At 37.9% G+C, this 57,671-nt stretch carries 41 protein-coding genes (2 of these 41 cut by a window edge); 29 read left to right on the forward strand and 12 right to left on the reverse strand.

The features are described from left to right. On the reverse strand, nucleotides 1–586 hold the 5' portion of the coding sequence (locus EGI26_RS21160; RefSeq protein WP_303626760.1) for a sugar transferase. It extends 548 nt beyond the left edge of the window; 586 of the gene's 1,134 nt are visible here — the first part of the coding sequence; it begins with the start codon at nucleotides 584–586; the stop codon falls past the left edge of the window. 171 nt (nucleotides 587–757) lie between these two features. Between EGI26_RS21160 and EGI26_RS14890 the strand changes: the two genes are divergently transcribed. The 6 genes from EGI26_RS14890 (at nucleotide 758) to EGI26_RS14915 (ending at nucleotide 9,670) form a co-directional block, all read left to right on the forward strand. After that, nucleotides 758–2,104 carry a sigma-54 dependent transcriptional regulator gene (locus tag EGI26_RS14890; RefSeq protein WP_255079568.1) on the forward strand — a complete coding sequence of 449 codons (1,347 nt, stop codon included), beginning with the start codon at nucleotides 758–760 and terminating at the stop codon, nucleotides 2,102–2,104. Between the two features lie 125 nt (nucleotides 2,105–2,229). After that, a complete protein-coding gene (locus tag EGI26_RS14895; protein ID WP_255079570.1) occupies nucleotides 2,230–3,315 on the forward strand; it encodes an FIST signal transduction protein in 1,086 nt (361 codons plus the stop codon). Then, complete coding sequence (locus EGI26_RS14900) at nucleotides 3,315–5,765, forward strand: response regulator (RefSeq protein WP_255079576.1); 2,451 nt, start codon at nucleotides 3,315–3,317, stop codon at nucleotides 5,763–5,765. The genes EGI26_RS14895 and EGI26_RS14900 overlap by 1 nt, the downstream gene beginning before the upstream one ends. Then, a complete protein-coding gene (locus tag EGI26_RS14905; protein WP_255079577.1) occupies nucleotides 5,766–6,638 on the forward strand; it encodes a glycosyltransferase family 2 protein in 873 nt (290 codons plus the stop codon). Nucleotides 6,639–7,032: 394 nt separating this feature from the next. Then, nucleotides 7,033–8,169, forward strand: coding sequence for an FIST signal transduction protein (locus EGI26_RS14910; protein WP_255079578.1), 1,137 nt, complete (start codon nucleotides 7,033–7,035; stop codon nucleotides 8,167–8,169). A gap of 4 nt (nucleotides 8,170–8,173) precedes the next feature. Next, nucleotides 8,174–9,670, forward strand: a complete 1,497-nt coding sequence (locus EGI26_RS14915) for an ATP-binding protein (protein WP_255079580.1) — start codon at nucleotides 8,174–8,176, stop codon at nucleotides 9,668–9,670. A 29-nt stretch (nucleotides 9,671–9,699) separates the two neighbouring features. Here EGI26_RS14915 and EGI26_RS14920 read toward each other — a convergent pair whose 3' ends face one another. The 4 genes from EGI26_RS14920 to fusA all read right to left on the reverse strand — a co-directional run bounded on the left by EGI26_RS14920 (nucleotide 9,700) and on the right by fusA (nucleotide 16,336). Continuing rightward, nucleotides 9,700–10,035, reverse strand: a complete 336-nt coding sequence (locus EGI26_RS14920) for a n-acetylglutamate synthase (RefSeq protein WP_255079582.1) — start codon at nucleotides 10,033–10,035, stop codon at nucleotides 9,700–9,702. Between the two features lie 71 nt (nucleotides 10,036–10,106). Then, nucleotides 10,107–11,615 (reverse strand): DUF4394 domain-containing protein, encoded by a 1,509-nt coding sequence (locus EGI26_RS14925; protein WP_255079584.1) that lies wholly within the window; start codon nucleotides 11,613–11,615, stop codon nucleotides 10,107–10,109. A 112-nt stretch (nucleotides 11,616–11,727) separates the two neighbouring features. Then, complete coding sequence (locus EGI26_RS14930) at nucleotides 11,728–14,124, reverse strand: glycogen debranching protein (RefSeq protein ID WP_255079586.1); 2,397 nt, start codon at nucleotides 14,122–14,124, stop codon at nucleotides 11,728–11,730. A 100-nt stretch (nucleotides 14,125–14,224) separates the two neighbouring features. Next, a complete protein-coding gene (fusA, locus tag EGI26_RS14935; protein ID WP_255079593.1) occupies nucleotides 14,225–16,336 on the reverse strand; it encodes an elongation factor G in 2,112 nt (703 codons plus the stop codon). 287 nt (nucleotides 16,337–16,623) lie between these two features. On the opposite strand from fusA, the gene EGI26_RS14940 reads away from it, so the two are divergent. The 4 genes from EGI26_RS14940 (at nucleotide 16,624) to EGI26_RS14955 (ending at nucleotide 19,242) form a co-directional block, all read left to right on the forward strand. After that, nucleotides 16,624–16,932, forward strand: coding sequence for a DUF3467 domain-containing protein (locus EGI26_RS14940; protein WP_255037397.1), 309 nt, complete (start codon nucleotides 16,624–16,626; stop codon nucleotides 16,930–16,932). A 193-nt stretch (nucleotides 16,933–17,125) separates the two neighbouring features. Continuing rightward, nucleotides 17,126–17,920 carry a serine protease gene (locus EGI26_RS14945; protein WP_255079595.1) on the forward strand — a complete coding sequence of 265 codons (795 nt, stop codon included), beginning with the start codon at nucleotides 17,126–17,128 and terminating at the stop codon, nucleotides 17,918–17,920. Between the two features lie 389 nt (nucleotides 17,921–18,309). Further along, nucleotides 18,310–18,720, forward strand: coding sequence for a RidA family protein (locus EGI26_RS14950; RefSeq protein ID WP_255079597.1), 411 nt, complete (start codon nucleotides 18,310–18,312; stop codon nucleotides 18,718–18,720). Nucleotides 18,721–18,756: 36 nt separating this feature from the next. Then, nucleotides 18,757–19,242 carry a DinB family protein gene (locus EGI26_RS14955; RefSeq protein ID WP_255079598.1) on the forward strand — a complete coding sequence of 162 codons (486 nt, stop codon included), beginning with the start codon at nucleotides 18,757–18,759 and terminating at the stop codon, nucleotides 19,240–19,242. On the opposite strand, the gene EGI26_RS14960 is transcribed toward EGI26_RS14955, so the two are convergent. The 4 genes from EGI26_RS14960 to EGI26_RS14975 all read right to left on the reverse strand — a co-directional run bounded on the left by EGI26_RS14960 (nucleotide 19,239) and on the right by EGI26_RS14975 (nucleotide 23,659). Beyond that, nucleotides 19,239–20,378: a hypothetical protein gene (locus EGI26_RS14960; RefSeq protein WP_255079599.1), complete on the reverse strand. Its 1,140-nt coding sequence runs from the start codon at nucleotides 20,376–20,378 to the stop codon at nucleotides 19,239–19,241. The two genes, EGI26_RS14955 and EGI26_RS14960, sit on opposite strands and share 4 nt — an antisense overlap. After that, entirely contained in the window at nucleotides 20,375–21,349 is a 975-nt protein-coding gene (locus EGI26_RS14965; RefSeq protein WP_255079601.1) for a DUF2157 domain-containing protein, read from the reverse strand. The genes EGI26_RS14960 and EGI26_RS14965 overlap by 4 nt, the downstream gene beginning before the upstream one ends. A gap of 135 nt (nucleotides 21,350–21,484) precedes the next feature. Next, entirely contained in the window at nucleotides 21,485–22,153 is a 669-nt protein-coding gene (locus EGI26_RS14970) for a DUF1080 domain-containing protein (protein ID WP_255079602.1), read from the reverse strand. A 75-nt stretch (nucleotides 22,154–22,228) separates the two neighbouring features. Further along, nucleotides 22,229–23,659, reverse strand: a complete 1,431-nt coding sequence (locus EGI26_RS14975) for an alpha-L-fucosidase (protein WP_255079603.1) — start codon at nucleotides 23,657–23,659, stop codon at nucleotides 22,229–22,231. A 145-nt stretch (nucleotides 23,660–23,804) separates the two neighbouring features. Between EGI26_RS14975 and EGI26_RS14980 the strand changes: the two genes are divergently transcribed. Both EGI26_RS14980 and EGI26_RS14985 read left to right on the forward strand, forming a co-directional pair. After that, a complete protein-coding gene (locus EGI26_RS14980) occupies nucleotides 23,805–26,888 on the forward strand; it encodes a SusC/RagA family TonB-linked outer membrane protein (protein ID WP_255079611.1) in 3,084 nt (1,027 codons plus the stop codon). A 14-nt stretch (nucleotides 26,889–26,902) separates the two neighbouring features. Beyond that, nucleotides 26,903–28,507, forward strand: a complete 1,605-nt coding sequence (locus EGI26_RS14985; protein ID WP_255079613.1) for a SusD/RagB family nutrient-binding outer membrane lipoprotein — start codon at nucleotides 26,903–26,905, stop codon at nucleotides 28,505–28,507. A 196-nt stretch (nucleotides 28,508–28,703) separates the two neighbouring features. Here the strand turns inward: EGI26_RS14985 and EGI26_RS14990 are convergent, their stop codons facing one another. Then, nucleotides 28,704–29,963, reverse strand: coding sequence for an acyltransferase family protein (locus EGI26_RS14990; protein ID WP_255079614.1), 1,260 nt, complete (start codon nucleotides 29,961–29,963; stop codon nucleotides 28,704–28,706). 59 nt (nucleotides 29,964–30,022) lie between these two features. On the opposite strand from EGI26_RS14990, the gene EGI26_RS14995 reads away from it, so the two are divergent. The 12 genes from EGI26_RS14995 (at nucleotide 30,023) to EGI26_RS15045 (ending at nucleotide 42,533) form a co-directional block, all read left to right on the forward strand. Beyond that, on the forward strand, nucleotides 30,023–31,318 hold the full coding sequence (locus EGI26_RS14995) for a D-alanyl-D-alanine carboxypeptidase/D-alanyl-D-alanine-endopeptidase (protein WP_255079615.1): 1,296 nt from the start codon (nucleotides 30,023–30,025) through the stop codon (nucleotides 31,316–31,318). A gap of 391 nt (nucleotides 31,319–31,709) precedes the next feature. Next, nucleotides 31,710–32,294 carry a Crp/Fnr family transcriptional regulator gene (locus EGI26_RS15000; RefSeq protein ID WP_255079616.1) on the forward strand — a complete coding sequence of 195 codons (585 nt, stop codon included), beginning with the start codon at nucleotides 31,710–31,712 and terminating at the stop codon, nucleotides 32,292–32,294. Nucleotides 32,295–32,449: 155 nt separating this feature from the next. Continuing rightward, nucleotides 32,450–33,523: a peptide chain release factor 1 gene (prfA, locus tag EGI26_RS15005; protein ID WP_255079617.1), complete on the forward strand. Its 1,074-nt coding sequence runs from the start codon at nucleotides 32,450–32,452 to the stop codon at nucleotides 33,521–33,523. A gap of 83 nt (nucleotides 33,524–33,606) precedes the next feature. Continuing rightward, nucleotides 33,607–34,194, forward strand: a complete 588-nt coding sequence (rdgB, locus tag EGI26_RS15010; RefSeq protein WP_255079622.1) for an RdgB/HAM1 family non-canonical purine NTP pyrophosphatase — start codon at nucleotides 33,607–33,609, stop codon at nucleotides 34,192–34,194. Between the two features lie 192 nt (nucleotides 34,195–34,386). After that, a complete protein-coding gene (locus tag EGI26_RS15015) occupies nucleotides 34,387–35,247 on the forward strand; it encodes an AraC family transcriptional regulator (protein WP_255079625.1) in 861 nt (286 codons plus the stop codon). Nucleotides 35,248–35,275: 28 nt separating this feature from the next. After that, entirely contained in the window at nucleotides 35,276–36,118 is an 843-nt protein-coding gene (locus EGI26_RS15020) for a 1,4-dihydroxy-2-naphthoyl-CoA synthase (RefSeq protein WP_255079627.1), read from the forward strand. A gap of 224 nt (nucleotides 36,119–36,342) precedes the next feature. Next, complete coding sequence (locus tag EGI26_RS15025) at nucleotides 36,343–37,122, forward strand: hypothetical protein (RefSeq protein WP_255079630.1); 780 nt, start codon at nucleotides 36,343–36,345, stop codon at nucleotides 37,120–37,122. Between the two features lie 428 nt (nucleotides 37,123–37,550). Then, nucleotides 37,551–39,722, forward strand: a complete 2,172-nt coding sequence (locus tag EGI26_RS15030) for a radical SAM protein (protein WP_255079631.1) — start codon at nucleotides 37,551–37,553, stop codon at nucleotides 39,720–39,722. Between the two features lie 53 nt (nucleotides 39,723–39,775). Continuing rightward, entirely contained in the window at nucleotides 39,776–39,967 is a 192-nt protein-coding gene (locus tag EGI26_RS15035; protein ID WP_255079632.1) for a hypothetical protein, read from the forward strand. Then, nucleotides 39,967–40,146, forward strand: a complete 180-nt coding sequence (locus EGI26_RS15040) for a hypothetical protein (protein ID WP_255079635.1) — start codon at nucleotides 39,967–39,969, stop codon at nucleotides 40,144–40,146. The genes EGI26_RS15035 and EGI26_RS15040 overlap by 1 nt, the downstream gene beginning before the upstream one ends. A 6-nt stretch (nucleotides 40,147–40,152) precedes the next feature. Further along, nucleotides 40,153–40,374: a type II toxin-antitoxin system death-on-curing family toxin gene (locus EGI26_RS21320; RefSeq protein WP_409035375.1), complete on the forward strand. Its 222-nt coding sequence runs from the start codon at nucleotides 40,153–40,155 to the stop codon at nucleotides 40,372–40,374. Between the two features lie 68 nt (nucleotides 40,375–40,442). After that, nucleotides 40,443–42,533: an alpha-glucuronidase family glycosyl hydrolase gene (locus EGI26_RS15045; RefSeq protein WP_255079641.1), complete on the forward strand. Its 2,091-nt coding sequence runs from the start codon at nucleotides 40,443–40,445 to the stop codon at nucleotides 42,531–42,533. A 73-nt stretch (nucleotides 42,534–42,606) separates the two neighbouring features. On the opposite strand, the gene EGI26_RS15050 is transcribed toward EGI26_RS15045, so the two are convergent. Then, nucleotides 42,607–43,689 (reverse strand): alpha/beta hydrolase, encoded by a 1,083-nt coding sequence (locus tag EGI26_RS15050; protein WP_255079648.1) that lies wholly within the window; start codon nucleotides 43,687–43,689, stop codon nucleotides 42,607–42,609. A gap of 324 nt (nucleotides 43,690–44,013) precedes the next feature. Between EGI26_RS15050 and EGI26_RS15055 the strand changes: the two genes are divergently transcribed. Continuing rightward, nucleotides 44,014–44,352 (forward strand): LiaF transmembrane domain-containing protein, encoded by a 339-nt coding sequence (locus tag EGI26_RS15055; protein WP_255079649.1) that lies wholly within the window; start codon nucleotides 44,014–44,016, stop codon nucleotides 44,350–44,352. 51 nt (nucleotides 44,353–44,403) lie between these two features. Here the strand turns inward: EGI26_RS15055 and EGI26_RS15060 are convergent, their stop codons facing one another. After that, nucleotides 44,404–47,343, reverse strand: a complete 2,940-nt coding sequence (locus EGI26_RS15060; protein WP_255079653.1) for an FAD-binding and (Fe-S)-binding domain-containing protein — start codon at nucleotides 47,341–47,343, stop codon at nucleotides 44,404–44,406. Between the two features lie 283 nt (nucleotides 47,344–47,626). Here EGI26_RS15060 and EGI26_RS15065 point away from each other — a divergent pair, with 283 nt between their 5' ends. The 4 genes from EGI26_RS15065 to EGI26_RS15080 form a co-directional block, all read left to right on the forward strand. Further along, nucleotides 47,627–50,644: a TonB-dependent receptor gene (locus EGI26_RS15065; RefSeq protein WP_255079654.1), complete on the forward strand. Its 3,018-nt coding sequence runs from the start codon at nucleotides 47,627–47,629 to the stop codon at nucleotides 50,642–50,644. 42 nt (nucleotides 50,645–50,686) lie between these two features. After that, nucleotides 50,687–52,165: a RagB/SusD family nutrient uptake outer membrane protein gene (locus tag EGI26_RS15070; protein ID WP_255079660.1), complete on the forward strand. Its 1,479-nt coding sequence runs from the start codon at nucleotides 50,687–50,689 to the stop codon at nucleotides 52,163–52,165. A gap of 162 nt (nucleotides 52,166–52,327) precedes the next feature. Beyond that, nucleotides 52,328–55,630, forward strand: a complete 3,303-nt coding sequence (locus tag EGI26_RS15075; protein WP_255079661.1) for a VCBS repeat-containing protein — start codon at nucleotides 52,328–52,330, stop codon at nucleotides 55,628–55,630. A gap of 15 nt (nucleotides 55,631–55,645) precedes the next feature. Beyond that, on the forward strand, nucleotides 55,646–57,671 hold the 5' portion of the coding sequence (locus EGI26_RS15080; protein WP_255079662.1) for a VCBS repeat-containing protein. The gene runs 1,292 nt beyond the window's last position; only the first 2,026 of its 3,318 coding nucleotides appear in the window; it begins with the start codon at nucleotides 55,646–55,648; its stop codon lies beyond the right edge, outside the window.

Below are 57,671 nucleotides of genomic sequence, written 5' to 3' on the forward strand. Positions count from 1 at the left end.
TCTTATAACCAGCTCCTACCCTCTTTGAAAGATAAAGAAATGGCCCCTTGGAGTCTAATTTAATTAATACCCCTACCGTTATAAAAACGGGTAGGAGTATTAAAATGGCTGTCAACGAAAGAGCAACATCAAAAATTCTTTTTCTAAGCGACATCTTTGGCTCAAGAAATGTAAAATCCTCAAGATTCTCGATTTCATCTAAAGCTCTGCTGTCTTCCTTAGAACTCAAAAGCTTGTCAATCCTCAATTTCAGTTCTTCAGGATGAAAAGGCTTCCCAACATAATCGTCAGCACCAGCTGTGAGGCATTCGATTCTTGTCTCACTTTTTTCGTCGCCCGATAACACCAAAATTGCAATATCTGAATACTTCGGATCCTTTTTCAGATACTTTATCAACGTTAGGCCATGCTCCTCTCCAAGATGTAAGTCCACAATGACTAAATCCGGCAGATCGTCGTTCTTAATAAGCAATCTCGCAATTTTAAGTGTAGGTGCTAGTCGAAGATCATAATCGTCCTTAAGCTTGTGGTTTAGTAAGCCAAGAACCATTTGGTTGTCATCTACTATCAGGATCTTTTTTTTCATTATAATAATTGTTTCGTTGAATGTCTATTTGCCATTTTCACTCCAAAAAATGTATCTGCCTTATAATAAGACTTTTACGAAAAATTATACTTTTGCTTTTTTCCTAATTTTGGAAAAAACTTTTTTGTTTTGGAAAAATTCTTACATTTGGATATAATTAAGCACAAGATAATGAGCAAGCATTTTTCGATATTTATAGTTGAAGACGACGCCTTTTATGGCTCAATGTTGGAGTATCACCTCAACCTTAACCCTGACTATGAAGTGAGCAGGTTTGAAAACGGAAAAAGTTTTATTGATAACTTATACAAAAGACCTTCAGTAATAACATTGGACTACTCACTTCCAGATATTGACGGGGAGACAATTCTTAAGAAAATCCAAAAAGACCATCCTGATATTCCTGTAATAATTATTTCGGGCCAAGAAAACATCACCACGGCTGTTCAATTGCTTAAGCTTGGTGCCTATGACTATATTGTAAAAGACGAAAACACCAAAGACAGACTCTGGAACGCCCTGCTGAAAATTAGAGAAACCAAAGAACTCAAGGAAGAGATTACATTATTGAGAGAGGAGGTTCGTGAAAAATATGAATTTACCAATAGTATCAAAGGCAATAGTGCTCCTCTGAAAAGGGTATTTGCTTTGATGGAAAAAGCAGCTCAAAGCCAAATAAACGTCTCTATTTATGGCGAAACCGGTACAGGTAAAGAACTTGTAGCCAAGTCTATACATTATAATTCTGGAAGAAGCAAAAAGCCATTTGTGGCAGTAAACATGTCAGCGATTCCACGAGAACTTGTAGAAAGTGAGCTTTTTGGGCATGAGAAAGGTTCCTTCACCGGAGCTGTGAACAGACGTATAGGGAAATTTGAAGAAGCAAATGGAGGCACCCTGTTTTTGGATGAAATTGGAGAAATGGACGTGACCATACAAGCAAAAATATTAAGGGCACTACAAGAACAGGAAATCGTGAGAGTAGGAGGCAATTCTACCGTCAAGTTTGATGCAAGAATTATTGTAGCGACCCACAGAAACTTAGCTGAAGAAGTACAAAAAGGGAATTTTAGAGAAGACCTATACTACAGACTCTTAGGTCTTAACATACAACTGCCTCCGCTCAGAGAGAGAGGAAATGACATCATGATTTTATCTAAATTTTTTGTAGAGGACTATTGCAAAAAAAATAAACTTCAAGCTATTTCACTTACAAATGATGCCTCTCAAAAACTTCTTCAATATGGTTTTCCAGGAAACATTAGAGAACTTAAAGCCGTAGTTGAACTGGCTTGTGTAATGGCGATAGAAGATAATATAAGTGCTGAAGACATCAGTTTCAATTCTGTAAAACCTGAAGGCTCGTTTTTGCTGGAAGAACTTACTTTAAAAGAATACAACAAAAGAATATTAAGACATTTTTTAGATAAATATGAAAACGATGTTTTACTTGTAGCTGACAAACTTGATATTGGTAAGTCAACTATCTATAACATGCTAAAAAGTGGTGAATTATAACTCCAAAATATAGACAAATTTCCAGAATTTGGATTTCTCAAAAAATGTAACTACTTAATAATGAAACACATAACGCTTAGGCATATTTTCTGATATAATATATATAGGAACAAAACCTTGGGTAAATGTATTTCAGAAATTTTTCAGACATTTCGTTTTCAAGTCTTTCAAAGACAGCTACGTCTACCAATTATCATTTGGTTTTTGTTGCTGAGAAATCTGCTGATGAAGCCCAACTACTAATAGATGGCTTTAACAGCCACAATATGAAGCTATTTGGAGGCATTTATCCTACAATTTTTTCTGACGAACAAAATTATGAGCAAGGCTTTTTGGTTTTAGAGATTCCACCAGTAGAAGAAGTTATAAGGCTATCAGCCGAAGATGAAAATTTCTTTGACTCTGACCTGGACCTTGATTCAGTGGGCACCGCTATTTTGCTTACAGATGGTCTTATGGGAGAAACCGATGCATTTCTTCGAAAAATATATAACTTCTTCGGAAATCAAATGAACATCGTTGGAGGTGGGGCTGGTTTCATGACACTCAAACAAGCCCCTTGTATATTTACCAATGAGGGTATTTTTCAAGACGGAGGCGTGATTGCTCTACTAAAAAGCGAAAGTAAGATTGGCGTAAAACATGGATGGGAAGTATTTGAAGGCCCATTTATCGCCACATCTACCGAAAAAAATATAATAAAGGAACTGAATTGGCGACCTGCATTTGAAGTATACAAAGAAGCCATTGAGAGCAATTCTGAATACTCCTTTAGAGATGGGAATTTCTTCGATATAGCCAAGGTATTCCCATTTGGTATTTATAAGGAAGGTACAGAATATATAATAAGAGACCCATTTATTTTAAACGACGATGGGTCTATAACTTGTATTTCTGAAATACCTGAAAACTCCACGCTGCAGATTCTTACTGGCGACCCCAATACATTAATCAATGCTGCCAAAGAAGTGGCCGAGATGACACTCACTCAAAAAACTGAACGTTCTTGCCTTTTGGTTTTTGATTGTATTACCCGAGTGATGTATCTCAACGAAAGATTCAAAGACGAACTCGCTGCCATGAAAACTGTATATGATGCAGAAGGGTCTAAAATTAGAGGAGTGGCCACCTTAGGCGAAATTGCCTCAAGTGGTACTGGATTTGTGGAGTTTTATAATAAAACTATCGTGGCTTGTAGCCTCAACTCCTAATGGAAACTAAACTTGAAATAGTAAGGGAACTTTCGCTCTTATATGAGTTGTCGCTTTCAGTGGGAGGCACACTTGACCTTAAAAAGACAAGCGAAGACTTTCTGAAAGTATGGATGAGGCAGAAAAATATCGATTATGGATCCATCTGGATTAAAAATGAGTACCTAGGTATAGATAATCCCAACCAGTTTACTTTAATCTTTGGCCACCCCTATTTTCTGATAATCGAAAGCAAAGAAATCCCTTCGGAAAAATTCTTAGAAACGTTAAAGCAACAAAAAGCATTTGAAGTTGGAAATAACGACCCAGATTTTCTTCATTTCAAAAAGGAAAAAAACATAAAATCTGGCAGCTACTGGTTTCTAGAAATCCCAAATTTAGGATTTATAAAGTTCTTTTTTTATGAAAAAAACCCATCTCGCCAATCCTTCAATCTAAAGGAAATAAAAAAAGCCGAAAAAGTACTGGGAAAACTCAGCATAGCGTTGCAATCATGTTTACTTCACGATAGAGTAATTCGAGAGACCGAACAAAAAAATAAGTTTCAGAAGGAAATAAGAAAACTGGCCTTGGTTGCAGAAAAAACCGACAACGCAATTGTTATCACAGATGCAAACGGGATTATTGAATGGGCAAACGATGGATTTAAAAGAATTTCAGGATATTCGATTGAAGAGGCAATAGGCAAAACGCCAGGCTCCCTTTTACAGGGGCCAGAGACAAATCCAGAAACCGTAGAATATATTAGAGGGCAATTAAAAGCTGAAAATAGTTTTAGAGCAGAGCTTCTCAATTATACAAAAACAGGAGAAAAATATTGGATAGAACTTTCCATTCAACCCATTTATGATGAAAACGGACTTCTGATAAATTTCATAGCCGTAGAATCTGACATAACGGACCGAAAAAACAAAGAAGTTGAGCTAAACGAAGCCAAAGAAAAAGCAGAAGAATCGGGAAGAATAAAGCAAGAATTCCTATCTGTGGTGAGCCATGAAATCAGAACTCCATTGAATGGAATCATCGGCATGTCTAATCTTCTTCAGAAAACCCAACTGTCACCACAACAATCTGATTACCTAAATACGATTCAAGTTTCAACCGAAAACCTATCATTGATAATCAACTCAATTCTGGATTTTTCTAAAATTGAATCAGGACAATTGAATATTCAAACTATTCCATTCAATCTAGAAAAGATTGTCCGGAATATAATCAATAGCAACGAATTTAAAGCAGAGCAAAAAGGATTAGGTCTGTTTCTCAAATTTGATCCTAAAGTAGACTCTCACCTCATCGGCGACGGAATTAGGTTAAGTCAGGTGTTGTTAAACTTGGTAAGCAACGCCCTCAAGTTTACTGTAACTGGCAAAATCGAATTGGAGATTCGGTTAATATCTAAAATGAATAATGCTCTGGTTCTCGAATTCAATGTTGAGGACACAGGAAAGGGAATTCCAGAAAAGATGCAAAAGGTCATTTTTGAAAGTTTCACACAAGAAGACTCAAGCTTAGGCCGAAAATACGGCGGCACCGGACTTGGTCTAAGTATTTCTCAAAAATTGGTGTCTTTAATGGGCGGCGAGCTAAAGTTGACAAGCAAAGAAAATGTTGGTACTAAAGTTTCTTTCATTTTGGGTTTTCCAATAAATCAAGACCCTTCTTCCAAATCAGAAAATTCGATTCTGTCTGAAAATATGCTCATTGGCAAAAAAATCCTTGTGGTAGAAGACAATACCATGAATCAATTTTTTGCACAAAAACTTCTGGAAGGCTGGGGTATGAAAGTAGACATAGCCAACAATGGAAAAGAGGGAGTAGATATGTTTAAGATAAAACACTATGACTGTATATTGATGGATATACAAATGCCAGAAATGGACGGAATCCAAGCCACTAAATTCATAAGACAAAGCAACAAATACGTTCCAATAATAGCCCTGACGGCGTTATCAGTAGAGGAGGAGGCCGACAACTTTAAATCTGCCGGAATGAATGATTACATTACAAAACCGTTTGAGGCAGAATACCTCAAAAAGAAACTTATAGCGTATATACTCTCTTATCAAAACTACTCCATTTCAAGTCCGAAAAGCAACGAATCAAAAGAGGAACGAACATACGATAACAGTTTACTCAGCCAAATGATGAAAGGCAATCAAGTACAAATAAGACAAATGGAGCAGTTATTTGTAAATCAGGCAGAGGAAGTATTAGAACTAATGCACCAGCACTTTACCCTTGAAAAATGGAGGGAAATAGGCCTGCTAGCACACAAACTTAAAGCCTCAATAGATATGCTTCAAATCACAGATCTAAAGTTAGTCATCAGAAAATTAGAGAGTTTAGAAAAAAACACACCAGATAAACAAATTATAGACGACCTCATAAGTAATGTGACTCAAACATTGCAGAAAGTCTGTCTTTCAATTAAAAATTCGCATAAATAAATGGAACCACTAGTATCAATTATTACGGTAAACTTTAATCAAACAGAGGTTACAATCAGTCTTTTAGAGTCCTTAAGAGAGATTTCTTACAAAAACATAGAAGTTTTTGTTGTAGATAATGCCTCAAGAGAAAATCCATATTCACAAATCAAAAGTCTTTTCCCGGAGGTGAACATTATTTTGAGTAAGGAAAATCTGGGTTTTGCTGGTGGAAATAATCTGGCAATAGAAAAAGCTCGGGGAAAATATATGATGTTCTTGAACAACGACACCGAAGTGAAACAAGGTTTTTTAGAACCACTTGTTGAGACAATGGAAAATGATTCAACAGTGGGTATCTGTTCATCAAAACTGATATTTTACTCGCATCCTGACACCATTCAATATGCTGGCTCGAGTCCGCTGCATCCTATAAAAATTCAAAGCTTTGCTTACGGATACGGACAAAAGGATTCTGAAAAATATAACCAAACAATAGAAACATCCTTAGCACACGGTGCGGCCATGCTTGTAAGAACAGACGCCATAAACAAAGCTGGTAAAATGCCCGAAGAATATTTCTTGTATTATGAGGAAATAGATTGGTGCGAAAGAATAAAAAAAGAAGGTTATAAAATCATGTTTGTCCCTGGCTCAATTGTACTTCACAAAGAGTCAATTTCTATCGGGAAACAAAGTTATATTCAGGTTTATTATAAAACACGCAACAGGATTTTACTGGCCAGGAAATGGAGAACTGACTCAGATAAAATCTATTCCTTGGCTTATCTAATGGCCACTGTTTTCAGAGATCTTTTCAAATATATATCTCAAGGAAAAAATAAACTCGCCAAAGCAAGTTGGAATGCATTCTGGTGGAACGTCCAAAACTAAATTTGGAAATTAGCCTCTGATTTTACTCATTCTTGGAATATTTCGGAGTGCTTTGACTTAGTATAAAAAATACAAAAAATCAATTTCCTCACTTTAAATGAGAGTTATGCTACCTCTCAATAAGTATTCTATCATTCTAGCTTCTTTATTGGTCATTTATGCCATTTTTTTAACAGATTTGGCAGGGTTATTGTCTTTTTTCAAAAAGCCACTTGTCACAAATGATACGGCATTTTTTAAAGGCTTTTATCAATTATAAACAGTTGAAAAAAAATAAGTCATCAGAATTATCAAAAGAACATAGAACAAATTAAATCTTGATGTGAAAATCAAGCAAAATATCGAAACCAAAAAATATTAAAGCTATTTACAACAAAAATATAGTGATTTAGAAATGAAAATTGAGCAAAAAATAATAAGCGAAAATGGGTGGCAAACAGTTTACTCTCACGAGGGTTTCAATAACTCTCTCTGTCAAATAGTATTGGTACTTGGTGGGAAAAAAAATATCACTTCTGATATTTTAGTTGCTCTAAAAAGTGACTATCCCAATGCTCAGTTGATTTCTGCATCTACGGCTGGAGAAATAGCCAACTACTCCTTCTACGATGAGCAATTGTCTACCACCGCTATATTTCTTGAGAAAACACCTTTTGAAAGTAAGCTAGCCAACATCAAAGACTTTGCGAATAGCTATGATTTGGGGCTGGATTTATTCAAAAAAATGCCAAAAGAAAATCTTAAATATGTTTTTGTACTGTCAGATGGTGGCCTCATAAATGGTACAGAACTCCTCGAAGGAATAAATGCTGAAAATAGTAGCGAAATACTAATAACAGGCGGCTTGGCTGGCGATGGATCAAGGTTTCAGTCCACGCTAGTAGGCGTTGATGATAATCTACAATCTGGAAATGTTGTATTAATAGGTTTCTATGGGGAGCACATCAAAGTTGGACATGGGTCGCTTGGTGGTTGGGATGAGTTTGGACCGGAAAGAATTGTTACAAAATCAGAGAAAAACGTATTGTTCGAACTTGACAATAAAAATGCATTAGAACTCTATAAGCAATACCTAGGCTCCTACGCTGAAGAACTTCCAGGCTCTGCGTTACTATTTCCAATATCGATATCAAATGACGAACAAAACACAAAGAATGTACGAACCATACTCTCCATTGACGAGGCCAAACAATCAATGACATTTGCAGGTAATTTACCAATGGGAAGTAAAGTAAGACTAATGAAGGCTAATTTCGATAAAATAATTAATGCATCTGGAACAGCCGCAGAGCAGTCTGTCTCGTTTAATTTCGAAAAACCCGACCTCGCTATTTTGATAAGTTGTGTAGGACGAAAACTCATACTAAACGACAGAGTAGAAGAAGAAATAGAAATTGCTAAAGATATTTTCGGCATAGAAACCTGCGTGTCCGGATTTTATTCTTACGGTGAAATCTCTCCTCTCGTCAAATCTCAAAAATGTGAACTTCAAAACCAAACAATGACCATTACCACTCTAAAAGAAATTTGACACTATGAATTTACACCCTTTATTGGCAAAACAAATAGCTAAACATTTAGGAGAAGAAGCATTAGAAAATCCTGAATTTACTTCACTTATCAAGGTTGTAAGTGCTTCTTATGAGTCTTATGAAAGAGATAAAAAAATTACTGAGCATGCTTTTGAGATAAGCGAAAAGGAATATCAGGATGTTCTTCAGGATTTGAAAAAAGAAAACGAGTTAAAAAAGGAATCTATAAAAAAGGTTAAGCAAACTTTAACAATTCTTGATGAAAAAAATGCCTCAAATCTAAAAGACTCAGACGACCTAGTAGAAATTATTGATTTGCTGAATGATCAAATCAATATCAAAAACGAACTTGAACAAACTTTGGTTTTTGCAAAAGAAAATGCCGAAAAAGCAGCCAAAGCTAAGTCCGATTTTTTATCTGTAATGAGTCACGAGATTCGTACTCCATTAAATGCCATAATTGGAAACATCCACATCTTAAAACAAGAAGTTCATTTGCCTCACCAGGAAGAATTTATCAGTACACTCCATATCTCAGCAATGAACCTGATAAATCTAATCAACGATATTTTAGATTTTAGCAAAATAGAGGACGGGAAAATTAAATTTGACAACAAATCTTTCTCATTAAAAAATCTACTCAGCGACGTCAGAGCCACCAATAGGTTTAAAGCCGACGAGCATCAAAACACCATAAACCTAAACATAGATGAAAACGTCCCAGACCTAGTTTTGGGAGATTCATTACGCTTAGGTCAATTGATGAACAATCTGGTTTCAAATGCAATAAAGTTTACTAGTAATGGCGAAATAAACATCAATATTTCGGTAGTGGGAGAAAGTCAAGACCCAACACACGTAAAGTTTTCGGTGGTAGATAATGGAATTGGTATTGAAAAAGAAAATATTATTAAAATATTCGAAAGATTCACCCAGGCCAATTCCAATATCACACGAGAACATGGGGGGTCAGGGCTGGGCCTTGCCATCATCAAAAAATTGTTGGTATTGATGGATGCAGATATCCATGTTGAAAGCGAATTTGGTAAAGGTTCTAACTTTTACTTTACATTACCTTTTGTGAAGGATCAGAGCCTTCCAATCACTGAAAAAAGCATAGAATCAAATGAGAATGTACTGCTAGAAGGAATAAAAGTACTGCTTGTTGAAGACATAAAGTTTAATGTTTTGGTCGCAAAAAAAATGATGGAAAACTGGAAAATTGACATAGATTTGGCAGAAAATGGCCTTGTAGCTGTAGAAAAAGTCAAAAACAACAAATATGATGTCATTTTGATGGATTTACAGATGCCCATAATGGACGGACTTTCTGCTACTAAAAAAATACGCGAACTAGGAATAAATACGCATATTATAGCCTTAACAGCCTCTGTTTCTAACGATACACAATCTGAGGTTTATAGTTGCGGAATGAACAATTATCTGACAAAACCATTTAATCCAAAAGATTTACATGAAGCAATAAGAAGAGCCATTTAAGTCAAAATTTGCAATAGATAAGTCCTTGATTAAACCTCCTCTAAAATGGATTCTCCTTCGGAACAATCGCCAGAAGTCCAACGCCATTTTTCATACAATCTTACTTTTCCATTGGGCAGCATTTCAGGTTTTGAAAAACAAATACCCGTCATCAATTCACCCGCTGAATTGATGTGGTGGTAACGCATATTTATATGGCCTTGCTCGTTGACAATTCCAATCAAATGACCCACCAAAATTTTGCCTCCTGAATAATCAGAACTCAAGACATTTCCTTCCTGAATATATTCAAAAATAGTCTCCGATGAGGTATCTCCATTTTGCGTATTAGAAATTGCCCTAAATAATTTTTTGTTATAATTCATTACCTAAAATTTATCTTGAAACAAAAAAGCCCCTGAATATTAATTCAGAGGCCAAAATACTTTAATTTTTATTAAAAACCAGTTCCAACAGAAAATGCTCTTACACCTAAGGGTAAATCTCCCATTTTTGTCGCCATTCCTGTTGTTAAATTAATCGAATATATCGAAGATTTGTCTGCCACTTTCAAGACCGCATAAGCCATTCCGCTCCTGCTTCCTATATCAAAACCACTTGCAGCTTCAATATTAACCCCTAAAGCTCCCACTTCTACCTGCGTGCCATTATTTGGTGGGTCTTGCTTGTATAATTTGTCTGTATTTGCATCCAAATTATAAAGTATGGTTGAAGTAGTACCCACAAAGTTATTGGTGTAAGCAGAAGCAACAATCATCGGCATTCCTGGGTTCAAGGCACCATCAGTAGCCGCTATCACTCCTGATTCGGGATGTAATCTAAGATTTTGACCCGTATTGCTCACGCATCGAATTCTATCCACTGTTGGGTTAAAATCAAAACCGAATGAAGTTCCCATGAGCATTGTGCTAAAAGCCATTGTTCCAACTGCCGTTGCAGCTCCAGAGGCTGTATTCAAAACATAAATTCTGCTTGAGCTTCCCAAGGCATAAAGTTGTCCATTCACAGGTCTAAAATCAATACCTAAGATGGTTTCGCCCGCTTGCAGGCCAGTTATTGGTTTACTTATAGGCGTACCAATATTCTTGAAATTAAAAGCTAAAAGGTTGGTGGATTCATCAACTGCAAAAGCAACTGGAGACGTAGGAATAGCCAGTCCATTAATATTGCCAGAAGGTAAACTTCCAAGTTTTGTGAGCATTCCAGTCGTCAAATTGACTTGATGCAGTTCCCATTTATCAGCTACTTTTACGGCTGTTAACGCTACATCTCCTGCCGGATTTATATCAAAACCCGCACTCATAGTAATATCGACTCCAAGACTACCGACTTCTATCAAAGTACCATTATTTGGTGGATCTTGCTTGTAAAGTTTATCGGTTTTGGAATCAATATCAAACAAGATTGTACTAGAAGCACCAGCCATATTGCTACTATAAGCCACAGATTCTATTACTTGGCTCATTGTACCGGCTATGACTCCGTCAGTTGCAGCCACAGCTCCTGTTTCTGGATGTAGCCTAAGATTCTGACCAGTATTGGTGACCAATCTGATTCTATCTACGGTGGGGTTAAAATCTAACGCTACAGCACTTCCGTTTATAGTAGGATTAAGAGCAGCAGCACCTACAACTCTTGCAGTGCCGCTTTCTTGATTGATAATATAAATGCGGTTCATTGTACTTACTCCGTACAATTCGCCAGTTGCAGGTCTGAAGTCTATTGCAGTTAGGGCATCATTGGCCATTAATCCTGTAATCGCTACAGTATTTGAAGCCATCTCAGATTGCATGGCGTTTATTTTTTTGAGTTGATTTCCATCTTGCAAAATGTAGAAGTCAATATTTGGCTTAACTACAGCTACGGGTGTTTCTTTATCGCAAGAGGTCAAGAAAATTCCTGCCAATAATGACATGGTGATGAAAATAGTTCGGATGTGTAACATAAGTAATTTTTAGTTTTACTTAGCTACGATCATTTCAGTTTTTTGGATTGCCCTTTTTTTGTTTTTTCAAAAATCACTGAAATGAGAAGTCTCGTTTCAAAGGTCAGAAAAATTATCTTATCAGGTCCAAAGAGTTCTTTAAACCCTTAAATTCAATAACTTCTGTGTCTCCAATTGCCTTCGGCTTAACAATTTTTCCGTTTAATTTCCAAACGCTAAATTTACCCTTTGGTTGTGAGAATACCAGTTTCCAGTTACTATATTTTTGAGAAATATCGAAACTTTGTGAATCTGTTTTTTGAAAAAAGCTCATGTCGATTATGTTATCGGCAATGTCAACCTTCTCAATTTTACCTTCGGTTAGCTTACTCGGAAGTAGTGGTGAAATATGAATAGTTTTTAGATGAGCCAATGGTTTTATTCCAAAAAATTGCTTGATGATGGGTTCGCCAAAAGCATACATATTCCAAGCTTGCGAAAACATACCAAAGTCTGGCGAAACCTCATAAATAGAACCAGGAAGGGCAAAACTAAAGGATTTCATCATTCTTTTGAGTAATGAATAGGCTTCGTCGGGTCTTCCATAATTATTTTCGGCTACGGCTTGCACGCCAGTTGGTAAGGTCATAACTGCACCTGTGTAAGTAAATATCTTTCGATTGGTCACAAACGAGCCTTCTTCAGTTCCTGCTGTTTCGTCACGGTCGATGCCCGTCACAAACATACCATAAGGATTTGTAAATTTTTTAGCCGTTTCTAAAGCTTTAGTGGCTTTTTCTGCATTAGCAATTCCCATTTCCATCGGTGTGTTCACTACCCAATTGTGGTGCATTACAAAACCTCTTTTTTCGTTGTCTGAGTAAGTTTCTATTTGTTTTTTAGAATTTTTGAGTTCCGCCACTGCCCATGGTTTTTTCAAAGTATCGGCTCTGATTATGGCATCGTCTAAAAGATGTAAGGCTTGTTTTTTCGTACCAATAAAGTCAGCGTAAGAGTTAAATTCCTCTACCCAAAAATCCTTGTTAATCTTTTCTTTGATTTTGTCCGCTTTGGATTTGTATTGACTGGCCAAATTGGTTTTTCCTAAAACCAAAGCCATTTTGGCAGCATCTGCAAAGGCTTTTTGAGAATAAACAGCCACATCAATCATTTCAGAATCCATTCCATGAATTTCCATCATTCCGAAACCGTCAGGAAGCAGATTGCCATCTTTATCATTCTCTTTTAATAGCCAATCCAAACCTTTTTCTATGGTCGGGAAGTACTTATTCAAGAATACTTTATCGCCGGTCCAGCAGAACACTTCCCAAATCAATGAGGCAAATTGTGGTGTTTCGTTTACATTTCCGTTGTTAAAAACTGCACCGTTTGTAGATACCTCATGAACAATTTTTCCATTGTCATTGGTTTTCTCTGAAATACCATGAATCAAGTCTATCGTACTGTAAACTAAGCCTTTGCGACCAGTAGCAATTAACCCTTTCAGTGTATATTCATTGTCCACACCAAACCACCATGGATAATCTGGCAAGCCTGCACATAGGCCTCTGCCTTGTCCTTCCACATCTCTGATGAGCCAGTCGGTATTGTATTTTATCCAACGAAAGCCCTTTTCAAGTTCTTTGTCGCTGAGCGTTATCTTTGATTTTTCATTTACATTTAAAAGCCTAGTTTTTTTCTTTTGCAAAAATGATGATGCATTTAGCTTTAGCTCTTCAAAAGTTTTCAACGCTTCCAATTCACTTTTTTCAGAACCAGAGATAACCAAAGGAAAGTTTGCATCGCCTTTTGATGGAACAGTTAAATTGTATAATGTTCTGGTAGTCGAAGTTTGGGGTTTGTGTAAGACGTTTTCATTTTTCGATACCACATTTCCTCTCAATTTTGATCCATAAACCACATACCAAGGATTAAATTTGTCTTTTATCAGCCATTTATTTTCTTTAAAAACAGCCTCATCTTTACCATCAATCATGTTGGTTCTTTCACCTAACCAAACTGGCATAAGATTGGAAATAGCTTTTAATTCTATCGAAACATTTAAGCTTTTAGCGGTTTTGTTTTTTATCAAAAACTCAACGTAAACTGCCTTCTTTCCATCTGGCACAAATTGGTATCTCTCAACCACAAAATCAGAAGATAAACCATTGTAAGTGAGCTTATTGCCAAACGAATAATTTTCAAAAGCATCGGCTTTATTGAGGATATATTTCTGATTATTTACCAACATTTCTACTTCAAATCCATCCATAAGCTTGATTGGATGACACCAAACTCCGCCCATTTCGCCTTGCACATGCCAGCCCAAATCTGGGAATGTACCGTCTTGATGACCGACCATATAGAGCCTGTCTCCAGCTGTTGCATAAGGGCTCGCCAAATATTCTGACTTACCGTTTATTTTCTCTGAATTTTCAAAAAGTGGAGAAATACTTTTGCTAATTGTATTTTGAGCAAAAGAAAATTGACTCAAAGCAATTAGAACGTAAAAGGATTTACAAATTTTCATTTTATCAAAGGTTAAATTCAAATCTACGAATTTTCTTGCACAAAAAAACAGCTCCCATTGCTGAGAGCTGCTCTTTTTATAACAATCTAAACGAAATCTCTTAGTTTCCTTTTTCTTTCTTGATAACACCTTCAGCGATGTTAGTAGGAACGAAATCGTAGTGAGAGAAGGTTAGGTTAGCTGTAGCACGACCTGAAGACATAGTTCTAAGGTCAGTTACATATCCAAACATTTCTGACAAAGGCACGTCAGCCTTGATCACTTGCGATCCTTGCTTAGTATCCATACCTTTCATCATACCTCTACGACGGTTCAAGTCTCCTGTGATTGGTCCAGTGTACTCGTCAGGAGTCAATACCTCAAGAGCCATGATTGGCTCAAGCAATTTGGCACCTGCTTGTTTACCTGCCTCACGGAAGCCCATACGAGCAGCCAATTCGAATGACAATGAGTCTGAATCGACGTCGTGGAATGAACCGTGGTACAATCTTACTTTGAATGAGTCAACAGGGAAACCAGCCAAAGGACCATTTTTCATAGCCTCTCTAAATCCTTTCTCGATAGCAGGTATAAATTCACGAGGAATAACACCACCCACGATACCGTTTACAAACTGTAAACCAATTTTCTTCTCTTTTCCTTCTTCGTCGTCATCTCTTGGACCGAATTCGAACACGATATCAGCAAATTTACCTTTACCACCCGATTGTTTTTTGTAAACTTCACGGTGTTCAACAGTCTTGGTAAATGTTTCTTTGAATGCTACTTGTGGAGCACCTTGGTTTACTTCTACTTTAAACTCACGACGCATACGGTCGATGATGATTTCTAAGTGAAGCTCACCCATACCTCTCATGATAGTTTGACCAGTTTCTTCGTTGGTTTCAACTGTCAATGTTGGATCTTCTTCAATAAGCTTAGTGATAGCCTTAGAGAAGTTGTCTTGGTCAGCCGATTTCTTAGGCTCGATAGCATACCCGATAACTGGATCAGGGAATACCATTGACTCAAGAACGATTGGGTGTTTTTCGTCAGAAAGTGTATCTCCTGTTTTGATATCCTTAAATCCTACTACCGCAGCAATATCACCAGCTTCAAGAGCGTCGATTTGATTTTGCTTGTTGGCGTGCATTTGGAATATACGAGAAATACGCTCTTTGTTGCCAGAACGGTTGTTCAATATATATGAACCTGATGGCAATGTGCCTGAGTAAGATCTTACAAAACACAAACGACCTACAAATGGGTCAGTTGCGATTTTAAACGCCAAACCTGCAAATGGTTCTTTCGCATCCGGTTGACGGATAATTTCAGCACCAGTGTCAGGGTTAGTACCTTTGATACCATCTCTGTCTAATGGCGACGGCAACAAGGCCATTACCAAGTCAAGCATAGTTTGTACACCTTTGTTTTTGAACGACGAACCACACAACATAGGCACGATTTTCATGTCAATAACAGCAGCACGCAAAGCGGCCAATATTTCGTCTTCAGTGATAGAGTTTGGATCTTCGAAGAATTTCTCCATCAAGGTCTCATCATAGTCAGCAACTGCTTCCAATAGATTCTCTCTCCACTCAGCTACTTCATCCAACATATCTTCAGGAATTGGCACCTCTTGGAACGTCATACCTTTATCGTGCTCGTTCCAAACCATTCCACGGTTGTTGATCAAGTCAACCACACCTTTGAAGTTTTCTTCGCCGCCGATAGGCAACTGAAGCGGAACTGCATTAGAGCCCAACATTTCTTTTACTTGCTTACACACGTTTAAGAAGTCAGCACCAGAACGGTCCATTTTGTTTACGAAGCCCAAACGAGCTACGTTATAGTTGTTGGCCAAACGCCAGTTTGTCTCAGACTGTGGCTCTACGCCGTCCACCGCACTAAACAAAAACACCAAACCATCCAATACTCTAAGTGAGCGGTTTACTTCTACAGTAAAATCCACGTGTCCTGGAGTATCTATAATGTTGATATGGTAGTCGTTGTCTCTGTATTTCCAACCCACTGTAGTAGCCGCAGAAGTGATAGTGATACCTCTTTCTTGCTCTTGCTCCATCCAGTCCATAGTAGCACCACCGTCGTGTACTTCACCTATCTTATGGTTAACACCAGCGTAGTAAAGAATACGCTCAGTAGTGGTGGTTTTACCGGCGTCAATGTGGGCGGCAATACCAATGTTTCTTGTAAATTTTAAATCGCGAGCCATTATTTGTAATTTGTTTACGGATAATTTTATCCAGATTACTATCGAAAATTTTTGATTTCAGTTTCGGGCTGCAAAATTAGAAAAAAAATACAGAAGATAAAACAAAAGCAGAGTAATAGTTTGACAAAAGCCAAAAATATGCTAAGAATCTCATTTTTAGGCAGAAAAAGGCGTCAAAAGCCCAGAAAAATTAATCTAAGCTTAACCGTTACGTAAGATTTTGCGATAAATTTTCGTTTATAAATAAACATTTCATAGCTTTGATTAACGAACAACGAATAAATACGATGGAAGAAGAAGAAAATCAAATCAATATAGAATTGTCTGAAGAAATGGCCGAAGGCGTATATGCTAACTTGGCCATGATAGCCCACTCAAACTCCGAGTTTGTGGTGGATTTTATCAGACTGATGCCAGGTGTGCCAAAAGCCAAAGTAAAATCAAGAGTGATTTTAACGCCCGAACATGCTCAAAGATTGCTACTGGCACTGCAAGACAATATCAGAAAATACGAGGCCAATTTTGGCGAAATCAGACAATCCAATGACCCCGTACCGTTCCCGATGAACTTTGGCGGACAGATGGGGGAGGCGTAGGTTGCGGTTTTTTTTATTGAGATTTTGAAGAAAGGGCTTTTTTTGAAGGCTCTTTTTTTTGGAGCGAATTCATCTTTTTAAAATTATGATTTCTTGGCCGATATTTCAAGGATAATAAATTAAATACTTCTCAAAATCAGCAACAAATCGTTATCCAAAATAATTACTTTTTATATCGAAAAAACAAAACATATTGAATACAATTAAACCGCATTATCTTTCATTATGTACTTTAAAATTACTCTTAAATTTTAATGAGACGGAGTTAGCAATTGGAACAGGCTTTATTTATTCACACAAGGAAAAATTATATTTAATTACAAATTGGCATAATGTTACAGGTAGAAATCCCAGTACTCACAAACGTTTGACAGAAAAACACGGCGGATTCCCAAATAAGATACTTTTTAAACTAAGGTCAAGAAAAAATGGGGCTGATTTTTACTCTTCTGAAATGGACCTTTATGTCGATGAGGAACATACAATACCAAATTGGCTGATTCACCCAATCCATAAAGAAAAAGCTGATGTAGTAGCAATTGAAATTTCTTTTGAAGAAGCGGATGATGTTTTAATTCAAAGCTTAAATCAATTTGTTGACTTTCAATATAATTTGAAAGCAAATATTGCTGATGATGTATTTGTAATTGGTTATCCCCGAGGTCTTGATTCAGAATTTATTTTGCCAATTTGGAAAAGAGGCAGTATTGCCAGTGAACCAGATGTCAATATTGATGAATTACCTAAAATATTAATTGATACTATTACCAGAGAAGGAATGTCGGGTTCTCCTGTTATTTTTAGGCAACATTCACCAATAAAAACTGTTGGAGTGCTTGGGTCAATATATGGTTTTCAAGGAATATATTCAGGAAGAATTGGGGATATTGATAGTATTCAATTAGGTTATGTTTGGAAGAAAGAAGTCATTGAAGAAATTATTGATGGAGCTACAAAAGCTTCCAATGAATTTCAAAGGTGGAGTTGATAAAGATTTTAACTGGATCTACGATGGTTCTACCACCGTTGGGGTGAAAGGCAAATTTTACTTGCTAAGACTGTAACCCATTTCAATAGAAATTGCAGCTTTTTCAGGTCTGACCTAGCGGTCTGACCGTTTTTGCGTTGTTGGCTTTGTGGAGACAATTGTTGTTGAAATTACAACATTTTCAGGTCTGACCTATCGGCCGACCATTGTTGCGTTTATTGTTTTGTGGTGACAATTGTTGTTGAAGCTTTTGCCTTTTCAAGTCTGACCTAGCGGTCTGACCATTTTATGTTGATTGCTTTGTAGTGAAAATTATGATAGAAATTCCAACATTTTGGTGTCGAAATTCTCTGTTTGACCGTATTTTTGAATAAAAAACGTAAATACTGATGGAGAAGCACTTTATTAATCCGCCCGAATTACCCAATTGGAAAAATGCTTTCTCACAGGTTGTAGTGGTTAAAAGCGACTCTATTCAAACCATTTATCTTTCAGGTCAAGTATCTGCAAATCAAAACAACGAGCTTATTGGAGAAAATGACTTACAAACTCAAGCAACACAAGCTTTTCTTAATCTTCAAGCTGCCTTGGGTTCGGCAGGTGCAACAACCTCAGATGTTGTCAAAATAAATATTTTTGTAAAAGATTACAATCCATCGAAGGCGACCATTGTGGGTGATGCATTCAGAAAAGCATTTCCGCACGAAAAACTCCCTGCCAGTACTTGGCTCGGTGTGCAAGCCTTAGCATTAGAGGGTTTGTTGATTGAGATTGACGCCATTGCGGTTATTGCAGCATGATTTTATAAATTTGAGATACTTTGGATAATTAAAAATATGAAAAACACCACAAATCAAAGCCTTTGGAATCAGTTTGGAGCAAGTATATACATGCTTAAAAATGCTATTTCTGCCTGCCCAGATGAACATTGGAATACCAACACAAGGTTTTGGTACAATGCTTTTCATTGTTTGTTTTTTCTGGATTATTACTTGTGCATGCAGCCTGCTAGTTTTTCGCCTCAAGCCCCTTTTACGGAGTCAGAGTTTGAAGATAGAATGCCTGAAAGGGTTTATACCAAACAAGAATTGCTCGATTATCTGCAAGCTAGCCGTGATAAATGTAAAGAATTAATTTTGAATTTAGACTCCGAAAAATTAGAAGCTCGGTGGATAAACTCATCAGGCTCTATGGATTACTCGGTTTTTGAGATTCTGCTTTATAATCTGCGTCATGTGCAGCACCACGCCGCTCAGCTAAACTTACTTCTCCGACAAACTACCGATGATGCTCCAGAATGGGTTTTTAGGGCAGAAAATTAATATTTCCCATCTGCCCCAGCTCCGCCGCCTTCGCCACCACCAAATTTTAGGGTGTCATCAGACGTTTTCGTTTGGAATGCTTGTGCAACCAGAATCGACTCCAGTTTTTGTAATTTTCCTTGTTCTTCGGCTACCGAACTTAGGTTGAATTTCGGGCTTTTGAAATATTTTATGCAAAATACTGAGACTCCTATCAATATTGCTCCACCAAGTGTTAGAGCCCATTCAGTTGGCATAACCGAATAGTAACTTCGATAAGTGAATACAGAAAAACCAAGACCTAAAAGTCCCAAAATGATGGCATTACGTTGTTTTTTTCTTGCTCCAAAATAAAGATAAATAAATGGCACAAGAAAAGTGAATATCCAGAAAATAAGTGAGAAAGGTATTTCAACCGATGGCGACTGATTGTTTAACAAGGCATTGGCTTCTCTCACCACAAAATAGTTGCCGCTCAAATAGAACACTGCCAGAGCCATTGTTTCTATAACGAATTGTACATCAGCATAATAAATAGACTTTTTCAAGGATTTTGAAACAAAATAGACCGTTGCAGATAAGGCCATCATAATAAATGGCAGCAAAGTTTTGCCCCAAGAAAAGGTATTTGAAAATAGAAATACAAAGATGAAGAAACTAAAAAATACGCCAACTGACACCAAAGGGTCTGCGTAGCGAATCAATGCTGGAATCAGAATCACTAACAATAGAAGGGGATACAAATAATCGATCAAATCGAAATTGAAAAAGGAAAGAATACCCGTAAACAAAAAGCCTATGGCAGAATATAAAAGGGCGTTGTCAATGCCCGAACGATAGAGTTTGTTGCGTTTAATAAAATGCTCTAAAACCACCACGGAAAGTACAGAAAATATTACCAAAAACACACCCATGGTAATATTATTAGACCCCACACCGAGCAATGCCAAAAATATACCTGACGAAAAGGAAATTGCGATGCCTGTAAAAAGAAAAAGACCAATTTTGATAAACCAATTGGGGTCATAAAAATCTTCTGAAAGTTCTGATTGGCAGCTTTCTAATTCCGTTTGGCCAAGTAAGTTTTTCTTAAACCAATCCTCAATTAGTCGTTTTGCGGCTACGTTTTCTACCCAAGTTTCGTTGTAGGCTTTCATACATTTTTTGATTTAGAAATTCCCAAAATAGATTTTACATTGAACAAAAAGTAAACCACCGCACCACAAGAAATCATAAAATAGAAAAAGGAAGAAAACAAGTATTCGTCAAAATTGAAATTAGAGAAAACAAAATAAGTAAAACCAATATAGCCATATATAACTCCCATCAGAAGCAACAAATAAGACTTGGTTTGTCGGGCATGAAATATCGCAACGCCACTCATAGTCAATAACAAAAGTAGATGCAGAAACTTGAATTCAAAACTGAAAAGTGCTGTGAGTGTAGAAATGAAAGCCACATTGGCACCAAAAAAATAATAAGTAAACGCAAAATGCTTTTTCTTGTCTTTCCATTCTGAAAGCCAACCTACTAAAACCAATAAAACTCCAAATGCAATGCCTGCATAAACGATTTCTGTGTTTATGACATCGAAGGTATCAAGTATATTTTTGGGTGCTATGCTTAATCCCAACCATGAACCCGTTGCCGTGATAGCCATAGATAATATGCCTCGGTGATCAAAAAAATAAGCACCTACAAAGAACAATACGGCTGGAATAGATGTAACCAAGCCATATCGCTCACCAAAGACATTGTATTGGTATTGCAGATAACCTTCTAAAACTAAAAAAAGCACACAAGCTCCTAACAATGAAAATTCCGTCAGAAAGGATACATTTTTGGCTTCTTCCCAAGTAAAAGACACTCGGTGTTTGTAAGAATACCAAAAACAAGCTAAACACAAAATAGCTGTGAGACCAATCAGAACTGAATGACCGATGGTGTCAATATTTTGGTATATTAATATCCCCAAACCTCCACTTAAACACGAAATGCCCAGATACAATAAACTCCGAAGCTCCCAAAAAATGGAGACAGGTTTTTGGTTTTCATATTCTAAAATTTGGGCAGCTTTCTCGCTCGAAATAATGTTTTTTTCAAGAAATCTGTCTAGGAGGGCATTCATGGTTTAACTTTATAATGGTTGCAACGAATTTACAACAAAAATTATAGGTTAAGCCAGGTTTTTGAAAATTCGTGTTTGGAGAACAATTTGAAGTAAAAAAATAAAGACATAAAAAATGGCCTTTCGGCCATTTACTTATAATTCTTTAATTCTGATTTTTCTGAACGAAACCATATCGCCGTGGTCTTGGAGTGAGATTTTTCCTTGGGCATGTGCTTGGGCATAAGGCCATTTTGCAAATTTACTTCCAGCCACATCATCCGCCCATTTTACACTTCCATACTCATAAGAGGCAGTTTTTGTACCGTTTACAAAATGCTCAATCACATTGTTTTTGATAACAATTTTGCCTTTGTTCCATTCGCCAGCAGGTTTTACGGCTTTCAGGTCCAGCGGAGCCTGTATGTCGTAGTTGGCACCAGTTTTTTGGTCGTCATTGATTTTGTCAGGGTAATTTACATCGTCAATAATCTGAAATTCTGGTCCAGAAGCATATGGAGCAAAAAGCTCTTTGTTGTTTACGTCTTCTGTCACTTTATAAATAACACCGCTGTTGCCTTTGGGAGCACACTTAAACTCAAACTCTAGGATATAATCGCCATATTCTTTGTCGCTTACCAAATCGCCGTTGCCGCCGTGTGTCATCAATACACCGTTCATTACGTGCCAACCTTTCACCCCAGTTTCTTTCCAAGTGTGCCAGCCGTTGGTGGTTTTTCCGTCGAACAGATTAACCCATTTTTTCTTTTGGGCAGAAACCGATACAGTTAACAAAATCAATCCTAATACAAATATTCTTTTCATTTTTAAGGTTTGTTTTTTTTATAAATATAAGTGTTTTTTAGAAAACTCAACAGAAAAACGGACTAACGATTTATTTCAGAATTCGTACTTTAAAGCCAGGGCAGGCTCATTCTTGTATTTATCAATCGCTTTTTTTGAAATCCAAACCGTAGTTTTATCGCCTTTGGTTTCCCATTTTAGAGTTTCGGTTTCACCAACTATCGTAATTTTCGTGCCTTTTTTAGGTGAATTTCCCTGCCAAGTAATCGTTTCTTTTAAATAATCCTCTGAAGTGATTTTTTGAATTGCAAAAGCATATTTGTCTTTACTTTTTGTAAAAAAAACGTCTCCAGATTGAAAATTCTCGAGACTTCTTGTACTGTAAATAGCCTCTCCAAACTTATTCATCCAAACGCCTATTTCATTCAATCTACTTATTTGTTCGGGCAAAAATTCTCCCTCAGCGGTTGGTCCAACGCCAAGTAATAAATTTCCACCTTTGGCCACAATTTCTATCAGAGTATGAATTACTGTGGAAGCTGGCTTAAAGTTATCTTTAGGCACAAAACCCCAAGCTCCACCCAGAGTGATGCAACTCTCCCAAGGATTATCAGAACGTTCCTTGGGTATAGCTTGCTCTGGCGTGCGGTAGTTTTCGTATTCACCATGAACGGTCCTGTCCACTATCAATATACCATCTTGGTTTTTTCGAACCATATTGGCTACTTTGGGCATATTTATTTCTTGGTCAAAGTCAGGAATTGGAGCACCCCAAGCACGCACCTCCTCCGTTACGGTATTTCTTGGCCTTACCCAGCCGCCATCCAACCAAAGAATATCTATTTTGCCATAATCAGTTGTGAGTTCATTAAGTTGATTATGGGTATATTCTATAAATTTGTTCCAACGCCACGGATTTTTCCTAATGTCATAGTTCACATTTCTATTTGGGGTAGAATGCCTTTCCCACCAAAAATACTGCGAATGCCAGTCCGGTTTTGAATAGTATGCTCCAATCAAAAAGTCTTGTTTTCTAAACGCATCGAAAACGTATTTTGCTACGTCGGCTTTGGGATTCTCTTTAAATGGCCCATTCGAAATTTTAAAATCTGAAAACTTGGTATCAAACATGTTAAAGCCGTCATGGTGTTTGGTGGTAAATACCAGATACTTCATCCCGGCAGACTTAGCGGCAGTAGCCCAAGCGTCTGGATTGAATTTTACAGGATTGAATGATTTATCAAGACCCCAATACCACTTTTTGTACTCGGCATAATTGCTCGTGGAGTCACGGGTAATCCAATCTTCGTCGCACAAGCTCCACGACTCTATGATACCCGGAACAGCATAAAGACCCCAGTGAATGATGATACCAAATTTCTGGTCCCTCCAGTTTTCGAGATTTTCTACAACTTTCTTTTCTTTGGGATATTGATATTCGGTTGAAATTGGATGAATTGTAGATTGGGAAAAGGCTAAATGATAACAGAAATATAACGAACAGAAAATTAATGATGACTTACGCATAAATATAAAATTATTACATGACAAATTTAAGTCTATTTATTAAATGTATCATATTTATTAAAAAATATTATTAATATTAAATAAATTTATTATTAAATTTACGAAAATTACTTTTTAATCAAATTTTATTACTTTCTCTAAACGTATGAAAAAAAATCTATCCAGAGTAGTGTGGTCGCTTTTCATCGCCTTGGTTTCATTGCAGGTTTATGCCCAAGATGTAGCCATAAAAGGTAAGGTGACTGATGACACAGGAAGTCCGATCTACGGTGTGAACGTTGCTGTAAAAGGCACAACTAAAGGAACAATTACAGACAGCAACGGAGACTACAGCATTTCTGCTGCCAAAGGAAGCACCGTCACTTTTAGCTATATCGGTTTTGCTGCCACAAATGTGGTTATCGGCAATGCGTCAACAGTGAATGTTAGCCTAAAACCAGATGCAAGTATTTTAAATGAAGTGGTGGTAACTGCACTCGGTATTTCTAAAGAAGCCAGAAAAGTAGGTTATGCTGTAACAACAGTTAGCGGTGATCAAATGATCAAAGCCAGAGAAACTAACGTGGCCTATTCAATGGCAGGAAGAGTGGCTGGTTTGAACATCTCTGGTACTAACGGAGGCTCTGGTTCATCTGCAAGAATATTGCTTAGAGGTATGGCCAGTTTTGGAGCTAGCTCACCTTTGATCGTTCTTAACGGCGTGCCTATCGACAACACCCAAAGAGGTAGCTCGGGTGAGTGGGGCGGATCAGACAACGGCGACGGTATCTCAAACCTTAACCCTGACGACATCGAAAACATGTCAGTTTTGAAAGGAGCCTCAGCTTCGGCACTTTATGGTGCTCGTGCTGCCAACGGTGTAATTTTGATAACTACCAAATCAGGTAAAAAAGGCAAAATGGCCATTGACTATAATCTAAACACTGTAGCTGAGCAAGCCATCAATTTCACAGATTATCAGTATGTATATGGTCAAGGCTTAAATGGAAAAAGACCTGACAACGTAACAAGTGCTCTTAACAGTGGTATGTTGAGCTGGGGTGAGAAATTGGATGGTGCTTCAACGATTCAATTCGATGGAAAAAATTATCCTTACACGGCAGTTAAAGATAACATCAAAAACTTCTACCGCACGGGAAGTTCTATAACCAACTCCATCTCACTTTCTAGCGGAACAGAAACTGGTAGCTTCAGACTTTCATTGGCCAACTTGAACAATAACTCTATCCTAAGAAATAGCGGTTTGACAAGAAGAACAGCCAACTTCACAGGAAATCAGAAATTCGGCAAAAAACTGACCATTGATTTGATGGCCAATTTTGTGGATGACTTCAACAACAACAAGCCACAGCTGAGCGATGGCCCTATGAACGCCAACAATATAAACTTCTTGGCAACAAACGTAAGCGAGTCGGCCTTACAACCGGGTTACAATGCAGCCCTTCCATTTGGAAACGAGATTCAGTATAACGACGACATCTATGTAACCAACCCATGGTTTGTGGTGAATCAATATGAAAATGACGTCAAAAGAAAAAGAATGATTTCGGCCATCCAAGGTAAATACGATATCACAAAAAATATTTATGGCTTAGTGAGATTGGGATATGATTTTATCAACGATGGATTGTTCAAAATTACTCCTACAGGCACAGCTTATTCAGGCGGTAATGCAGGTGGATTAGACGATTTGGCCAAATCAACCACTGTAGAGATGAACGCTGATGCGATATTGGGCGGAACATTCAAAATTAATGACGATTTCGGTATTGACGCTTTGGCTGGAGGAACTATCCGTAAAAACGAATACGACAGAGTGAAAATAGGTGGTGGTCCTTTCGTGATTCCATTCTTCTACAGCCCTTTCAACGTTTTGAACTTCAACAGAGACTATTCATACGCTAAGAAACAAGCAAACTCGGGCTATTACTCGTTAGATTTCAACTACAAAAATATGTTGATTCTCTCGACTACGGGTCGTTATGATGCCTTCTCTACATTGCCTACAAACAACCAAGGAATCTTTACGCCATCTTTCTCATTGAGCTATGACTTCACAGAAGCTTTGAAAATGGATAAATTGACTTATGGAAAATTCAGAGCGTCTTATGCAGTGGTGAGCGGTGAGCCGCTAGATCCTTATAAAACCTCTCAATACTATAGTGTTGGATCGGCTATTCAAGGAACTACAACAGGGTCATTTGGCAATGGACTACCAAACTTATTCTTAAAGCCATTTACGCTTACAGAATTTGAAGTAGGTACAGAGCTTAAGTTTTACAAAAACAGATTGGGTATTGACTTGGCGTATTTCAACAGAAAAACCAACAATGAAATCATAAATGGCTCATTGTCAGAAGCAACCGGTTATTCGTCTCAATTGATTGGAACCGGTTCAACCCAAAACTCAGGTCTTGAAATGTTGTTGACAGGTGTTTTGGTTGAAAATAAAGACTTGAAATGGACGAGTTCATTGAACTTCACCAATATCAAAAACAAAATACTTGAAATCAATGGTACTGGTACCGAAAACCAACAATTAGGCATGGGTACTTATCGTCCTTTGAACGCCAACATAGCAATTATCAAAGGAATGCCTGGCCCACAAGTAATGGCTAACGATTACACTTACCTAAATGGTAAAATTGTAGTTGATGCTTCAGGGATACCAGTACAAAACGGTACTAGAACTCCAATGGGTTCTGTATTGCCTAAAGTATACGGTGGTTTGAACAACGAAGTGAGTTACAAAAACTTCAACTTGTCGTTCTTGATTGACTACAGATTTGGAAACAAAATATTGTCAGCTACCAACTACTATACTACTTTCAGAGGTTTGAACCAAATCACTTTGGAAGGACGTGAAACTGGTGTGAAAGTAGACGGTGTAACTGCTGACGGTGCGGCAAATACTGTAACGGTGGCTGCTCAAACTTACTACCAAAACTTGGCAAGAAGAATTTCAGCGTTGAACGTATTAGACGGAGATTTTATCAAGCTAAGACAAGTGACTTTAGGATACTCTATCAAACCTAGCGTATTCGGTCGTCTTCCTATCAAATCAGCCGAAATATCTATTGTTGGACGTAACCTATTGACTTTGTTCAAAAAATCTGACAACATAGATCCTGAAGCTGGATTCTCGTCTCTAATAAACTATGCTGGTATAGAAGGTAACAGTTTGCCATCTACTAGAACTTATGGTTTAAACCTAAATGTTAAATTCTAAATCGTAAAAGAAAGATGAAAAAATTCAAATATATATTCTTATTGATTTCTGCCTTTACACTTTCGTGTACGGACAATTTTGAGGAAATCAACACTGACCCGAACAATACGAGTGCGGCGGTTTTTAACCCAAATTATCTTTTGGCACAGTCGCAGTATGATTATAGCAACACCGGTTACTCACAATTGCTTTTCCAAAGTATGTGGTCACAAGTATTGGCATCTACGTTTTCATACTATGGAAACGGCGACAAATATGTAGCTTCTGGAAGCTTTGATGCATACAAAGGCCGTGTTTTTGAGGAAACCTACCGTGCGGCTACTAAGGTTTATGAAATGCAAAATCTTACCAAAGACAAGCCTGAACTTTCTAACCTTTACAATGTAGGTACCATCATGAAAGTGTTGTGTATTGCAAGAATCACAGATACTTACGGTGATGTGCCTTACACAGAGGCTCTTAAAGCTAAAGAAGGCATAACCCTTCCAAAGTATGACGATCAGTCAACTATTTACCCAGGCTTGTTGGCTGAGCTCGAAAAAGCAGTTGCGGCGTTGAGTACATCAAAAGCTGGCCCTACCAACGACCTAATGTTTAAGGGAGATGTAAACAAGTGGAAAAAATTTGGTAACTCTTTGATGTTGAGACTTGCCATGAGATTGGTAAAAGTGGATGCTGCTGCAGCCAAAACTTGGGCTGAAAAAGCCGTGGCAGGTGGTGTTTTTACAAGTGTTGATGATAACGCTAAAGTTCTTACGGATGCTAGCTCACAAAGCAACAATACAACCGGTGCATTGAGAGTTGGTGATGACTACAGAGAGGTAAGATGGAGCAAAACTTTCATGGATTACTTGAAAAACACTAAAGACCCAAGAATCAGTGCGATTGCAGAAATTTCACAACCAGGTCTTGCAAATAACTCAAACCAAGACTTAGCTGGTGATAACGCAGAGGCTATTCAAATTGGTCTTCCAAACGGTTATGATTTAAATGGCGGTGCTACTGACATTTCTAAGCATCCTCAATATCCTGATGCATCAGGTACAGGTACTGATGTAGCAAAAGTTGGTAAATATTCAAGACCAAGAACATCAGTATTTTTGAATAGAAGCGGTGTAAACTTTGTATTGACTTATGCTGAAACAGAATTACTTCTTGCTGAAGCAAAAGTGAGAGGTTTCTCAGTTGGAGCTGCTACTGCTGCTGACCACTATAAAAATGGTGTGAAGGCTGCTATTGCTTCTTTGGCTCAGTTTAACTCAGCTGCTGGCTCTGATGCTGCTATAGCTGATGCTTTGAGCAAATCTGATGCATTCTTAGCTGCCAATCCACTTTCTACAGCATCTGTAGAGGCGTCTTTGAAACAAATCAACGAGCAAATATGGGTTGCAACAGGTACTACTTTCAACTTCATTGAAAACTGGAACAACTGGAGAAGATCTGGTTATCCAACTTTGACTCCAGTGGTTTATCCAAATGGATTCTCAAATGGTCAGATTCCAAGAAGAGTACCTTACATTTTAAACGAAGCTTCTTACAATGAGGCAAACTATCGTGCAGCAGTTGCGAAACTTACTGGCGGAGATACGTTTACTGGAAGAGTTTGGTGGGATAAATAATCTTCATAGAATATATTTTTTAGAGACGGGGCTATTTTAGCTCCGTTTCTTTTTCTAGATACTGTACAATCATTTTGCTAAATTGTTAAGAAACTGTTTCATTGTTCCCAAAGCAGTTAGCTTGCCGAGAACTTATGAAAAATGAGATGCCCTCTAATTATTAGCATCTCAGCTTTCACAATTTAGGAAAATTGTGTTACACTTTAAAAACCAACTTCTTCCTATCCAAAAAATATAAAATCACTGACCAGAAAACCACATAACTGATGGCATAAGCCAAGGAGGAATTCATTGGATTTGCAAACATTGGAACCAATAATTTATCATAAAAATATTGAAGAAGTGCAACACCCTCTTCTCCGTTTGGAATTTCAATGACATTCAATGCCCGAGGAATAATACCAGAGCCATAAAAGACAATCATTGGATTTACACCCCACATGATCAAAAAGTTAGTCAAGAATTTTGGCTTCTCTGATTTAAAAAGAACCTGAATCAGAGCCAATACAACCATAGCACATCCACCAGCAAAAAACACATAAGAACTTGTCCAAAGGGCCTTATTTATTGGAAAACTTATATCCCAAATTTTAGCCAAAATCACCAATCCAATTCCCAAACCAAGTAACCATTTGAATGAATCTGACTCCTTACTTTGGAGCAATTTGCCAGCACAAATACCCAAAAGTGCCGTCACTATAGCAGGAATAGTACTCAAAATACCTTCTGGGTCCCAAGTCTTAGAGCTAGCCCAAAGGTGGCCGGATAGTAAATAATTATCGAGCCAAGCAGCCAAATTAGTCCCGATTTCATAATTCCCAGTTACTTGGCCAGGTATCGGAATCAAAGCCATAGCCGCCCAATAACCTAAAAGTAAGGCAGCCCCTGCTATCATTTGTTTCCTAAAATCAAAGCAAAGAAATATCAATGCCGCAAAGAAATATACGATTCCTATCCTTTGTAAAACTCCAGGAATTCTCACCGATGCGTAAGCCTCTATGCCACTAAAACACAGGCAAATCATCAAAACAAATAGACCTAAAGCTGAGTAAAATTTAACTTTGGGTTTAAAATTTCCCAATAAAATATATGCAACAAATACACTGATGACTAGCCTTATAAACACAAGAGCGGTTCCCTCTAAATCTCCAATTTCTATCTTTGAAAAGAAATTGAGAAACAATCCCAAGTTAAAAATCCTCAACGAGCGTGTAAATATTTTTAGAAAGTTATAACTATCAATACCTGAGTTTTCTTTGGTAGAAAACGGCATGGCGGTACCCATAATAAACACAAAAAAAGGAAAGACCATATCTGTCGGAGTAGCACCATGCCACTCGGCGTGCAGAAGTGGCGTGTACACATTTTCCCAATCGCCCGGATTGTTCACAATCGTCATGAGCATCATGGTGAGGCCCCTAAAAATATCTATTGAAGTGACTCTTTGTTTTTCCAAAATTCCGTTGCTAAATTGTTAACTAATAAACCAAAGTTAAAAAAAATATTCGCTCATCCATGAAAAGCCTAATTAGATTCTCTTTTCTTGCATTTATTTCCTTGTCTTGTATTACTCAAAAATCCAAAACTTCGCCTGTTCAAAAATGGCTGAATGCATCAGAATTAGAGAACAATGGTTTTGTCGGAATCAAAATTTTTGACCCAAAAACACAAGAAGTAATTTTTGCAAAAAACGAAAAACACTATTTTGTGCCAGCTTCAAATACCAAGATTCTCAGCCTTTACGCATCCCTAAAAAATATAGGAGATAGTATTCCAGCCTTAAAATATGCCCTAAAAAATGACAGCCTGTTTGTATCTGGGACCGCAGACCCTACCCTTCTACATCCGGACTTACCTTCTAGCAAAACCTTCGATTTCCTCAAAAACTCACCTGCCAAAACAATCGTATTTTCTGATGCAAACTTCAAAAATGAAGTGTATGGCCCGGGCTGGGCTTGGGATGACTACAACGATTACTACCAAGCAGAACTTAGTTCGTTTCCGATTTATGGCAATATCGTAAGGTTCAAAAAAACGAATAATGAGCTTTCCATTAGTCCTTCAATATTCTCAGACTCCTTGTTTTTTAGCCAAAATTCTTTTTCAGAAATAAAAAGAAACATCGACGGAAACACTTTTTATACCACACCTAAAACCACACAGAAGTCTAATTTTGAACAAGATATACCTTTTAAAACCTCCTTTTCGCTCTTGCAAAAACTGCTTTCAGATACACTTAAAAAGGAGGTAACACAAAAGTCTTTCATGCCCAACAAAGACTTCAAAACCCTTTACTCATTACCAGTGGACACTGTATTAAGAAGAATGATGCAAATCTCTGACAATATGCTCGCAGAGCAACTTTTACTCCTGTCTGGAGGAAAATATAGCGACACTATTTCAACTTCTTTAACCATCAAAAACATACAGAAAGACTTACTGGCCGACATTCCTCAGAGATTCAACTGGGCAGACGGCTCTGGTTTGTCTAGATACAACTTAGTCACGCCTGAGGGTCTAGTTTTTCTTCTTGACCGCATGCTTAAAGAGTTTCCTAAAAATCGATTATTCTCGTTGATGTCTATTGGTGGACAGGTTGGTACACTCAAAAACGCCTACAAATCTGGTGTCCCTTTTGTTTTTGCCAAAACCGGAAGTTTAAGTGGCGTTTATAATCAAAGTGGCTATCTAATTACGAAGTCTGGACGTATATTAATCTTCAGTTTTATGAACAATAACTTTGTTGGTTCAGGTACTAAAGTCAGAATTAAAACGTCAGAAATAGTTACTTTTTTACATGAAAATTATTAATGAAAGAAGGATACTTTTTTTCGAAACAAATATTCATTTCTCCTTAATTAATAGGATTTTACATTTTTTCTGAAGACCCAAAATGTGTATAATCCTCAAAACTCGTTTATACGTGAAGCCTCAAATAATGGCGAATTTCTAACCGTTGTTAGAATTGAATCAACAAAAAATAAACAAGGCTTGGTTTTGTTGAAAAACGTACTAACATTTGCAATTAATTGTAGCCCAATTTAAAAGTTTCAAAAGTTTTATTCAACCTTGAGTATTGAATATTGCTGGACAAAAGCTACAATAAAATAAGCCAAAAATCCAGACAAAACAGGACTCGGGAAAATATTTCTCGGGTCTTTTTTTTCGAATAAAACCAAAGAATTCCATATAAAATAAAAGTATGACCTTTTCCCAAAATTTACTAAAAGACTTAATAAATAGCATAGCTCCCATATCCAATAAAGAGTTTAAGGAATTGATTTCAATCTTCAGTGAGAAATCGCTCAAAAAAGGGTCTAAACCGATAACTTTCGGCGAAACCTCAAACTTGATTCTTTTCGTAACCAAAGGCCTTCTTAGAGAGTACACCGTCAACAACAACGAAGAACATACGCTTTGGATAACCGGCGTTGGCGAAGCCGTACTAGACCCTGGAAGCTTTATGGTGGGCGAACCTTCAAAAATAGAAGTTGAGGCTTTGGTAAACTCTCACATAATGTACACTACTCGCCAACAGCTCGAAAATGTACTTTTTCAAATTCCGGCAATTAACGCCGTGGCACATGTTTTGTACCAAAAAAACCTTCAAGATTTTAGAGAACACATGCTTTTGTTAAAAATCTGGCCCACTCAGAAAAGACAAGAAATACTTTTTGAAAAGAAACCTCATTTGCTCAGGAAGGAAGTGAAACTAAAGCACATAGCTTCTTTGCTTAATGTACACCCCAACTCGCTCAGCCGTATCCGTAATCAACGAAACGACTAAACCTATTCTTGTGAACCGATTACGCTGAAATTAGGTTAATTCTATGACGAATTCTTGGTCTACAAACCCGTGTTTAGCAGTTCAAGAATTCGAAAAATCAGGTAAAATTCGACTATTTTGCCTATTTTTGTGATGATTTATAAAAATCTTAGAGCATGTTAATCGAACAGTTAGAGTCTATAAAAGAGCGTTTTGAAGAAGTTTCGCAGCAGATAACCATGCCTGAGGTGGTGTCTAACATGGACAAATTCAAGAAAATCAGCAAAGAATACCGCGACTTAGAAAAGGTTGTAGAAGAATACAAAAACTATAAACTCATATTGGCCAATCTCACCGAGGCACGTCAAATTCTGAACACAGAAAAAGACGAAGAAATGCGTGAAATGGCCAAAATGGAGCTGGACGAACTTCAGCCAAAAAGGGATGCAATTGAAGAGTCACTAAAGGAAATGTTGATTCCGAAAGACCCAATGGACAGCAAGGATTGTATTCTTGAAATCAGGGGTGGAACGGGTGGAGATGAGGCGGCAATTTTTGCAGGCGATTTGTTTAGAATGTACCAACGTTACGCTGTTACGCAAGGCTGGCAGTTTCAAGTGATGGACTTTACAGATGCATCTTCGGGCGGGTATAAAGAAATAGTAGTGAGCGTAAAAGGCGAAGACGTTTACGGAAAACTCAAGTTTGAGTCGGGCGTACACCGTGTGCAGCGTGTGCCGGCCACCGAGTCGCAGGGTCGTATTCATACCTCCGCAGCTACAGTGGCAGTTCTACCAGAAGCCGACGAAGTGGATGTGCAAATAAACATGACCGACATTAGAAAAGACACTTACTGTTCATCAGGAGCTGGTGGTCAGTCAGTTAATACCACATACTCTGCAGTGCGTGTTACCCACATACCCACAGGCGTGGTGGTACAGTGCCAAGACGAGCGATCGCAGATCAAGAACTTCGATAAGGCTATGACTGTCCTTCGTTCAAGAATATACGAAATGGAACTTGCCAAACACAACGAAGCCATAGCTGGCGACCGCAAATCTATGGTAGGCTCAGGTGATAGATCAGACAAAATCAGGACTTATAATTACCCACAAGGTCGCGTAACTGACCACCGCATAGGTTTTACGGTTTACAATCTGCCTACCGTAATGGAAGGCCAAGTAGGTGAATTTATAGAAAAACTAAGAATAGCCGAGAATGCAGAAAAAATGAAAGAAGGAGTGGCATAATTTGTGGTTTACCGCCAAGGCACTAAGACGCTAGGAATCAAACTTTTCATTCTAAGTAGCTCACTTATTTTCAGTAAAAATTTATGGAAAAAATAGAAATATGTTTGGCGTCAAACAATGCCCACAAAATAGTAGAACTTCAGCAAATGCTGGGGGATACGTTTTTGATAAAAACCATGAAAGACATTGGCTGTGAGGATGATATAGAAGAATACGGAACGACTTTTGAACAAAACTCTCGAATAAAGGCCGACTACATTTTTGATAAATTTGGAGTAAATGTCATATCAGACGACTCAGGACTAGAAGTGGAAGCCATAGACAACAGGCCTGGTGTGTATTCGGCACGTTATGCTGGCGAACCCACCAATCATAAGGCCAATATAAAGAAACTGCTTCAAGAACTCGATGGAACTGACAACCGAAAGGCGAAGTTCAGGGCTGTTATTACTTTGATATTAAATGGAGAGCACCACATTTTTGAGGGAGAAATTTCTGGCAAAATCTTAACTGAGCAAAGAGGCACCGATGGCTTTGGATATGACCCGGTGTTTATACCTGATGGTTATGAAACTACTTTTGCAGAAATGCCCGCCGAACTTAAGAACCAAATAAGCCACAGAGCAAATGCTGTAAATCAACTTTTGGCCTATTTAAAAACAAAAAAGTAACGAAAATCTAATCTCGTTACTTCTACACATTCTAGGTCTTTCAAGTAATATCGTCTTAGAAAGTTTCCGCTTTCTATAATTGCAATGCAAAATTGCATCAAAAAAAATCACTAAACTATTATTATATTTTCCAATACTAGTTCTATATTAACATCAAATTTGGTTTTTGTTCAATACAGATGTTAATCAAGCATGAAAGTAGAGTTCGAAAAGATAGCACCCGATCAAGGAAGTTCGTTTAAACTTATTCAATGGAAATCTGAGAACGACAAGTTCTTTTGGCATCAACACCCTGAATATGAGATTATTTATGTAAAAAAAGGCTCAGGTAAACTACACATTGGCAACCATCTTGGAGAATATCAAGAAGGCGAGGTGATGTTTCTTGGGCCAAATCTCCCACACACCGGCTTGGGCTATGGTGTGATAGGCGAGCATGAAGAGATTATAGTGCAGCTGAAAGACATTTTTTTGGGAAACGATTTTATGTCGATACCCGAAATGGACGGCATCAGGAAACTCTTCGAACGGGCTATTTATGGCATTTCTTTTACAGGAAAAACACGCCAGCAAGTTGCTCAAAAAATGGAAAACCTCACACAAATGGCCGGCCTCGACCGTTTGATTTCGCTTTTAGAAATCTTGAAAATACTATCCCAGTCTAGTGAGTTTAAGGTTCTCAACAGCCGAGATTCAAGATACGACTTTCGCCATCAAGACGAGGAGCGTATCAACCGCGTTTATAATCATGTGGAACAAAACTACACCCAAGACATAAGAATAGAGGATATTGCCGAAGTAGCCAATCTGACGGTGCCATCGTTTTGCAGATATTTCAAAAAAATGACCCACATGACGTTTACTGACTTCGTGAACGAATTTAGGATAAACAACGCCTGCAAACTTTTACATACCACCAAAGGAATCTCCGACATTTGCTTCGAAAGTGGCTTCAACAATATTTCACATTTCAACAAAACTTTTAAGTACTTCAAGGGAAAAAGTCCACGCGACTACCGAAAAGAAGTTTTATTTGTGGGTTCATTAAATTAGATTTGTAATAAAAAACAGAATACAGATAATGTCAGCAATAAATTGGGTAACCGCTAAAGAATACGAAGATATAACCTATAAAAAATGCAATGGCGTAGCCCGCATAGCATTTAACAGACCAGATATTAGAAATGCCTTTAGACCAAAAACCACTTTTGAACTATATGATGCCTTTGAAGATGCCACACACGACCCCAAGGTGGGTGTAGTTTTGCTTTCTGGAGAAGGTCCGTCTTCAAAAGACGGCGGCTGGGCATTTTGCTCTGGAGGAGATCAAAACGCTCGACAAAAAGGTGGATACCGTGCCGAAGATGGCCGTGATAGACTTAATATTTTAGAGGTTCAACGCCAAATAAGGTTCATGACCAAGCCCGTGATAGCCGTCGTAACTGGCTGGGCAGTAGGTGGTGGTCACAGCTTGCATGTGGTGTGCGACTTGTCGCTGGCCAGTCAAGAGCATGCTATTTTTAAACAAACGGATGCCAATGTGGCCAGCTACGACGCAGGCTATGGTTCGGCGTATTTGGCAAGACAAATAGGACAGAAAAAAGCCCGAGAAATATTCTTTTTAGGCAGAAATTATTCAGCCCAAGAAGCCTTTGAAATGGGAATGGTAAATGCAGTAGTGCCACACGCAGAACTGGAGGACACCGCTTACCAATGGGCACAAGAAATACTCCAAAAAAGCCCGATGGCGATAAGAATGCTCAAATTTGCATTTAATCTGATAGACGATGGCCTGGTGGGCCAGCAGATATTTGCAGGTGAGGCCACTCGACTAGGTTACATGACCGAAGAAGCACAAGAAGGCCGAAACGCATTTCTTGAGAAACGCCCACCGAATTGGGATAAATTTGAAAGGTATTCGTAAATGCCAATGTCTGTGTTCGCACAGGTATAAGGTGGAGATGCAAAACGTCAGTACAAATATTATAATTGGTAAAATTAAAATAGGAGTATCTGTGTGAGAACACACAAGCATAAGCTGGAGAAAACACTACCAGGGCATTTGACCTAAACAAAAGTCAAATAGTCAGCTTTTTTCAATAAATTTGCATCGAAATCGTTACTTATTTTTTTAGAAAACCTCATTCGATGAAAAAGCTTATAATTACTTTAGCAACTAGCCTTGCCTTGCTTTCTTGTGGCTCAACAGAAACCGAAAAAGATGCCACCTCCACTGCCACCGCATCTGAAAAAAAGAACAATCACACGCTGGTGTTTTTTGATAAAACCCAAAGTGTAAATGTAGACGATGCCTTTGTTCGTACCAAATACCAATCTGCTCTCAAAGCCCTTATCGACCAAAACATACAGACAGAAGGAGATGTTTTTGAGATATATTACATTCATGAAAACACCGCCAAAGCTAAGGTTCTGTCGCTTTCAGCACGTACAACCAAGGAAAGTTCGGAAGGCTTAAATGCTACAGATTTGGAAGCCGCCCAAACGAACTACGACATGAGCATCGGCAAAGAACGTCGCATGATTCTTGACCTCGCCGTGCAGAAAATGCTAGAAAAAAATGCCGGAGCATCCAACCTAGAAACCAACATTTCGGCGTCGGTTCCCTTACTTTCAGAAGCTTTAAATGGCAAAAAAGACGTGAAGGCATTTTATTTCTCCGACATGGTAGAAAGCCTGAAAAATGGTCGGGATTTTCACAAAGTGGCACCCATCAGCCACGACCAAGCCGAAGACTGGGCAAAAGCCGATGCCGAAAACTACAAATTATATAACCTCACCAATGCCCAGATTTCTATCATTCTACCGTTTTCACCCAACAGCTCATCAAAAGAAAATAATCCAAACGTAACCGATTATTGGAAAGTGTATTTTGAAACTTTAGGTGTAAGTATTTTAAAAGAAATTTAAGCGTGAATTAAAAAAAAGTGAATTGTTAAAAACCAACCTATCTAAGGTTTTCTACTACTTTTTAGCCATTTTAGTTAAAAGGATAATCCCTAACTCAACTCAATCATCCAACGATAAAAATTAATCGTTTTATGGGGTAGTCTTACTATATTTTTATTAAGTTTTACCCAACTAAACACTCCTGATTATTCAATAACTCAAGGCACTCATTCTATGTAAATTTGAAGTTGAACTTCAGATTTACATACTTTATAAAAACACAATTATCAAATTTTGGCCTTTCACCTACTAAGAAAACACTTACTTTTAGTTGTTTAAGTTTTCAAATACAAAGTTTTTTAGTGGAAAACAAATAGATATTCCTAGTCAATTCATTGAATTCTCTCCTTTCCCAAAACAAATCCCTAATTTTACAGAAAAAAACGCCTTTGAAAGACCTTTTGCTCGTTACGCCACCATTTACTCAGCTCAATACGCCTTATCCAGCTACGGCTTATTTGAAGGGCTTTTTGAATACCAAAGGTATTGCTGCTTACCAAATGGACTTGGGCATTGAGGTTATATTGGAGCTTTTTTCAAAGGCCGGTTTAACATCAATTTTTGCAAATGCTAAGGTAGAAGGAGCTTCAGAAAATGCAAAACGGATTTTTGGACTAAAAAATGATTATATCCAGATTATTGATGAGGTAATTGCCTTTCTACAAGGCCATAAACTTACATTGGCCCGACAGATTTGTAGTGGAAATTTCCTCCCACAAGCCTCAAGATTCTCTCAAGAAAACGATTTGGAATGGGCATTTGGAAACATGGGCATGCAAGACAAAGCCAAGCACTTGGCTACACTTTATCTCGAAGATCTTTCTGATTTTATTATAGAATGTCTTGATGAAAACTTTGGATTTAGTCGGTACGCTGAGCGATTAGGTCGAAGTGCCAATGCCTTTGACGAATTGTACGAGCACTTGCAGCAAGCACCAACATTTATTGATGAAATCACACTTAGGATTTTCAAAAAAAAACTTGAGAAAATTCAACCCAAACTGGTATGTTTTTCGGTGCCTTTTCCAGGAAATTTATACAGTGCGTTTCGTTGTGCGGCCTTGATAAAAAAACATTTTCCGAAAATTAAAACCGCCATGGGAGGTGGCTTTGCCAATACCGAACTTCGTAGCTTAAAGGAGCAACGAGTGTTCGAATATTTCGATTTCATCACGCTCGACGATGGCGAACTACCTGTTGAATTACTTTTTAAATCTGTTATAAACAAAACCATTCCAAAAGAATTCAAACGCACTTTTTGTATTGAAAATCAGGAAGTTAAGTACATAAATAATACTTCTCAAAAAGACTATAAGCACAGCGAAGTGGGTACACCAGACTACTCTGATTTGGCTCTGGACAAGTACATTTCGGTGATAGAACTCGCCAACCCGATGCACAGCCTTTGGTCTGATGGCCGCTGGAACAAGCTCACTATGGCCCATGGTTGTTACTGGGGCAAGTGCACTTTCTGTGATATTTCGTTGGATTATATCAAACTTTATGAACCCATTGCAGCCAAAATTTTGGTGGACAGAATGGAGCAAATGAGAGCCCAAACTGGCGAAAACGGCTTTCATTTTGTAGACGAAGCGGCTCCTCCTGCACTCATGCGTGAAGTGGCTATAGAGATTTTGAGGCGTGGGCTCGTAGTGACTTGGTGGACCAACATCAGGTTTGAAAAGAGTTTTACGGCAGATCTTTGTGTTTTGCTCAAGTCTTCAGGATGCATAGCGGTTTCGGGTGGGCTAGAAGTGGCCTCCGACCGACTTTTGGCTTTGATTGACAAAGGAGTCACAGTTGCCCAAGTGGCTCGGGTCAACCGCAATTTTGTAGAATCGGGTATTATGGTGCATGCGTATCTGATGTACGGTTACCCGACACAAACCATTCAAGAAACTGTAGACAGTTTGGAGATGGTCAGACAGATGTTTGAGTTGGGTATTTTGAATTCAGCATTTTGGCATCAGTTTGCACTTACGGCCCATAGTCCAGTCGGCTTAAATCCAGAAAAACTTGGCATTGTACCTGATTATAAAGACATTATGTTTGCCGACAATGACATACAATTCAGAGATTCTACAGGTATTGACCATGACAAATTTAGCTTTGGACTAAAAAAATCACTGTACAACTACATGCATGGGTTATGTTTTGAGTATCCGCTGCAAGATTGGTTTGATTTCAGTATTCCAAAAACTAAAATCCAGCCTGATTTTATAGCGGACTGTTTGGAAGACCAAGACCATAATCTTATAAAGCCCAACGCCAAGATAGTTTGGATTGGCAATCAACCTATTGTGGAGGAAATCAAAACGAAAAAAGGCCCTGCTTTGACTTTTACTTTTCATGAAAAAATGGAGACTTTCAGCATCAGTATTGAAAAAGAAAAAGGCGAGTGGTTTTTAGAAAACTTAAAATTGATGGATGTGAGAAATGCAAAAACCATCACTTTTGGAGAATTGAAATCTTCTTTCGAAAAGCAATTCGAGCATTTTGAGCTATTTTGGTACTCCAAACCCATCGACGAAATGCGTGAGCAGGGGCTTTTGATTTTGTAGGTTTTTTGTATATTTGGTGAGGAATTGGTTCGTTAAGAATAAAAAATACGATTATGACGACTGTAGCGGAGAGAGAAGAATTGAAGAAAGTGATTTTGGAATTAGTTGAAACAGAGCCTGGGTTTGTTGAAAGTCTAATAACTGATGCTGGAGAAAGATTACGTCTCGCCAAAAAGGCCAAACTGGAAAAAATTGTAAATGAAGATTTTAAAGAGTATGAAGAAGTCTTCAAAGCATTAGCGTAATGATTAATTATTTAGAAAAAGAGGATATTGTTTACATCAACAAAAGAACTGTTGCACAACATGGAGGGAACTTTATGCCTCCCAATAATTTTCTACACGAAGAAAACCTCGATTATTTATTAGAAGCTGTACAGACAGAAATGTTTGGAGAACTACTTTATCCGAAAATAACAGATTAGACAGCCTTGTATTGTTACAACGTTATTTGTAATCATATTTTTACTGATGTAAATAAAAGATCTGGTTTAGAGTCAGCGTTAGCTTTTTTAAAATTGAATGATTTTAGATTAAACAAAAGTCTTAAATATTATGATTTGCTAAACTTCATCCTAAAAATAGCCTCGGGCCAGTCCTCACTTGAAGAATGCAAAGCATGGTTTGCTGAAAACACTAGTTCGCTCAAATAATCCCGATTTTAAGTTCAATTAAAGGCATTTTTTCCGATATTTGCTTTATTCAATCACTAAAGAAAAACATGAGATTTATTATTTTGCTTCTTCTGAGCATGATTTCGTATGGGTCATTTGCTGACGACGGCTACCGACTTTGGCTTAAATATGACCGTATTCAAAACGAAACTTTAAGAAAAAATTATGCTCAGAAATTAGCTTCTGTTTCCGTCAATTTTTCTGATGAAACGGCTAAAGTTACTGTTTCCGAAATTGAAAAGGCCACTTCAGGGTTATTGGGCATAAAATCAAAGACCTTATCAAATACTGCTCAAGCCACTTTGGTTTTGAAAGTTGGAAAAATTGAAAACGAAAATCCAGAAGCTTTTGAAATAAAAAGCTCTAAAAATCAAACAGTTATCATTTCAAATACCTCCAAGGGAGTGCTTTATGGTGTTTTTGAATTGATTCGCAGAATGCAAACTTCGGAGTCTCTTGAAAATTTAAAAATAACCTCCGCCCCGAAAATTCAACTCAGAATGCTAAATCATTGGGACAATAACAACGGCACCATAGAACGGGGATATGCTGGCATGTCGATGTGGAAGTGGTATGAACTGCCTGAAAGAATAGATTCAAGATATATAGATTATGCCAGAGCGAATGCTTCTATTGGCATCAATGGAACGGTTTTAAACAACGTAAACGCCTCGGCACGGTTTATTACTCCAGAGTATTTGGGCAAAGTAAAAGCCCTTGCAGATGCATTCAGACCATACGGAATAAAGGTTTTCTTGTCTATAAATTTCGCCTCCCCGAAAATATTGGGGGGTCTAAAAACCGCAGATCCACTTGACCCTGAGGTAAAACATTGGTGGAAAAGCAAAGCCGACGAGGTATATAAATTGATTCCAGATTTTGGTGGATTTGTAGTCAAAGCCAACTCCGAAGGTGAACCCGGCCCAATGGATTTTGGCCGAACACACAAAGACGGAGCAAACATGCTCGCTGAAGCAATAGCACCTCACAATGGGTTAATTATTTGGCGTGCATTTGTTTATAATTTTGACCCAAAAGGCGACCGTTTTGCAGCAGCTTATAATGAGTTTAAACGATTTGATGGGGAATTCCTTCCCAACATCATCATTCAAGTAAAAAACGGTCCAATCGATTTTCAAGTAAGGGAACCTATCTCTCCGCTTTTTGGAGCCATGGAAAAAACACCCGTATCGATGGAGTTTCAGCTGACACAAGAATACCTCGGCTGGGCTACACATTGGGTCTACGAAGGCCCCATGTTTGAAGAAGTTTTGAAAACCGACACTCACGCCAAAGGAAAAGGCTCAACAGTAGCAAAAGTAATTGATGGCGAAGTATTTAAATATCCAATCACATCGATGATTGGCGTTGCAAATACCGGCTCAGACCGTAACTGGACTGGCCATCCCATGGCTCAAGCCAACTGGTACGCACTGGGTAGAATGGCCTGGAATCCTGAGCTAACTTCTGAAAAAATTGCTGATGAATGGGTGAAAATGACTTTCCAATCGGATTCAAAATCATCAGAAACCATCAAAAAAATAATGTTGGAGTCGAGAGAAATATATACCAACTACACCAACCCCCTCGGAGTGCATCATGTAATGGGCGAGGGTCATCATTTTGGCCCGGAACCTTGGGTAGAAAAAGCACCTCGACCAGATTGGACAGCCTTATATTATCACAGAGCAGACTCTATAGGCATTGGTTTTGACCGCACCGAAAAAGGAAGTAATTCATTGGGTCAATATCATCCTGATTTGAGGAGTAAATACAGCGACATTAATACCATCCAGCCGGAATTCTTGCTTTGGTTTCACCATGCACCATGGACGCATAAACTCCAAAATGGTAAGACCGTTTGGGATGAGATGGTTACACGGTATTACGAGGGTGTAAAATCTGTTGAAAAAATGCAAAAAGAATGGGCTACAATGGAGGGCAAAATAGACTCTGAGACCTTCGAAAATGTGGAGGCTAGACTCAAAACACAATACAAAGAAGCCCTTTGGTGGAGAGATGCTTCAGTGCTATATTTTCAGAAATATAGCAAAATGCCCGTGCCATCACCTTACCAAAAATCAACTAGAACTTTAGAAGAGTTAAAAGGTTTGGTTGATGTTTACCATGTTAGGTAATTGCACTTTAACCCAATAATAAAAAAAGGTAGCAAAATTAACGTTTGCTATCTCTATATTATATTTCAAAATATCAATTATACAACCAATCTAGAGCCTTTGGAAACTCTTGTCCCCAACGTTTTTCGTTGTGTAGGCCTTCTGGATCAAGTTCAGCCTTAATCTGGATTTTGGCCGAGTCAAAGCCTTGATTGTCAATTGTCTCCTTTAGTTTTTCAATGTTCGGTAGCATACTTTCACTTTCTTTGCCGCCGCCATAAAGATAGATTCTAGTGTCCATCGGGTTAAAAAATTCTACTGCATCAAAATAGATTTTTGGAGATGTCCATAAAGATGGGGAAAAAACCATCAATCGTCCGATTGCTTCGGGATACATCATACCTGTGTAAATACTGATTAAGCCACCCATAGAGCTACCACCAATTCCTGTAAATTGCCTTTCGGTAAGTGTTCTGTAAGTGCTATCTATCAATGGTTTGAGAGTACGTACTATAAATGTCGCATAACGCATTCCTTGGCCTTTCACATGATTTTTGTAAGGCGAAAACTCCACCTGACGATCTTCTTCCCCATGATTAATTGCCACAATGATCACATCAGACTTTCCTTGTTTTTTAAGAAGAGATAGTCGTTTGTCAATCTCCCAGTTGCCATAAACCGACCCCTCCCCAAAAAGATTTTGAGCATCGTGCATATATACCACTGGATATTTTTTATCCAGATTTTTGGCATAGTCATTCGGCAGGATGACGCTAATTTTACGCGTTTTTTTCAACTGCGGAATTTCCATGTCAATGGTTTCTACCAAAGGCATGGTTTCTTTATAGTAAGGAGTAAAGCCATTCTGCCGCCAAAGGGGAACATAGTCAAGATGCGGACGAAAAACCGGAAGTAGTGTCCTGTTTTTGCTGGTATTGCCAAAGCTATCAAGCTCCACATGCTCCCAGCCACCTTTTGTGTATTTATATTCTAAGGGATTATCTAAAGTAAAGTCTTTTTCAAATTCAAAACGATATTTGCCATCCCCAACTTTTTTCATCAAAAAATCGGTGTCACGGGGATTCCAGTTGCAAAAACTCCCTGACAAAAAAACTGGTCGGTCGTCGTTTACTAAAGTATTTACCTCTACATACATACTGCCTCTTTCTAATTTCATAAGGTAATTTTTACATTTTCGGGGTCGCAAAAATAATATTATTGAAGTTTCTTACAAACATTTGGGTGGTTTGAAGAACAAAAATGACCCGCTATATTGGAAATATTATATAATTCAGAAATTCAACTTGGATAAATGCAAACTCAAAAATGTCGTTCTGATTCGTAAACCTAATAAAACTTTCAAATGTTTTCAATTACTTCCTTCCATTCATCGGTAAAATTCAAATATTCAACGATAAAATGCTTATCATTCACCGAAAAGCACTATTGCGGAGGACGTTTTGAGTATAATTTTGAAGAAAAAAACAAAGAAATTTCAATTATGAGAACGCAAAAAAGTACATCGTCTGTTATTTGGGCAGTAGCCATTATCATTATCGGAAGTCTTTTCTTAATGAGAAACTTCGACATGCTTTGGTTTGAATTACCAAAAAACCTCATCAGTTGGAAACTTATTTTTGTCTTTATAGCTTTTGGGGAATTGGTTAAGGGCAAAGTTTTTAGCAGTATTTTTTGGGCAATAGTAGCGACAGTTTTTTACTATCCGGTTTATTTGAGCCAGTTTTCGGTCGATTCGGTGTTTGATCTCTGGCCGCTTTTGTTGATTGGCGTAGGGCTTGACATGATTATAAAAAGAAGTAGAGCTATTGATAGATGTTAAAATTTGCACAGACAATATGCAGGAAGTCTATTGTCTATGCATTTCAATATTTTATACCAAAGCTTCCCAAAGAATTTCAATCGGGTGTTTTGCATGTTTGCCTGTGCCGTCATGAATCTGGTGGCGACAACTGGTACCTGGGGCGGCTATGATAACTTCTTCGGGTTGTTGGCGAACGGTTGGAAACAAAACCAGCTCGCCAATTTTCATAGAAATATCATAATGTTCTTTTTCGTAGCCAAACGAACCCGCCATGCCACAGCATCCGCTCGGAATCAACTGCACCTCATACCCTTTCGGTAAACCGAGCATTTTTTTGGTCGGTACCATAGAAGCTACCGCCTTTTGTTGACAGTGCCCGTGGAGTTTTACTAAGCGTTTTTCGGCTTTGAATTTGGAGCCATCTACACGTTTAGCATCCATTTCTTTTGCCAAAAACTCATCTAACATCAACACGTTTTTAGACAATTCTACGGCCTGGTCTGCTAATACTGCCGAAACCAACTCAGGATATTCGTCTCTGAAAGTCAAAATAGCACTAGGTTCTATTCCCAGCAATGGCGTATTTTCATTTATTAGCTCAGATAGCAGACCTACATTTTTATCGGCCAGTACCTTGGCCTCGTCTAACATCCCTTTTGAAAGATAAGAACGTCCTGAGTCGGCATGGTTCGGAACTACGATAGAATAGCCTAACTTCAAAAGTAAATCAACCGCCTTTTTGCCTATTTCTACGTCGTTGAAGTTTGTAAATTCATCTATAAACAAAAACACTTTTCTGTCCCCATTTCCTGCTTTGGTTCCGTAATTTTTCTTAAACCAAGCCCTTAGAGTGGTTTCAGATAGCAGGGGCATGGTTCTGTCAGGATGAAAACCTACAACAGTATTGGCTATTTTTCTTAAAGGAGCGTTTTTGAAAACAAAATTATAAGCCCAAGGAATATATGATGCCAAAGCCGACATTTTTGGATAATTTCCAATCATTTTCGAACGCAACGGCACTCCATTTTCCTTTTGGTATTGATACATAAACTCCATCTTGAGCTTCGCCATATCCACATTCGATGGACATTCTGACTTACAAGCTTTACATACCAAACAAAGATCTAATACTTCTTTTATTTCCTTAGAATCAAACCTGTTAAGTTTGTCAGATTGTGTCAGCGTTTCTCTAAGGATGTTAGCCCTAGCTCTTGTAGTATCTTTTTCGCTTTTGGTAGCCATATAAGACGGACACATGGTTCCTCCACTTAGGTGTGACTTTCGGCAATCGCCCGAGCCGTTGCATTGCTCGGCGTGTTGAAGAATATCTTGCCCTTTAAACCTAAACATGGTCTCAAAATCTGGCGTAACCTGTCCTGCTGAATATCTCAAGAATTCATCCATTGGTGGAGTGTCCACTATTTTGTTGGCATTGAAAACATTGTTTGGGTCCCAGATTTTCTTCAAATCCTTGATTAAAGCATAGTTTTTCTCACCAATCTGCTGTTTAATAAACTCCCCACGTAGTCTGCCGTCGCCATGTTCTCCTGAAAGCGAACCCTTATATTTTTTTACTAAAGTAGAAATCTCTTCAGCTATCAACCTGAATTGGCCTTTTCCTTCTTGGGTTTTTAGGTTGATTATCGGTCGCAAATGCAGCTCGCCCGTGCTGGCATGTGCATAATGCACGCTGTACATATTGTTTTTGGTCAAAATCTCATTGAACTCTCTTATGAATTCTGGCAAGTCGTTGACATCTACCGCAGTATCTTCAATCACCGCCACCGCTTTTTCGTCACCTGGCAAGTTAGAAAGAAGTCCGAGACCAGCTTTTCTCAAAGTCCAACATTTTTTGATATCATCACCAAAAAGTATCGGAAAATGGTAACCAAATCCGGCTGTTCGCATTTCTGCCTCCATTTCGGCGGCCAATTTGTTCACCTCTTCTATGGAATCTCTCGAAATCTCCACGCAAAGCAAAGCACCAGGGTCGCCCTCCACAAAAAACCGATTGGCCATTTGCTCCTTATTGGCTTTGGTACATTCCAATATATAATGATCCATCAGCTCAACCGCACTTGGTTTATATTTAAGAGCTATCAAGTTGGCTTTTAGTGAATCGTCTATGGTTTCGCAATGCACCGCCACCACACCTTGGAATTTAGGAGGAAGTGGATTTACATGGAGTTTCATTTCCGTGATAAACATCAATGTACCTTCAGAGCCAGCTATCAATTTACAGAAATTGAATCTCTCAGTTGAATTTTCATTGAAAACCTCCGTTTCCAAAAGTTCATCTATCGCATAACCTGTGTTTCGTCTAGGAATACTTCTTTTCGGGAATTGCTCTCTTATTTCTTCTTGGACTTCCTTTGAAGAAAGTGTCTCGAAGGCATTTAAATACACTTTATCTTCGAGCGAGAGCGTATTTTTGGATTTAATTTCAGAAATTTTGTCTGTAAAATCTGTCTTCGAAATATCCTTAAAAGTTACAAAACTGCCATCACTCAAATATCCTTGCACTTCCATTAAGTGCTCTCTTGCACTGCCATATATGACTGAATTGCTACCACATGAATTGTTGCCTACCATACCGCCTACCATGGCTCGGTTGGCAGTGGAGGTTTCAGGGCCAAAGAACAAACCTTGCGGTTTAAGATACATGTTTAGCTCATCTCTCACCACTGCGGGTTGCAGCCTTACCCAAGATTGGTCTTTATTTACTTCAAAAATTTCTGTAAAAGTCTTTGAAACGTCTACTATTATACCGCTTCCGACAACTTGCCCTGCCAGAGAAGTTCCGGCTGTCCGAGGAATAAGCGTTGTATTATTTTCATTTGCAAAAGATATGAGTTGCTCAATGTCTTTGTGGTCTTTCGGAAAAACTACACCCAGTGGAAATTCTCGATAAGCCGACGCATCTGTGGCATAAAGCGTTCTCATGACCTGATCGTCAAAAATCTCACCTTTGAAATTGGTTCTAAGGCTTTCGAAACTTATACTTTTCATTAAAAAATGATATTTGGAAAATTGTCTCAAAGATAGTAGCTAAAAATTTATTTTAAATAACAAAATACAACCATCTGGTGTTACTAATCGTAATTCAGAAACATTAAAAGCATCAAAATATGATTAAATAAAAAAAATTTCTTTTTCAAAATTTTGGACTTTAGGAACTTCTTTTTGTAGTTTTGTGGGTTGAATCTTAAAAACGTGCAATATTTAATCAAAATGTGAAATGTTTTTTCGAGGAGGCAAAACTAATTTACTTTAATTTTTAAACAATTAACCTATGATGAACAGATTCTACCAATTCGGTCGAATGGTCTTCGACTTTGGGGCAAATCAATTAACGAGCAAAAGCTCTTTAGTGGTTTTAGTCTCAATGTTTTTCTCATTTTCAGTTCTTGCTCAAGACATTACTGTGAGCGGAAAAGTATCAGACAAATCAGGTGATGGTCTTCCTGGAGTTACCGTTCAATTGAAGGGTTCATCTAAAGGAGTGGCTACTGACTTGAATGGTTCTTATTCAATCGCAGGAGTTTCTAGCAATGGAACTTTGACATTTACATTTGTGGGTATGACTTCTCAGGAAGTTGCCATCGGTGGTCGTTCTACTATCAATGTAACTTTGGCTGACGACGCTGCCCTTCTTGAAGAGGTGGTTGTAGTAGGTTATGGTACACAGAAAAGAAAAGAAATTTCTGGAACAGTAACAAGTTTAGGAAGTAAAGATTTCAATGCGGGTATTGTTACGAATCCATTGTCTGCTGCTCAAGGCAAAGTGGCTGGTTTGGTAATTACTCAAAGTAGTGGAGATCCTAATTCTACTCCAACGGTAAGACTTAGAGGTACTGGTTCATTAAGTGCTGGATCTGAGCCTCTTTATGTTATTGACGGCGTAATTGGTGCTCCAATCCAAAACGTTGCTCCAGAAGATATTCAAACCATGGATGTTTTGAGAGATGCTTCTTCGGCCGCTATTTATGGGTCAAGAGGTGCTAACGGTGTTATAATTATAACTACCAAAAGAGGTAAGGCTGGGGTTCCTACTGTAGACTTTAACGCATATTTAGGTACGGAGAAAATCTCTCAAAGACCTGATTTGTTAAACGGTGCTCAGTTTAGAGAAGCAGCTAAGAAATACAATCAAACATTTACCGATAATGGTGCTAATACTGATTGGTTAGATGCAATAACTAGAACAGCAACTACTCAAAACTACAACTTGGGTGTTTCTGGCGGATCTGACAAAACTTCTTTCAGAGCTTCTGTTGGATATTTAGACCAAGTTGGTACATTGATTGGGTCAGGAAAAGATAGATTAAATGCTCGTTTGAATTTAGATTCGAAAGCAATTAACGATAGGTTAAATCTTAAGTTTAACTTTTCGGCATCTCAGACAAATTCTGATATTGCTCAAAATATTGCATTGGGCTTGGCTCAAAACATGCGTCCTACAGACCCTGTTCTAAATAATGATGGTTCTTATTACCAAATTCCAGGAACATTTGCAAACTTCAATCCGCTAGCTGTGGTTGAAAATAGAACTCAAAGTGAAAAATTGAACGACCTATTAGGAAATGTTCAAGCTGCTTTTACAATTGTTGACGGTTTGACTTTTAACATTGGAGGTACTCTAAGAACTCAAGGAAAAGACATCAATGCTTTTCAGAACTCTATGGCGAATGTTCCATTGAGAGGCTCTGCTGGGAACTCAGGATTTAGAGGAAACGAAAACCAAACTGATAAGCAGTTTGAAACTACTTTAAATTGGTCTAAAGCTGTTACTTCAAACAGTACTTTGAATTTATTAGGTGGTTACACTTATCAGGACGTAGTTTTTGATGGTTTTGGTGTAACAAACAATAATTTCTTAACAGATATTCTTGGTGCAAACAATATCGGTTCTGGTCTTGGAATCAGAACGAATCCAGGGTTTATTGGCTCATACAAAAACGAATACAAGTTGGTGTCGTTTTTAGGTCGTGCACAATATAGCCTAGCCAATAAGTATTTTGCTACAGTAAACGTTCGTCGTGATGGTTCTACCAAATTTGGTGACAATAACAAATGGGGTTTTTTCCCATCAGTATCATTAGGCTGGACTTTGAGCGAGGAGGCTTTCTTGAAAGGAAACTCAGCTGTTGATAACTTGAAACTTCGTGTATCATGGGGTAGAACAGGAAACTCAGAGGGTATCAGACCACTTCAGTCTAGATCATTTTATGGCCCTAATGGTTCATATTACGACGGCAGTACTGGATCATTCTTACCAGCTTATGCCATTAATTCAAATCCAAACCCTGACTTGAAATGGGAGATTAATGAAAACTACGGTGCTGGTTTAGACTACTCACTATTGAAAGGTAAAATTTCTGGTTCGGTTGACTGGTATACACGTCAAACACAAGATTTGCTTTACACTGTAAATGCTCCTCAAGAAAAAGGATTCGTTTATCCTACGATTTTGGCTAACATAGGTACTATGCAAAACAGAGGTGTTGAGTTTACTTTGGCTTATCAGTGGGTTGATACTAAAGACTTCTCTTTTAGTTCTACTTTGGCTTCTTCATTTAACAAAAACAAAGTTGTTAGCCTTGCAAACAATGATTTCTCAGCACCAGACGTAGTGTTTTTACCAACGAGCTTAGGTAATTTTATTAGAGGTACTTCGGCGGTGAACTTCTCTATATTGCAAGCTGGACAGCCGGTAGGTGTATTCTATGGTGCTCAAGTAGCTAGTATTACTGACAAAGGGACATATACGTTCAAAGACTTAGACGGTAATGGTAAAGTTGAGCCAAGTGATGGAGATAGAACCTATTTGGGAGATCCAAACCCAAAATTTGTTGGTAGTTTAACTAACCAATTCACTTACAAAAAATTTGATTTCTCGTTTATGCTAACAAGCAACATGGGAGCTAAAATAATGAATACTAATCAGTTGCTTTTGGGTAGACAAGATGGCCGTGTTGCAGAGAGTAATGCCCTAGCTTCTGCATTGACTTCGAAAATCAATGACTCTCAAACTATTCCAATGGACTATTATGTTGAGTCAGGTAATTTTGTAAGGTTGAACAATGCTTCTCTGGGTTATACATTACCTATTTCTAGCAAGGCAATTAAAAGAGCACGTATTTATGTAGCAGGAAACAACCTATTGTTATTTACAAAATACTCAGGTGTTGATCCAGAGGTTAGCCAAGAGTTAAGGGTTGAGGGTGATAGACGTGCACCAGGTGTAGATGTGCGTGAAACATATTACAAAACTCGTGGTTTCATTGGTGGTGTAAACATTAGTTTCTAACCATTTAACATTATTATCATTTAAATTAATATTAATATTAATATGAACAATTTTAAAAAATATTTTTACCAAGTACTATCTGTAGGTGTAGTTTCTACATTTGCCCTACAGTCTTGTACGGATTTAACTGAACCAGTGTATGATGCAATTCCAGCTGATCAGTTTTTGAAGACAGATGCTCAAGTAGCTGCTGCAGTAGGTCCAGCTTATTCTGGAATGAGAGGATTAACTTGGGACTGGTTTAACCCTTCTGAGGCAACTTCTGACGAATTAATAGTTCCGACACGTGGTGGTGACTGGTTTGACAACGGTGATTGGTTGGCATATTCACGTCACACATGGACTGCTCAACATGGTCCAATTAACGGTATGTGGGGTTTTATTTTCGGTAATATTTCACAAGTAAATCAATTGTTTCCTGCTGTGGCTGCAAACAAAGCTGCGGTTGATGAATTGAGAGCTATTCGTGCATTTTATTATTTTATGGCTATTGATGCCTTTGGAAATGTGCCAATCGTAACTGGTGCTTCTTCTTCGGCTGCTACAAAACCTCGTGCTGAAGTATATGCATTTATTGAGAAAGAACTGACTGAAGCAATTCCTAGTCTTCCTTCTGGAAAGGCATATAGCCGTATGACCCAAGATGCTGCTACTATGTTATTGGCTAAGTTGTACTTGAACGCCGGTGTATATAAAGGTGCTCCAGAGTGGCAAAAGGCATATGATGCAATCAATAAAGTGGTTACTTCAAAAAATGGTTACTCGTTGTCTCCTACTACTTTGGCTAGTTTTACTACTCAAAACCAAGGATCAGGCGAATCTATTTTCAATATACCATTTGATAGCTTTCTTGCTGGTGGAATGAACTTCCAAATGAGAACTCTTCACTATGCCAACCAGCAAACGTATGGTCTAGGAAACTCTCCATGGAACGGTTTCTGTACATTAGCTGATTTCTACAACTCATTCGAATCAGGTGATGCTCGTCAAAATATGTGGATCAAAGGTCAGCAGTTTTCTGCTTCAGGTGCTGCTTTGAAAGATGCTAAAGATCAGCCTTTGGCTTTCATAGCAGATTTTAAGAAAGATCAAATGACCGATGCCGATCCTGAGTTCCAAGTTGCGGGTATTCGTTCTCAAAAATATGAGATTCAAAGAAACAACCCTAATGGAGACCAAGACAATGACTTTGTATTCTTCCGTTTGGCTGATGCTTTGCTTATGAGAGCAGAGGCATCACTATGGTTAGGAAAAACTGCTGATGCTTTGGCTGATATTAACAAAGTAAGAGTTAGATCATTGGTTGCTCCTTTGACAACTGTTACTAAGGAAGATATACTTGCTGAAAGAGGTCGTGAATTGGCTTGGGAAGGATGGAGACGTAATGATATGATTCGTTTTGGAGTATTCTCTAAAGAAAGGAAGTTTATGAAAGTAACTGACAAAACTAGAGAGTTGTTCCCAATACCTCAAAACCGTATTGATGCCAACCCACTGTTGAAGCAAAACCCTGGATATTAATATTTAATATTTTTGGATATTTAAAAAAGCAGAATCTTTTGATTCTGCTTTTTTGCTTTTTACCAATTTCAATTCAGGGACTTAAAGCATTATATATAAGCTCCTTCTTTTTTGTATTTGGCTTTATGCGTATCTTTGCATTGAAAAATAACCTATGAATTAATGAAGAAACTACTCGGTTCAGCCTGTGTACTTCTGTTTGCTGTTGCTTGCAATAAGCCTGCTGACACATTATTCGAAGAACTTCCTTCGTCTCAAACCGGAATTTCGTTTGTAAACAGGAGTTTGCACCGTAAAGATTTTAACATATTTAATTATAGAAACTTTTATAATGGGGGTGGCGTGGCAATTGGTGATATTAACAACGATGGCCTGTCTGATGTTTTTGTTACTTCTAACTTTGAGGAAAACAAACTATTCCTTAACAAGGGGAACCTGACCTTTCAAGATATCTCGGCGAAATCAGGAATTAATTTAAAGAAATTTTGGTCTACAGGAGCGACGTTTGCCGATGTCAATGGTGATGGTTTAATGGATATTTATGTTTGCAATTCTGGCAGCCGTGACCAAAGAGGAAACCAGTTATTTATAAACCAAGGTTTAAAAGATGGAATCCCACAATTTAAAGAAAAAGCCAAAGATGCTGGTCTTGAAGATGGTGGTTTTTCAACGCATGCAGCATTCTTTGACTATGACCGAGACGGCGACTTGGACATGTATTTGTTGAATAATAGCTTTACCCCAATAGATAAACTCGGGTATCAAAATCTAAGAAATAAAAGAGATAATTTGGGAGGCGATAAACTATTTAGAAACGACAGCCATGACAATAACGAAATAAAATTTACGGATGTTTCTGAGGAAGCCGGAATATATGGAAGCTTAATAGGATTTGGCCTTGGGATTACAATAGGAGATGTCAATAACGACAATTGGCCAGATATTTATATTTCAAATGACTTTTATGAACGAGACTACCTCTATATCAACCAGAAGAATGGGAAATTCAAAGAAGACCTTGAGAACGAAATGCCGCATATTAGCTTGAGTTCAATGGGTGCTGATATGGCAGACATAAACAATGATGGCAATCTTGACATTTTCGTAACCGACATGCTTCCTGGTGATGACAGAAGACTGAAAACAACAAGCATTTTTGAGGGATATAATTTGGTTGAATTGAAATTGAAACAAGGGTTTTGGCATCAATATATGAGGAACAACCTGCACTTGAACAATGGCGATGGTACTTTCAGCGAAATTGGGCAATATGCTGGTGTCCATGCAACAGATTGGAGTTGGGGTGCTTTGATATTTGACATGGACAATGATGGCCACAAAGACCTTTTTGTGGCAAATGGTATTGCAAAAGACCTAACGGACCAAGACTTCGTGGATTTTCTGGGAGATAGAAACACCATGCAACAGATGCTTGACGGTAAAAAGTTTGATGCTAAAGAGTTTATTGATAAGATTTCAGCTAAACCTATTCCAAACTACGCTTTTAAAAATATTGGAAATCTAAAATTTGAAAATCAGGCAAAAAATTGGGGATTGGAAGGACCGGGATTTTCGAATGGTTCTGCTTATGGTGATTTAGACAATGATGGCGATCTTGATTTAATTGTAAACAATGTAAATGCTGAACTTTCAGTATATAAAAATAAATCAAATGAAAAGTTAAAAAACCATTTCCTCGTATTTAAACTCAAAGGCTCAGATAGAAATCTCTTTGGAATTGGGGCTATGGTATATGTTTATCAGCAAGGTGAGCAAAAAGTATTGCAACAAATGCCCAATAGAGGCTTTCAGTCTTCTAGTGACTTGCAAATGGTATTTGGGCTAGGCCAAAATGCGAAAATAGACTCAGTTAAAGTCATTTGGCCAAATGATAAGATACAAATAATCAAGAATGTAAATTCTGACAAAACTATCACCTTGAATATAACAGAGGCCAAGGTTGATTTCAAAGAAATACCTAAAGCTACTGCTCCAATATTTTCGGATGTTACAAATACAAGCTTAAGTTATAAGCATCAAGAAAACCAATTTGTTGATTATGACAGAGATGTATTGTTAAAGCAAAAGCTTTCTACCCAAGGGCCTGCAATGGCTGTGGGAGATGTAAACGGAGATGGCTTGGATGATGTGTACTTGGGAGGTGCCACAGGGCAATTGAAAAAACTATTCATACAGCAAAAAAGTGGACGTTTTATAGAATCAAGTCAGATTGATTTTGGAATGGATGTTACCACAGAAAACACAGATGCGATATTTTTTGACGCAGACAAAGACAAAGATTTAGACTTGTTTATAGTAACAGGAAGCAACGAATTCCTTGAAAATGCTCCCGAATTACATGATTTATTATATATTAATGACGGCAAAGGTAATTTCAAGAGAGATACAAGATTTCCTGCAATTTATGAAAACGGCTCATGTTCAACCGCAGGAGATTTCGACAAAGATGGCGATTTAGATTTATTTGTAGGCTCCAGAATGATTTCGGCCAAATATGGTTTAAGCCCGCAAAGCAATTTTTACATTAACGACGGCACTGGTGGTTTTAAGAACCAATCAAAAAGATACATGCCTCAGATTACCGAGCTAGGAATGGTTACGGATGCTGAATGGGTGGATACCGATAAGGATGGCAATCTTGATTTGATAGTGACGCAGGATTGGGGCGAAATTGTGATTTTCAAGAATGAGAACAAAAACAGATTGGTATTACAGCAAAGTATTAAAAATAGCAGCGGTTTATGGAAATGCATTAAAACTGTAGATATTGACAATGACAGTGATATGGATTTTGTTGTAGGTAATATGGGAGAAAATACAAAACTAGTTGCCTCCGAAGAAACCCCAGCAACCCTTCTTACAAATGATTTTGATAAAAACGGTTATTATGAGCAAATAATATCTTGCAAAACTGAAGACGGCAAAAGCTACCCGATGGTATTGAAAGGAGAGCTACAGAGAGCCTTACCCATGATAAAAACCAAGTTTATTAAGTACACAGAATATGCAAACAAAACAGTTACAGAGCTGTTTGCTGAAGAGCAAATGAAGGATGCAATCCAGCGAAATGTAGTAACAACAAAGACTGTTGTGTTAATAAATGATGGAAAAGGCAATTTTACAATCAAAGCTCTGCCAAAAGAAGCACAGTACTCTCAAGTGGGAGCGATTGAAACCGGTGATTTTAACAAAGATGGGATTGTTGACTTAGTTTTGGCGGGAAATTTCTATGATGTTCTGCCCGAATGGGGAAGATTCGATACAAACTATGGACTATACCTAAAAGGCAAAGGTAAAGGAGAATTTGAGACGGTTTTGCCGAGTAAAAGTGGTTTTAGAACCGTTGGCCAAGTTAGAAAAATGTTAAAAATCAAAAGTTTTGGAAACAAAGAATTGCTGATTTTGGCCAAAAACAATGATAATGCCCAAGTGTTTAACTTTTAATAATTTAATATTTTGATGAATTCTGTTTTTAAATTTTTAATTATTCTGTTTTTAATTACTCTTAACGCGTGCAAGTTTGGCCAAAAAGAAGAAATTCTATTTAAAAAACTGAGCCCAGAGCAGTCTAAAGTAACATTTGCGAACAATATAAAGGAAACACAAGACTTCAATATTCTAGACTATTTATATTTTTACAACGGTGGTGGAGTGTCTTCTGGAGATATAAATAACGACGGCTTAGTGGATCTGTTTTTTGTTTCGAACCAAGGGAAAAATAAACTATACCTCAATAAAGGCACAAAAGACGGCTATCCTCAATTTGAAGATATTTCTGAAAAATCGGGAATTGAGGGCTTTTCTGACTGGAAAACTGGTGCTACTATGGCTGATGTAAATGGAGATGGATTGTTGGATATATATGTTTGTGCAGTTGGAGACTACAAAAAACTAGAAGGCTCTAACGAATTGTTTATCAACAATGGAGATCTAACTTTTACAGAAAAAGCGAATGAATTTGGATTAGACTTTACAGGGTTTTCAACCCAAGCTGCCTTTTTTGACTATGACAAAGACGGGGATTTAGACTGTTATTTACTCAATCACGCTGTTCATAATTCAAAGTCGTATGATAGAGTAAACACTCGTATGCTCAAAGACAACGAAGCGGGCGATTATCTTTATCGAAATGATAGCGGCAGATTCAAAGACGTAAGTGCAGAGGCAGGAATTTACCAAGCGGCTATGGGTTATGGACTTGGCTTGTCTGTTGCAGACATAAACAATGACGGCTGGTTAGATGTATATGTGAGCAACGATTTCCATGAAGACGACTACTACTATGTTAATCAAAAGGACGGTACATTTAAGGAAGAACTTCGCCAGCACTTTAAACATACCAGTAGGTTTTCGATGGGTTCTGATATAGCAGATATCAACAACGACGGTTTTCAAGACATCATGACCCTGGATATGTATCCCGAAGATGAAACAGTAGAGAAATCTTCTGTCGGGGAAGATCCATTGGATATTTATCTTTACAAATTGCAATTTGGATATTTCAACCAATACAGTAGAAACTGCCTTCAATTAAGCATGGGGGGTAAAAAATTTAGTGACATTGCTCCATCGGCTGGTGTAATGGCAACAGACTGGAGTTGGAGTACTTTGATGGCAGATTATGATGGTGACGGTATTAAGGATGTTTTTATTACCAATGGAATTTTACGAAGGCCAAATGACTTGGATTATCTCAAATTTATAGTCAGCGACTCCTTACATTATAATTTGCCAACCTCAAAAAAACTAGACCAAGAGGCCATTGAAAAAATGCCAGATGGCAAAATGCATAATTATCTTTTCAAAGGAACCAAAGAGCTTCGGTTTCAAGATAAATCTTTGCTTTGGGGCTTTGAAGACAAAAACATTTCTAATGGTAGTTCTTATGCCGATTTGGATAATGATGGTGACTTGGATTTGATTACAAATAACATTAATGAACCGGCTGGAATATTTTTAAATCAAAGCAGAGAAGTCTTAAAAAACAATTATATTAAACTGAAGTTCAAAGGAAATGATGCCAATAAGTTTGGAATTGGTGCCAAAGTGATTATCAAGACTAAAGAAAATGAGCAGCTTCAACAATTGATGCCAACCCGTGGATTTATGAGCAGTGTAGAGCCAAACTTACTTTTTGGTTTAGGCAAACAATCAACAATTGACACTTTGATAGTGATTTGGGAAAACGAGAAAATGCAGGTCATTCCAAATCCAAAAATAAACCAGACCATGGTTTTGGATGAGAGTCTTGCTAATATTTTGGTAAAAGACCATCAATTTTTTGTGCCAATTAATCCTATTTTTGAGGAAGTTACTCCAAGTGTAGTACTAGATTTTGTTCATAAAGAAAACGTATATTTTGATTTCAATCGAGAAATATTAATTCCTTTTAAAGTTTCAATAGACGGCCCCAAAATGGCTGTTGGAGATGTAAATGGCGACGGTCTTGAGGATTTTTATGTTGGAGGGGCAAAATATCAATCAG

Origin of the sequence: Lacihabitans sp. CCS-44, assembly GCF_024343735.1 — a bacterium.
Lineage (GTDB): Bacteria > Bacteroidota > Bacteroidia > Cytophagales > Spirosomataceae > Leadbetterella.

Coding starts and splice junctions, on each gene's coding strand:
- EGI26_RS15040 (WP_255079635.1), top strand. CDS start 39,967: ATGATTAATTATTTAGAAAAAGAGGATATTGTTTACATCAACAAAAGA.
- EGI26_RS14950 (WP_255079597.1), top strand. CDS start 18,310: ATGGAGAAGCACTTTATTAATCCGCCCGAATTACCCAATTGGAAAAAT.
- fusA (WP_255079593.1), bottom strand. CDS start 16,336: ATGGCTCGCGATTTAAAATTTACAAGAAACATTGGTATTGCCGCCCAC.
- prfA (WP_255079617.1), top strand. CDS start 32,450: ATGTTAATCGAACAGTTAGAGTCTATAAAAGAGCGTTTTGAAGAAGTT.
- EGI26_RS15025 (WP_255079630.1), top strand. CDS start 36,343: ATGAAAAAGCTTATAATTACTTTAGCAACTAGCCTTGCCTTGCTTTCT.
- EGI26_RS14905 (WP_255079577.1), top strand. CDS start 5,766: ATGGAACCACTAGTATCAATTATTACGGTAAACTTTAATCAAACAGAG.
- EGI26_RS14890 (WP_255079568.1), top strand. CDS start 758: ATGAGCAAGCATTTTTCGATATTTATAGTTGAAGACGACGCCTTTTAT.
- EGI26_RS14955 (WP_255079598.1), top strand. CDS start 18,757: ATGAAAAACACCACAAATCAAAGCCTTTGGAATCAGTTTGGAGCAAGT.
- rdgB (WP_255079622.1), top strand. CDS start 33,607: ATGGAAAAAATAGAAATATGTTTGGCGTCAAACAATGCCCACAAAATA.
- EGI26_RS15035 (WP_255079632.1), top strand. CDS start 39,776: ATGACGACTGTAGCGGAGAGAGAAGAATTGAAGAAAGTGATTTTGGAA.
- EGI26_RS14895 (WP_255079570.1), top strand. CDS start 2,230: ATGTATTTCAGAAATTTTTCAGACATTTCGTTTTCAAGTCTTTCAAAG.
- EGI26_RS14915 (WP_255079580.1), top strand. CDS start 8,174: ATGAATTTACACCCTTTATTGGCAAAACAAATAGCTAAACATTTAGGA.
- EGI26_RS15020 (WP_255079627.1), top strand. CDS start 35,276: ATGTCAGCAATAAATTGGGTAACCGCTAAAGAATACGAAGATATAACC.
- EGI26_RS15060 (WP_255079653.1), bottom strand. CDS start 47,343: ATGAAAAGTATAAGTTTCGAAAGCCTTAGAACCAATTTCAAAGGTGAG.
- EGI26_RS15075 (WP_255079661.1), top strand. CDS start 52,328: ATGAAGAAACTACTCGGTTCAGCCTGTGTACTTCTGTTTGCTGTTGCT.
- EGI26_RS14925 (WP_255079584.1), bottom strand. CDS start 11,615: ATGTTACACATCCGAACTATTTTCATCACCATGTCATTATTGGCAGGA.
- EGI26_RS14910 (WP_255079578.1), top strand. CDS start 7,033: ATGAAAATTGAGCAAAAAATAATAAGCGAAAATGGGTGGCAAACAGTT.
- EGI26_RS15000 (WP_255079616.1), top strand. CDS start 31,710: ATGACCTTTTCCCAAAATTTACTAAAAGACTTAATAAATAGCATAGCT.
- EGI26_RS15045 (WP_255079641.1), top strand. CDS start 40,443: ATGAGATTTATTATTTTGCTTCTTCTGAGCATGATTTCGTATGGGTCA.
- EGI26_RS14920 (WP_255079582.1), bottom strand. CDS start 10,035: ATGAATTATAACAAAAAATTATTTAGGGCAATTTCTAATACGCAAAAT.
- EGI26_RS15065 (WP_255079654.1), top strand. CDS start 47,627: ATGATGAACAGATTCTACCAATTCGGTCGAATGGTCTTCGACTTTGGG.
- EGI26_RS14930 (WP_255079586.1), bottom strand. CDS start 14,124: ATGAAAATTTGTAAATCCTTTTACGTTCTAATTGCTTTGAGTCAATTT.
- EGI26_RS14965 (WP_255079601.1), bottom strand. CDS start 21,349: ATGAATGCCCTCCTAGACAGATTTCTTGAAAAAAACATTATTTCGAGC.
- EGI26_RS14940 (WP_255037397.1), top strand. CDS start 16,624: ATGGAAGAAGAAGAAAATCAAATCAATATAGAATTGTCTGAAGAAATG.
- EGI26_RS15015 (WP_255079625.1), top strand. CDS start 34,387: ATGAAAGTAGAGTTCGAAAAGATAGCACCCGATCAAGGAAGTTCGTTT.
- EGI26_RS14975 (WP_255079603.1), bottom strand. CDS start 23,659: ATGCGTAAGTCATCATTAATTTTCTGTTCGTTATATTTCTGTTATCAT.
- EGI26_RS15055 (WP_255079649.1), top strand. CDS start 44,014: ATGAGAACGCAAAAAAGTACATCGTCTGTTATTTGGGCAGTAGCCATT.
- EGI26_RS14985 (WP_255079613.1), top strand. CDS start 26,903: ATGAAAAAATTCAAATATATATTCTTATTGATTTCTGCCTTTACACTT.
- EGI26_RS14970 (WP_255079602.1), bottom strand. CDS start 22,153: ATGAAAAGAATATTTGTATTAGGATTGATTTTGTTAACTGTATCGGTT.
- EGI26_RS14900 (WP_255079576.1), top strand. CDS start 3,315: ATGGAAACTAAACTTGAAATAGTAAGGGAACTTTCGCTCTTATATGAG.
- EGI26_RS14960 (WP_255079599.1), bottom strand. CDS start 20,378: ATGAAAGCCTACAACGAAACTTGGGTAGAAAACGTAGCCGCAAAACGA.
- EGI26_RS14995 (WP_255079615.1), top strand. CDS start 30,023: ATGAAAAGCCTAATTAGATTCTCTTTTCTTGCATTTATTTCCTTGTCT.
- EGI26_RS15050 (WP_255079648.1), bottom strand. CDS start 43,689: ATGAAATTAGAAAGAGGCAGTATGTATGTAGAGGTAAATACTTTAGTA.
- EGI26_RS15070 (WP_255079660.1), top strand. CDS start 50,687: ATGAACAATTTTAAAAAATATTTTTACCAAGTACTATCTGTAGGTGTA.
- EGI26_RS14980 (WP_255079611.1), top strand. CDS start 23,805: ATGAAAAAAAATCTATCCAGAGTAGTGTGGTCGCTTTTCATCGCCTTG.